The sequence below is a fragment of the uncultured Psychrobacter sp. genome (assembly GCF_947488565.1).
GTDB lineage: Bacteria > Pseudomonadota > Gammaproteobacteria > Pseudomonadales > Moraxellaceae > Psychrobacter > Psychrobacter saeujeotis.
This window is the reverse complement of record NZ_CANKZC010000005.1, coordinates 57,672-115,342: the sequence shown is the minus strand read 5'-3', so window position 1 is coordinate 115,342 and position 57,671 is coordinate 57,672. Positions and strand designations below refer to the sequence as shown.

Annotated in this window: 55 protein-coding genes and 1 tRNA gene (2 of these 56 cut by a window edge); 32 read left to right on the top strand and 24 right to left on the bottom strand. The window is 41.3% G+C overall.

All coding sequences use genetic code 11. The annotated features are described in order from the left end of the window. The 5 genes from Q0890_RS11730 to Q0890_RS11710 form a co-directional block, all read left to right on the top strand. Positions 1–593, top strand: partial view of a class I SAM-dependent DNA methyltransferase gene (locus tag Q0890_RS11730; protein ID WP_299221134.1) — the final stretch only. The gene continues 1,042 nt to the left of window position 1, outside the view; the window shows 593 of its 1,635 coding nt (coding positions 1,043–1,635); its start codon lies beyond the left edge, outside the window; it ends in the stop codon at positions 591–593. Continuing rightward, on the top strand, positions 586–1,824 hold the full coding sequence (locus tag Q0890_RS11725) for a restriction endonuclease subunit S (RefSeq protein ID WP_299221131.1): 1,239 nt from the start codon (positions 586–588) through the stop codon (positions 1,822–1,824). The genes Q0890_RS11730 and Q0890_RS11725 overlap by 8 nt, the downstream gene beginning before the upstream one ends. 31 nt (positions 1,825–1,855) lie before the next feature. Beyond that, positions 1,856–2,287 carry a hypothetical protein gene (locus Q0890_RS11720; RefSeq protein ID WP_299221129.1) on the top strand — a complete coding sequence of 144 codons (432 nt, stop codon included), beginning with the start codon at positions 1,856–1,858 and terminating at the stop codon, positions 2,285–2,287. Between the two features lie 128 nt (positions 2,288–2,415). Then, positions 2,416–3,276: a hypothetical protein gene (locus Q0890_RS11715; protein ID WP_299221126.1), complete on the top strand. Its 861-nt coding sequence runs from the start codon at positions 2,416–2,418 to the stop codon at positions 3,274–3,276. After that, a complete protein-coding gene (locus tag Q0890_RS11710) occupies positions 3,273–4,178 on the top strand; it encodes a hypothetical protein (protein ID WP_299221123.1) in 906 nt (301 codons plus the stop codon). Before Q0890_RS11715 ends, Q0890_RS11710 begins: the two co-directional genes overlap by 4 nt. A gap of 357 nt (positions 4,179–4,535) precedes the next feature. Here Q0890_RS11710 and Q0890_RS11705 read toward each other — a convergent pair whose 3' ends face one another. Together Q0890_RS11705 and Q0890_RS11700 are read right to left on the bottom strand one after the other, a co-directional pair. Then, positions 4,536–5,192: a hypothetical protein gene (locus tag Q0890_RS11705; RefSeq protein WP_299221119.1), complete on the bottom strand. Its 657-nt coding sequence runs from the start codon at positions 5,190–5,192 to the stop codon at positions 4,536–4,538. A gap of 591 nt (positions 5,193–5,783) precedes the next feature. Continuing rightward, positions 5,784–6,893: a class II histone deacetylase gene (locus Q0890_RS11700; protein ID WP_299221116.1), complete on the bottom strand. Its 1,110-nt coding sequence runs from the start codon at positions 6,891–6,893 to the stop codon at positions 5,784–5,786. Positions 6,894–7,058: 165 nt separating this feature from the next. Between Q0890_RS11700 and Q0890_RS11695 the strand changes: the two genes are divergently transcribed. Further along, positions 7,059–7,811: a LuxR C-terminal-related transcriptional regulator gene (locus tag Q0890_RS11695; protein WP_299221114.1), complete on the top strand. Its 753-nt coding sequence runs from the start codon at positions 7,059–7,061 to the stop codon at positions 7,809–7,811. Between the two features lie 113 nt (positions 7,812–7,924). On the opposite strand, the gene Q0890_RS11690 is transcribed toward Q0890_RS11695, so the two are convergent. Together Q0890_RS11690 and Q0890_RS11685 are read right to left on the bottom strand one after the other, a co-directional pair. Then, complete coding sequence (locus Q0890_RS11690; RefSeq protein ID WP_299221111.1) at positions 7,925–8,824, bottom strand: SMP-30/gluconolactonase/LRE family protein; 900 nt, start codon at positions 8,822–8,824, stop codon at positions 7,925–7,927. Positions 8,825–8,897: 73 nt separating this feature from the next. Further along, a complete protein-coding gene (locus Q0890_RS11685; RefSeq protein WP_299221108.1) occupies positions 8,898–10,061 on the bottom strand; it encodes an iron-containing alcohol dehydrogenase in 1,164 nt (387 codons plus the stop codon). 301 nt (positions 10,062–10,362) lie between these two features. Between Q0890_RS11685 and Q0890_RS11680 the strand changes: the two genes are divergently transcribed. Then, positions 10,363–11,415 (top strand): TRAP transporter substrate-binding protein, encoded by a 1,053-nt coding sequence (locus tag Q0890_RS11680; RefSeq protein ID WP_075103517.1) that lies wholly within the window; start codon positions 10,363–10,365, stop codon positions 11,413–11,415. Positions 11,416–11,497: 82 nt separating this feature from the next. Here the strand turns inward: Q0890_RS11680 and Q0890_RS11675 are convergent, their stop codons facing one another. The 6 genes from Q0890_RS11675 to Q0890_RS11650 all read right to left on the bottom strand — a co-directional run bounded on the left by Q0890_RS11675 (position 11,498) and on the right by Q0890_RS11650 (position 16,603). Beyond that, positions 11,498–11,764, bottom strand: coding sequence for an AlpA family transcriptional regulator (locus Q0890_RS11675; RefSeq protein WP_299221106.1), 267 nt, complete (start codon positions 11,762–11,764; stop codon positions 11,498–11,500). Between the two features lie 151 nt (positions 11,765–11,915). Beyond that, entirely contained in the window at positions 11,916–12,827 is a 912-nt protein-coding gene (locus tag Q0890_RS11670) for a hydrolase or metal-binding protein (RefSeq protein ID WP_299221104.1), read from the bottom strand. 132 nt (positions 12,828–12,959) lie between these two features. Then, positions 12,960–14,072, bottom strand: coding sequence for a lambda-exonuclease family protein (locus Q0890_RS11665; protein ID WP_299221101.1), 1,113 nt, complete (start codon positions 14,070–14,072; stop codon positions 12,960–12,962). A gap of 95 nt (positions 14,073–14,167) precedes the next feature. Further along, complete coding sequence (locus Q0890_RS11660; RefSeq protein ID WP_299221098.1) at positions 14,168–15,160, bottom strand: DUF932 domain-containing protein; 993 nt, start codon at positions 15,158–15,160, stop codon at positions 14,168–14,170. A gap of 61 nt (positions 15,161–15,221) precedes the next feature. Continuing rightward, positions 15,222–15,503 (bottom strand): hypothetical protein, encoded by a 282-nt coding sequence (locus Q0890_RS11655; protein ID WP_299221096.1) that lies wholly within the window; start codon positions 15,501–15,503, stop codon positions 15,222–15,224. 161 nt (positions 15,504–15,664) lie between these two features. Next, the gene (locus Q0890_RS11650) at positions 15,665–16,603 is read right to left on the bottom strand and encodes an inovirus-type Gp2 protein (RefSeq protein WP_299221094.1); all 939 of its coding nucleotides are present in this window, start codon (positions 16,601–16,603) and stop codon (positions 15,665–15,667) included. A 461-nt stretch (positions 16,604–17,064) separates the two neighbouring features. Between Q0890_RS11650 and Q0890_RS11645 the strand changes: the two genes are divergently transcribed. Next, entirely contained in the window at positions 17,065–18,060 is a 996-nt protein-coding gene (locus Q0890_RS11645; RefSeq protein WP_299221092.1) for a hypothetical protein, read from the top strand. Here the strand turns inward: Q0890_RS11645 and Q0890_RS11640 are convergent. Next, a complete protein-coding gene (locus tag Q0890_RS11640) occupies positions 18,051–19,409 on the bottom strand; it encodes an integrase arm-type DNA-binding domain-containing protein (RefSeq protein WP_299221090.1) in 1,359 nt (452 codons plus the stop codon). The genes Q0890_RS11645 and Q0890_RS11640 overlap by 10 nt on opposite strands. A 283-nt stretch (positions 19,410–19,692) precedes the next feature. After that, a tRNA-Ser gene (locus Q0890_RS11635) sits at positions 19,693–19,783 on the bottom strand. 128 nt (positions 19,784–19,911) lie between these two features. Here Q0890_RS11635 and Q0890_RS11630 point away from each other — a divergent pair. The 3 genes from Q0890_RS11630 to Q0890_RS11620 all read left to right on the top strand — a co-directional run bounded on the left by Q0890_RS11630 (position 19,912) and on the right by Q0890_RS11620 (position 21,739). Beyond that, the gene (locus Q0890_RS11630; protein WP_299221088.1) at positions 19,912–20,808 is read left to right on the top strand and encodes a DNA/RNA non-specific endonuclease; all 897 of its coding nucleotides are present in this window, start codon (positions 19,912–19,914) and stop codon (positions 20,806–20,808) included. A 75-nt stretch (positions 20,809–20,883) separates the two neighbouring features. After that, the gene (locus Q0890_RS11625; RefSeq protein ID WP_299221086.1) at positions 20,884–21,147 is read left to right on the top strand and encodes a hypothetical protein; all 264 of its coding nucleotides are present in this window, start codon (positions 20,884–20,886) and stop codon (positions 21,145–21,147) included. 208 nt (positions 21,148–21,355) lie between these two features. Continuing rightward, complete coding sequence (locus tag Q0890_RS11620; protein ID WP_299221084.1) at positions 21,356–21,739, top strand: DUF2147 domain-containing protein; 384 nt, start codon at positions 21,356–21,358, stop codon at positions 21,737–21,739. Positions 21,740–21,886: 147 nt separating this feature from the next. Here Q0890_RS11620 and Q0890_RS11615 read toward each other — a convergent pair whose 3' ends face one another. The 4 genes from Q0890_RS11615 to Q0890_RS11600 all read right to left on the bottom strand — a co-directional run bounded on the left by Q0890_RS11615 (position 21,887) and on the right by Q0890_RS11600 (position 26,719). Continuing rightward, entirely contained in the window at positions 21,887–23,149 is a 1,263-nt protein-coding gene (locus tag Q0890_RS11615; protein ID WP_299221082.1) for an ammonium transporter, read from the bottom strand. A 150-nt stretch (positions 23,150–23,299) separates the two neighbouring features. Then, positions 23,300–23,638, bottom strand: a complete 339-nt coding sequence (locus Q0890_RS11610; protein WP_058369633.1) for a P-II family nitrogen regulator — start codon at positions 23,636–23,638, stop codon at positions 23,300–23,302. Between the two features lie 602 nt (positions 23,639–24,240). Next, complete coding sequence (locus tag Q0890_RS11605; protein ID WP_299221081.1) at positions 24,241–25,095, bottom strand: universal stress protein; 855 nt, start codon at positions 25,093–25,095, stop codon at positions 24,241–24,243. 124 nt (positions 25,096–25,219) lie between these two features. Further along, entirely contained in the window at positions 25,220–26,719 is a 1,500-nt protein-coding gene (locus tag Q0890_RS11600) for a SulP family inorganic anion transporter (protein WP_299187922.1), read from the bottom strand. Positions 26,720–27,372: 653 nt separating this feature from the next. On the opposite strand from Q0890_RS11600, the gene murD reads away from it, so the two are divergent. Both murD and ftsW read left to right on the top strand, forming a co-directional pair. Then, positions 27,373–28,809 carry a UDP-N-acetylmuramoyl-L-alanine--D-glutamate ligase gene (gene murD, locus Q0890_RS11595; RefSeq protein ID WP_299221079.1) on the top strand — a complete coding sequence of 479 codons (1,437 nt, stop codon included), beginning with the start codon at positions 27,373–27,375 and terminating at the stop codon, positions 28,807–28,809. Positions 28,810–29,049: 240 nt separating this feature from the next. Then, a complete protein-coding gene (gene ftsW / locus Q0890_RS11590) occupies positions 29,050–30,246 on the top strand; it encodes a putative lipid II flippase FtsW (protein ID WP_299221077.1) in 1,197 nt (398 codons plus the stop codon). A gap of 131 nt (positions 30,247–30,377) precedes the next feature. Here ftsW and gluQRS read toward each other — a convergent pair whose 3' ends face one another. The 6 genes from gluQRS to Q0890_RS11560 form a co-directional block, all read right to left on the bottom strand. Next, a complete protein-coding gene (gluQRS, locus tag Q0890_RS11585; protein ID WP_299221075.1) occupies positions 30,378–31,349 on the bottom strand; it encodes a tRNA glutamyl-Q(34) synthetase GluQRS in 972 nt (323 codons plus the stop codon). A gap of 275 nt (positions 31,350–31,624) precedes the next feature. Beyond that, entirely contained in the window at positions 31,625–32,065 is a 441-nt protein-coding gene (gene dksA, locus Q0890_RS11580) for an RNA polymerase-binding protein DksA (protein WP_058369628.1), read from the bottom strand. A gap of 511 nt (positions 32,066–32,576) precedes the next feature. Next, positions 32,577–33,422, bottom strand: a complete 846-nt coding sequence (locus Q0890_RS11575) for a metallophosphoesterase (RefSeq protein WP_299221073.1) — start codon at positions 33,420–33,422, stop codon at positions 32,577–32,579. Positions 33,423–33,617: 195 nt separating this feature from the next. Then, on the bottom strand, positions 33,618–34,424 hold the full coding sequence (locus tag Q0890_RS11570; RefSeq protein ID WP_299221072.1) for a metal ABC transporter permease: 807 nt from the start codon (positions 34,422–34,424) through the stop codon (positions 33,618–33,620). 89 nt (positions 34,425–34,513) lie between these two features. Then, complete coding sequence (locus Q0890_RS11565; protein ID WP_299221070.1) at positions 34,514–35,287, bottom strand: metal ABC transporter ATP-binding protein; 774 nt, start codon at positions 35,285–35,287, stop codon at positions 34,514–34,516. A 60-nt stretch (positions 35,288–35,347) separates the two neighbouring features. Beyond that, positions 35,348–35,875, bottom strand: coding sequence for a transcriptional repressor (locus Q0890_RS11560; protein WP_299221068.1), 528 nt, complete (start codon positions 35,873–35,875; stop codon positions 35,348–35,350). A 337-nt stretch (positions 35,876–36,212) separates the two neighbouring features. Between Q0890_RS11560 and Q0890_RS11555 the strand changes: the two genes are divergently transcribed. The 13 genes from Q0890_RS11555 (at position 36,213) to Q0890_RS11495 (ending at position 49,202) form a co-directional block, all read left to right on the top strand. Continuing rightward, positions 36,213–37,007 carry a zinc ABC transporter substrate-binding protein gene (locus Q0890_RS11555; RefSeq protein ID WP_299221066.1) on the top strand — a complete coding sequence of 265 codons (795 nt, stop codon included), beginning with the start codon at positions 36,213–36,215 and terminating at the stop codon, positions 37,005–37,007. A gap of 283 nt (positions 37,008–37,290) precedes the next feature. Further along, entirely contained in the window at positions 37,291–37,689 is a 399-nt protein-coding gene (locus tag Q0890_RS11550; RefSeq protein WP_299221064.1) for an ATP synthase subunit I, read from the top strand. 727 nt (positions 37,690–38,416) lie between these two features. Then, positions 38,417–39,283, top strand: a complete 867-nt coding sequence (gene atpB, locus Q0890_RS11545) for a F0F1 ATP synthase subunit A (RefSeq protein ID WP_299221063.1) — start codon at positions 38,417–38,419, stop codon at positions 39,281–39,283. Positions 39,284–39,316: 33 nt separating this feature from the next. Beyond that, a complete protein-coding gene (atpE, locus tag Q0890_RS11540) occupies positions 39,317–39,565 on the top strand; it encodes a F0F1 ATP synthase subunit C (protein WP_010197960.1) in 249 nt (82 codons plus the stop codon). A gap of 117 nt (positions 39,566–39,682) precedes the next feature. Further along, positions 39,683–40,153, top strand: a complete 471-nt coding sequence (locus tag Q0890_RS11535) for a F0F1 ATP synthase subunit B (RefSeq protein WP_299221061.1) — start codon at positions 39,683–39,685, stop codon at positions 40,151–40,153. A gap of 13 nt (positions 40,154–40,166) precedes the next feature. Next, positions 40,167–40,790 carry a F0F1 ATP synthase subunit delta gene (locus Q0890_RS11530; RefSeq protein WP_299221060.1) on the top strand — a complete coding sequence of 208 codons (624 nt, stop codon included), beginning with the start codon at positions 40,167–40,169 and terminating at the stop codon, positions 40,788–40,790. Positions 40,791–40,884: 94 nt separating this feature from the next. After that, the gene (atpA, locus tag Q0890_RS11525; RefSeq protein ID WP_299221058.1) at positions 40,885–42,429 is read left to right on the top strand and encodes a F0F1 ATP synthase subunit alpha; all 1,545 of its coding nucleotides are present in this window, start codon (positions 40,885–40,887) and stop codon (positions 42,427–42,429) included. Positions 42,430–42,635: 206 nt separating this feature from the next. Continuing rightward, entirely contained in the window at positions 42,636–43,517 is an 882-nt protein-coding gene (gene atpG, locus Q0890_RS11520) for a F0F1 ATP synthase subunit gamma (protein WP_299221056.1), read from the top strand. A gap of 50 nt (positions 43,518–43,567) precedes the next feature. Further along, on the top strand, positions 43,568–45,001 hold the full coding sequence (gene atpD / locus Q0890_RS11515) for a F0F1 ATP synthase subunit beta (protein WP_299221054.1): 1,434 nt from the start codon (positions 43,568–43,570) through the stop codon (positions 44,999–45,001). Between the two features lie 104 nt (positions 45,002–45,105). After that, complete coding sequence (locus tag Q0890_RS11510; RefSeq protein ID WP_021812807.1) at positions 45,106–45,522, top strand: F0F1 ATP synthase subunit epsilon; 417 nt, start codon at positions 45,106–45,108, stop codon at positions 45,520–45,522. 545 nt (positions 45,523–46,067) lie between these two features. Further along, positions 46,068–46,784 (top strand): response regulator, encoded by a 717-nt coding sequence (locus tag Q0890_RS11505; RefSeq protein ID WP_075103509.1) that lies wholly within the window; start codon positions 46,068–46,070, stop codon positions 46,782–46,784. 353 nt (positions 46,785–47,137) lie between these two features. Further along, entirely contained in the window at positions 47,138–48,826 is a 1,689-nt protein-coding gene (locus tag Q0890_RS11500) for an ATP-binding protein (protein WP_299221052.1), read from the top strand. Positions 48,827–49,022: 196 nt separating this feature from the next. After that, on the top strand, positions 49,023–49,202 hold the full coding sequence (locus Q0890_RS11495; protein ID WP_299221050.1) for a hypothetical protein: 180 nt from the start codon (positions 49,023–49,025) through the stop codon (positions 49,200–49,202). A 64-nt stretch (positions 49,203–49,266) separates the two neighbouring features. Here the strand turns inward: Q0890_RS11495 and Q0890_RS11490 are convergent, their stop codons facing one another. After that, a complete protein-coding gene (locus Q0890_RS11490; RefSeq protein WP_299221049.1) occupies positions 49,267–50,727 on the bottom strand; it encodes an ATP-binding protein in 1,461 nt (486 codons plus the stop codon). A 250-nt stretch (positions 50,728–50,977) separates the two neighbouring features. On the opposite strand from Q0890_RS11490, the gene rpsP reads away from it, so the two are divergent. The 4 genes from rpsP (at position 50,978) to rplS (ending at position 53,373) form a co-directional block, all read left to right on the top strand. Continuing rightward, positions 50,978–51,250, top strand: a complete 273-nt coding sequence (gene rpsP, locus Q0890_RS11485; RefSeq protein WP_299221048.1) for a 30S ribosomal protein S16 — start codon at positions 50,978–50,980, stop codon at positions 51,248–51,250. Positions 51,251–51,410: 160 nt separating this feature from the next. Continuing rightward, complete coding sequence (gene rimM / locus Q0890_RS11480) at positions 51,411–51,944, top strand: ribosome maturation factor RimM (protein WP_299221046.1); 534 nt, start codon at positions 51,411–51,413, stop codon at positions 51,942–51,944. Between the two features lie 75 nt (positions 51,945–52,019). Beyond that, entirely contained in the window at positions 52,020–52,814 is a 795-nt protein-coding gene (gene trmD, locus Q0890_RS11475) for a tRNA (guanosine(37)-N1)-methyltransferase TrmD (RefSeq protein WP_299221312.1), read from the top strand. 136 nt (positions 52,815–52,950) lie between these two features. Further along, positions 52,951–53,373: a 50S ribosomal protein L19 gene (gene rplS, locus Q0890_RS11470; RefSeq protein WP_299221044.1), complete on the top strand. Its 423-nt coding sequence runs from the start codon at positions 52,951–52,953 to the stop codon at positions 53,371–53,373. Positions 53,374–53,565: 192 nt separating this feature from the next. Here rplS and Q0890_RS11465 read toward each other — a convergent pair whose 3' ends face one another. After that, positions 53,566–54,123 (bottom strand): DUF4442 domain-containing protein, encoded by a 558-nt coding sequence (locus Q0890_RS11465; protein WP_299221043.1) that lies wholly within the window; start codon positions 54,121–54,123, stop codon positions 53,566–53,568. Between the two features lie 446 nt (positions 54,124–54,569). Between Q0890_RS11465 and Q0890_RS11460 the strand changes: the two genes are divergently transcribed. Both Q0890_RS11460 and uvrC read left to right on the top strand, forming a co-directional pair. After that, complete coding sequence (locus Q0890_RS11460) at positions 54,570–56,096, top strand: DUF3360 family protein (RefSeq protein ID WP_299221040.1); 1,527 nt, start codon at positions 54,570–54,572, stop codon at positions 56,094–56,096. A 142-nt stretch (positions 56,097–56,238) separates the two neighbouring features. Beyond that, positions 56,239–57,671: the 5' portion of an excinuclease ABC subunit UvrC gene (uvrC, locus tag Q0890_RS11455; RefSeq protein WP_299221038.1), read on the top strand. 412 nt of this gene lie beyond the right edge of the window; 1,433 of the gene's 1,845 nt are visible here — the first part of the coding sequence; its start codon is at positions 56,239–56,241; its stop codon lies beyond the right edge, outside the window.

Below are 57,671 nucleotides of genomic sequence, written 5' to 3'. Positions count from 1 at the left end.
AGAGCATGGCGATTTACCAGCTCTTTTTACAGCACATTATCGCGTCACTTAAGAAAGGCGGTAAGGCAGCGGTAGTCGTACCCACTGGCTTTATCACCGCGCAGTCGGGTATCGATAAAAAGATACGGCAAAAGCTAATCGATGACAAGATGCTCGCTGGTGTAGTCTCTATGCCGTCTAATATCTTTGCTACTACAGGAACAAACGTATCGATCGTATTTATCGATGATAGCAATGATGGCGATGTGGTACTGGTCGATGCGTCAAATTTAGGTCAAAAAGTTAAAGAAGGTAAAACGCAAAAAACGGTACTCTCTGCTGAGGAAGAGCAGCAAATCATCCATACTTTTAATAATAAAGAGCAAGTTGACGACCTGTCTGTAACCGTCAGCTACGATGATATCAAGGCAAGAAACTATAGCTTGAGTGCAGGTCAGTATTTTGAAGTAAAAATTGAGTACGTCGATATTACCGCTGAGCAGTTTAAAGAAAAGATGCAAGGCTATACAGATAACTTGGATCAGTTGTTTAGTGAGTCTCATAAGTTCGAAGTTGAGATTAAAAAGCAATTGGCTGGATTAGAATATGATTAATAATTTAATTTTAAAAGACTGCTGTTCTTTTCAAGAAGGTTATGTAAATCCAAGTCAAAAAATACCTACATATTTTGGTAATGATATTAAATGGTTAAGAGCTAGTGATTTAAGTGAAGGGTACGTTTATGATACAGAACGTAAATTAAGCAAAAAGGGTTTCGAAAGTGCAGGAAAAAGTGCAAAAATGTTTCCTAAAGATAGTATCGCAATCAGTAAGTCGGGAACAATTGGTTCTCTTGGTATACTGAAAGATGAGATGTGTGGCAACAGAGCAGTTATTAACATTGTTGTAAATCCAGATAAAGCTAATCTTAAATATATTTTCTACACATTGAAATACAAAAAAGCTGAAATAGTATCTCGAGCTGGAGGTAGCATACAAAAAAACCTTTATGTTTCCGCACTTGAAACACTGATCCTTAATCATAATAGCATCAAAGAACAGAGTGAAATATCATCTGTATTATCAGCTTTAGACAAGAAAATAGAACTCAATAACCAAATTAATGCTGAGCTAGAAGCGATGGCAAAGACGCTATATGACTACTGGTTTGTGCAGTTTGATTTCCCCGATGCAGACGGAAAGCCTTACAAATCGTCTGGCGGTAAGATGGTTTATAACGAGGTGTTAAAGCGTGAGATACCTGAGGGATGGAAGGATTCAACAATAGAAGGTATTGAATCAAATATTGTAACTGGTAAAACACCATCTAAAAAGAAACCTGAGTATTTCAATGGCGATGTTCCCTTTATAACTATAGGTGATATTCGTGCTAATACTTTTATTGTCCAAACTGAAGAGACGCTGACATCTAAAGGTGCTGACACTCAGAAAAATAAGTATCTTCCTGAGAATACAATTTGTGTTACATGTATAGCCAGTCCTGGATTAGTTGGTTTCGTAACTGAGCAATCACAAACTAATCAGCAGATAAACTCTGTAGTCTGTAGTAATCCGTTGAATATGTATTATTTGTACTTCGCAATAAAAGCATACTTTGAAGGAGCAAAGGCTAAAACAGGTAATACATTCGCTAATATGAACAAGGGAGATTTTAGCTCAATAAATATGTTGTACCCTAATAAAAAGCTACTCTCCAAGTATTACGAAGTAGTTAATCCACTATTTAGACAAATAAAAGCTAAGACTTTGGAGAATAAAGAACTAGAGAACCTACGAGACTGGCTGCTACCTATGCTAATGAATGGTCAGGTGACAGTAAAGTAATCACGATAAACTTACAATCAGGAAAAGCGTTATGGAGCTGGTAGCAAATATTTGGCCAATCGTTGATCAGATGACGGGTATTGTTCAGCGCTTCTTATTTAGAGCCTATGCGTTAGACGCCACCGATCAAGAGATAAGCACCGTTTTAACCACGCTTGCGCGTTCCGACTACCGCACAGCACAAGTCGTAAAGATACCCGATAACTATCAGCTTAGCTCTGAGCATGGCACGATGTCTGGTGCTGTGGAAGTCGCCACCTTTAACCAACACATGCATATTATTGTAGAGAATACACTAACAGCTGCTGAAAAATCCTTTGCTAATATGAATAACTATGGCATAGGCATAGATGGCCCACTAATCCCTGAAGCTTTAACATTTCCAGCAGAGCCGTACCTTGTGACGACTTACTTGATAGAGCTATCTAGTGGCGAGCTGATACCGCATATAAAGGCGGGTTAGTTGGGGTGCAAGTATTTAGTTGGGCTTAGCGACTAGATATTGATTGTGTAAGGTGACGGTAAGTGTATTTCAGACTACGAATAAGCAAAATGAAACTTTAGCATAATGCTTAATAGGTATAACCTAACATGAATAACATTGTTATTAAAACGATTCAACCGTTCGATATACTAAGAGTGGACACCGCTGAAAAAAACGACATTGTAAGTGATGTATTCACTGGTAATGTATTTCATGAGGATAAAGACATACCCGTTTATTTTAAAGCGTATGCTTATGATCATCCATATGCCGCTACAGGTGATCGAGGTCTGCTTAATGAAATTATTGGCTACTTGATTTGCGAATTATACAAAGTACCGCAACCTGAGCAAGCGTTTTTAGTATTAATGCCCAAAGAGAGTCTTACTCATTTATGGAGTAGTCTTAGCGATCGCCTTAAAAGAAGCTATGAGACTAATGACGTTATTCCTATGTTTGCTACGCAGCGAATGTATGCCAAAGCATTATCGTTTAGGTACAGTCATAGCAGACAAGCGGTAGAGCGTGAGCTTATTAAATGGACACACTTTAAAGAAGCGCTAATTTGTGATGAGATCATGGCAAATACAGATCGGCTACCTCGTAACATTTTAACCGCCAATGCAAAAGATTTTTGGTTAATCGACAACGGCAAACTTGCTATAGAGGGCGGCACTAACTGGAAGTCAACAGATCTCATTGAGAATAATAATTATAGTAATTATTTGGCTGATCTAGTGATTAAAGATATACAGGCTGATAGCAAAAAAGGCAATCTCATTATACAAACAGCATTAAAGAAGTTTAAAGCCATTAAGCAGATTATAGCTGAATGTGAGTTTTGGGTGGATGCTTTATCAAGTAATCAAGATCGTGAAATATGGCAGAAATTCTTAGCATTTTTGCAAAGTAGAGATCATAATATCACTTGTATTTTAAGTGAACGCTATGGGATGCTGTCATTATGAATTGGACAAGCTTACTACAACCTAAAGATGCAGTAGCTTCTTTTATCAAAGGTCACTTTTTCGTCGTCAAATTCACACCTGATATTGTAGCTAAAGAAGTATTTAACTTAGGTGTTGGTTTCATAGAAGACGGTGATGAAAAAATTCGGTTTAAGCTGGCTCATTCAAGCTTGAAAGGCTTTGCTTGTATCTACGGAAAAAATGCTGTTCAAGGTCTAAGACTGCTATTACAGTCTATCTCAACAGCACTAAACACAGTAGGATATTCTTATCCACCTTCTTCACAGCTAACCTATACGCCACTAATGCCTATCAAGGGAGTATCTGTAGACTCGATCTTAAATTCTTTGTATCGTGATTATGTGCATATGGATCACTTTCAAGAAAAGAAAAAACCAACAGTGCATGTTCTTAACACAATAGAGCTACGTAAGGGATTAAAGCAAAGCTTAAAGAGTATTAATAAAGCTGAGTATTATCAGGAAGAAGATATCCTACTAGAAAGTAACATTGACAATAGTGAGATTGCTTTAGATCTACCTATTTGGCGACCACAGCAAGAAAACAGTCTTTTTGAAAACGATTATTTATTTGCAACTGTAGTGTCAGCTGATTACCTAGAAAAAAACGCCCTAAGTTTTAATTTAGATTATTTGGGTTGTAGTAATATACAAAAAGCATGTCTGTTAACAGGCCAAGAAGCTAAAGCTGGGTTATTTATATATCGTCCAGCGCTCAATGAGCGTATTACGCAAGATGTTATAGATGACATCGATAGCCATATAGAAAAATCGTTATACACTCTAAAGCATCTAAGACAGAAAGAAGGCTATAATATTGAAATGGATGTTTTATATAGCGAAGAAGAAGTTTACAACAAGGTAGCTGCTTTTGTGACATAGTTACAGCTTGTATAAGCAAAAGATATTAATATTTTAAAATAAACCACTTTTATGAGATGATCTAATTCGATAAAGTATAGTCAAGTCGCTTTAAAATCGATACAGTGCTGCTGGTATTTTTTAAATACAGTTGCAAAACTTCTGGAGTGTGCAGCAAGCGAAGAAAGTTTATGCTAGTAGCACGTAGCTATTAACGTATCGATTTTATTTAGTACTGACCATAGTTGAAAGCCATGTTTATCCTTCTTCGCTATTCTTTTAATTTTATAACAGATTAGTTTCAACCTATAATAATTCAATGGCACATCAAAAATGTAGCAATATTAATGGTATATTTATTTTATCAAATTTCTACTATTACAGTGGATCATATATCTTGTATAAACTTGTTGGTATAAGTAGTAGTATTGAAAACCCTGCTACTTTCAATAGATTTTCCATAAGGGATCTTATATTACTCACACCTAGATCGTAGGTTGCATTAGTAAAGTCGAAAAGATACTGTATAGGTTCACCTCCTGAGAATGCATCAATAAGACTAAAACTAAACGGCATTTCTCGGATGTTCTGATAAGCATTATCTGGAAATGAGAGCCAAGCTCCAACGCATAAAGCAACCATTGGAATCAAATACAATATGCTATCTTTTAAAGAAGCTCCTCTAAACAACGTAAACCAATCATTATAATTTTTGATATAATGTACAGATTTAAAAACTAAATCTTGTGCCAAGATGAATGTTAATGTCAATAAAAAATACAGGAATCTAGCAACTTCGGCTAATAAGATTGTAGCAAAAAATATAAAAATTAATGCCCATGTGGCTATAGATATTTTTAACCAGCTAGGATCATTTCGAGTTAACCAGCCGACTCCAAATGCTGGTATCAATGTTAGAAAAAAAGTTAATTTTAGAGCTACACCGTAAAAAATTGATGGAATAATAAGTAATATTGCAATAGCAAATCCTAGATATATTAGTTTTCCACGACTCAAATTTAAATTACTTATCATTCTGTACAACCTCAAAATTAAGTATATAAATGAAAAGATAGTTGAGGTTTATTATTGATCAGTTACTTACGGCAATCAATAGCCTTGAGTCTAGGCACGTCAATATGTGTCGTTACAATTAGTTAGTGCACTCTAATTACTAAAATAATGCAATTATTATGTCAAATAGAGCGTCCAAGATAGTCACCTAATCTATAAATATTTTCTCATTGAGACTAAATTACTGTCAGCTGGATATAATAATAGTTAAAAGAACCTGTTGTTTTCATTTTAAAGATTTATTCTATGAAAATAGGCCAGTTTTTAAGTGGCCTATTTTTGCTATGTAATTAGAAGCCGTATCTATCCTTCTACAGTACTTACCCTATCATATTAATCAAGACGCTTACCATTAATTAATGCCGAAATGGAAAGAGATAAAAGCTAGGCTTGATAGGATAGCGAAGTTGTATTTAAATGAGTGAGGGTAGGGTTTTTGACTAGTTATGCAATATTCCAAAGATAAACTACGTTTGAATTATGAGTGATTGATACTCAACTCATAAGAAAACGCCTTCTAATCGTTGTGACTAAAAGGCGTTAAGATTTGAGTTATGCGAACTTCCAATATTTTGACTGCTGCTCTATAACTGCCTGAACAGCTTGCTCTTCATGGGGGAATAGAGTTTCAACTGGAACACCAAAACCTTCCATAAATGGATCTTCTACATCGGTTTTAATACCACTAATAGCCTCAACGATGGCTAATGAACAGAAAGGGACATATGCTGCACTATAGCCACCTTCGTGACATAGGACTAAACGGCCGTCACAATGCTTTTCAGCTAGACCTTTCATAAAGTCTGCAAAGCGTCCAAACCCATCGGATGTAACCATCATTCGTGCTAACGGATCGAAGAAGTTAGGATCTTGTCCAGCAGATACAATGATTAATTCTGGTTTGAATTGATCAACTATTGGACCGACAATCTTTTCAAACGCATGCATGTACCCAGCGTTACCAGTGCCAGCTGGCAATGGAATATTAACGTTATAGCCTTCGCCTTTACCTTCTCCTGTATGCTCAACATATCCGCGACCAGCAGGAAATAAGCGATCTTGATGTAGAGAGATAAATAAAGTGCTGTCATCTTCATAAAACGCTTGTTCTGTACCATTTCCGTGATGCACGTCCCAGTCGAGTACTAGAATACGCTCTAAGTTGTACTTGCGCTTAGCATGTTTTGCAGCAATAGCTACGTTATTGAATAAACAGAAACCCATACCTTCTTGTGCTTCAGCATGATGACCAGGAGGTCTTGTCAATGCGTAAACATTTTTGACTTCACCATCCATAACGGAATCTACAGCGGTCATTGCTCCACCTGCAGACAAAAGAGCAATTTCATAAGAACCCCTGCCCACAATAGCAATCTGTCCTGCATCACCACCATTTGCATCGCTCAACTCTTTTACTTTCTCAATATAACTTGGCAAATGGAATAGCTCAATATCTTCTCTCGTAGCACGGTGTGGCACGATCGATTTTAACTGAGAGGTTAGGCCACAGATATCCATCAAGTTCTTAAAACGTCGTTTCGTTTCAGGATCTTCTCCGTATGTATGGCTTTGCACGTAACCGCCAGAGGCTAAATGTAGTGCACCTGAGCCGTTATCGTGCCAGAAGTAGCTTTCATCATAAATAAAACCTGTTGTCTTCATTTGACTTCCTTGTCTCGTGGTTTGTAACGTGAATGTAAGTCTCATCATTCCAAATAATTAAACTGCTGTATATTATCCAAAAGGATAATTTTTAGTTTAGACTGATAGAAGGTAGCTTTGATAAGGAACAAGTTCGTAGGATTGAAACAAGAAGGAAAAGGACTTATGAATTTAACGACGACAGACTATCAAAATATTTTAAGCTTCATTAATGGCTCATTATCCGATTATAAAAATATTCAATCGTTATTTTCTGAACTCTTTCAATTTGATCGCTCATTACTTTGGTATGCAGATGAGGAGGGCAATATGTATAGCTTAAACTTCTATAATTTTAGCGAGCAAATGATGTATGACTATAAAGAAGTTCATAGAGCAAATGATGTGATGCATCCGAAAAAACACTTACGCAACTTAGGGAGTAACAGAGATTCGGTATATAGAATCGGAGAGGTGACAACCCCAAGGGAGTTGTCAAAATCCTCTTATCATCAGTTTATAGAGCGCCATAAGATCATAGACCAAATGGTTATGTACCTTTCTACGGCTACTACCATTTATGCAGGTGTTGGGTTTGTAAGATTTAAAGGAGAGAAGCTTTTTACTCGAAAGGACAAAAAAATCTTGCAAACACTATCCACGCATTTGCAGCATTTAGTAAAGAACTCAATGCAGATAAAAGAGGAGACAAAGGTTAATGTGTTGGTTAATTCGACTAGAGAGACTCAAGTGGTTCTTTCAGCTAGAGAGTTGGAAGTCTATCGGCTTGTCATAAAAGGATACTCTAATATGGAAATTGCCAACCAATTGTACATTACTGTTAATACTGTAAAAAAGCATTTAAGAAATATGTACGAGAAAAATCAGGTCAATAATCGTACGAGCCTAATTTATAAATTAAATGGTTTGGTCATCTGACTACGTTGATGGTTCAGTAGCGCAATTAATAAGACTGAATATGATTAAAAAACAAACCACATTAAGTGGCTGTTTTAGTATTGATTGTGAAAGAATGTTCTTCTCTATAAAAACTAGGGCGTACCAGCATGACCTACTTTAACTTGTGTAGATAACATCCGACCTTTGGTTTCAACCTTGCGAGACGCTTCATCCCAGTCAGGTGCAGCACACATAAAGAGTGTTTTCCCCTCTTGTCCACCTAGGGCAACAGCAAAAATACCATCAGGGGCAGTATCGACAATTTCTAGAATTTCGCCACCTTCTGCAATACGGACGGCGCGTTGATTTAACGTGTCTGCAATCCAAACCGCACCTTCAGCGTCTAAGGTAAGGCCATCTGGTAAAATACTTGCGCCTTCTATGCGCACACCGAGGTTTGGCTCATCACCCAATTCACCAAAGTTTGCAAAGTCACGCTTTTCTCCGAGGCTACCATCTTCTTTGATATCAAATTGCGTGATTTTATTGCCAAACAACTCGTTGATGATTAATGTTTTTTCGTCGGCCGATATCACCATACCATTAGGGAAGGATAGACCTTCTGCAACAACTTGCGAGCTTCCATCTGGTTTGACCAACACTAGACCGGCATGGCTATGGTCAGCACCGCCCATCAAGTCAAAACCAAAATTACCAACATAAGCATTGCCATTAGGAGCAACCACCATATCGTTGGCATGCCCATCGCAGTGCTCCCAGATATCAGCATGAACGACTAATTCGCCATCGTCTTCTAAGCGTAAGACTTTACGATCTTTCATCGACACAACCAGCATACGCCCGTCAGGTAGCCAACCTAAACCAGAGGGTTGCTGTTCAATATGGACGATCTTTTCTGCCACACCTTGTTCATTAACGCGATAAACTCCTTGTGTATAAAAATCAACAAACCATAAAGCATCGTTATACCAGCGCGGTCCTTCTAAATAATGAAAGCCATCAACAACAACGTCTAATTTATATTCTGACATGATTATTTCCCTTGAGTAGTGGTTATCTTCCTTGATAAATAAATACAACTGTTTTAAATAATGACAGCTTTTATTAGAGTATCTCCTTATATATGTTTGTTACCTCTTCTAATGACATATCCTTTGGGTTAGTCGCAATAAGGCGAGCGTAAGTATTGGTAACGATATCAGCTAGAACCGGAATATCCTGTTTCGTAATATTTAATTCACTTAAGCGATACTTGAGACCGCTTGTTTCCAAAAATTTTCTTAGTTCAGCAATGAATAAGCTTGCTGCATCTAAGTCTGTTAGGCCAGCGGTTTGACTAGGCATAACGGCATGAGCTAGTTCTGCATAGAGTGGTGCGGCTGTTGATAGATTAAATGAAAAGACGCCACACATGACAAGTGCATTAGCATGTCCATGCGGTACATGAAAGTTAATACTAAGTGGGTAGGAGAGTCCATGAACAGCTGCTACTGATGAGTTGACGAAAGCAATACCAGCCAAGGTTGAGCCCAATAACATATTAGAACGAGCTTCGATATCATCGCCTTGATTCATAACCTGTTCAAAATTACTCCAGAGCATCTGTAGTCCTTTAACAGCTAATGCATCTGAAATAGGGTTTTTCTTAGTGCGACTTGTATATGCTTCAACACAGTGAACCATAGCATCCAAAGCGGTTGCCGCGGTAATATGACGTGGGAGTTTAAGTGTCAGAGTGGCATCTAAAATGGCAACATCAGGCAAGATGTTTGGAGTGTAAATGGCTTTTTTACTGCCATCTTGCGCTGTGATAACAGAGACAAAGGTAGATTCTGCTCCAGTACCAGCAGTAGTGGGAATGGCAAATAAAGGCAGTCTATCAAATTCACTAACATCTTGATCCAAAATATCATTTATAGACTCAAAACTGTTAGGATGTAAGGCGACGATTTTTGCAGTATCGATAGAACTGCCGCCACCTAAACCGATAACTAGATCACAATTGCTGTCTCTGGCAGTTTTAATAGCATTATTGACGATCTCAATAGGTGGATCAGCAATGACACTATCGAATACAACAACATTAATACCAGCTTCTTCTAAAGATTGCTGAGCAATCTCGACATAGCCTAGATTAGAGATTCCAGTATCTGTAACGATAATAGCTGACGTCGCACGATACTGTTTAGCTAATGTACCGAGCTTCTGACGCATGCTGTTAACTTCACTGATAATATGACTATTGGTATAAAACTCAATCCCTGTCATTTTGTTCTTCCTTGTGTAGATGTCTTTTATATAAAATAACGCTAAGTTCGAAGTACTAGTAACAGAAATTTATCTTATATTAATTTTTGTCATTTAACGTACTAGATAACGTTAAGTTTAATAGCAGAAAGTGTTAGCGACCTTTAAAAATAAAACTTGAGTATCTACGGATTATACACACATTCAGGCATACGTAAAATGATTTGACTGGTATCACTATAACTGTTATTTTTAAACGATTCATACCATACGTTATGTCAAATGATCTCCTACTTGCAATCACTATCAAAAGGAATTAATAGTGAAACTTTTCTCTTTATTTTCTATTACTGCATTTGCAGCTATCAGCTTAATCGGATGTTCTGGCGAAACCGATAAGAGTAGTGAGGTTGCCTCATCACAAGATACCACTGTTCTACGTTTTTCACATTTTTACCCAGCGACATCTGACATTAATGAACAGATTTTTGAACCATGGGCCAAGCAAATTGAAGCAGACTCCAATGGTCGTCTTAAAGTTGAAGTATATCCTTCAGCAACGATTAGTAAAGCAGATACAGCTTATGAGTCTGCCGTAAAAGGAACGATTGATATTGGCTCTCAAGTGCAAGGTTATACGAGTGGTCGATTCCCACTATCCCAGATTGCAGAACTTCCAGGATTATCTAACTCGTCAACACAAACAGGCTGTATGTTACAAACCCTTTATGAAAATGGGACTATCTCTAGTGAGTACGAAGATTCACATTTGCTTTTTATGTTCGCTACGGGGCCTGGGACTTTACATAGTACAGATAAAATAATAAAAACTCCTGAAGATATGAAAGGTATGCGCATACGTAGACCTTCGGCAGTGGCAGGGGATATCATTGAAAGTATGGGCGCTTCACCTGTGGGGTTACCTGCTACTGATATATATACCTCCTTACAGCGAGGTGTTGTTGATGGTTTAAGCTTTCCATGGGAAGCCATGGAAACTTTTAAGCTTAATGAACTGACGAAGTATCATACTAACATGCCATTTTATAGCTCTGCTTTAATGGTAACTATGAATAAAGATAAATACGAAGGTTTGCCAGAAGACTTGAAAAAAGTCGTTGATGACAATTCAGGTATGGCGCTTAGTAAAAAAGTAGGGGCAATGTGGGATGAAACTTACTCGACACAAATACAAGCAGCGATTGAGAGAGGGGATGAAGTAGTTAATATTCCAGACCCACTCAATGATCCGGATTGGAAAGGTCCACTTGAAAAAGGTACAAAAAAATATCTTGATGACGTTAGTGCTTTAGGGCTAGATGCTTATGGTGTTTATGAGGAAGCTAAAGCAGCCAGCGTAGCATGTAAGGTATAACTTATTCAGAATAACTGGTTCAGTTATAATGACTGATATCAAAATATAACCCCAGTTCATTTATCAAACTGGGGTTTATTGCTTATAGTGACTGTGTTCTGGCTATTATTTTATTCTCAATCCACTGAGAGACTTCGCTCTCAACCCATGCCACTCTACCTTTTGATAGCTTGACCTGAACAGGGAAGGTCGAATCATAACGATCTGATCTTTTATCGAGCATGTCGTAAATTGTTGTGCTACTAAGGCCTGTATAGTATACGACTTGTTTAAGCGGTAGCATGCGAGGTATCAGAGGCTTGTTTGGTATTGAAGTATTCTGTTGAGTGCTTGCGTTTAACTGTTTCATAATTATCTCCTTATAAGTGAATGAGAGCGTGTCCTCTCATATACTTACCGAGTCCTATATTTTTTTACGGCATCCTATAGAGTCCTGCATGAATTGAACGCATAAAAAAAGAGCTGAACGAATCAGCTCCTTTTTATGCCATGGCTTTAACTTAGCTCACCGCTGTTACGCTTTGCTGTAGTGCTTGCTTTATGCTTGTCACATCATGCATAGGCAACGGCTTTGGTGAGTTATCTTTTTGATCCTCGACGTTTTGATCATCACCGTCGCTACTATCAAACGCATCTACCTCGTAGGCCTCCTCACTATCGATCTCAAAGCAAGAGTTCACGTAGCCTTGCTTTGCTGTGGCCTCTAATGCTGCTTGATCAAAGCCGTGTTCGCTTAGTTCATGATTAATCGCTTGCGCATCTGATACTGCCTCCTTAAGCGTTACCCCATCACGTAGTGTCAGATCCACAAAGTAGATGGGCGTACGATAGCTTTGGGTGGTGCTTTTCCCTCGTAAGGTTAGTTGCAGCGGCAAGCAAGACAGCTTGTTACTAGACACGGCGGCAAAGTAGCGCAGTCTTGCCGCAAGCGTGCGAATACTATTAAAGCCAGTCGTACGAAAGATAAACGTACCCAGCTCATCGTCTTCACTTAGATTAACGTAGAGACGACCGTAAGGTTTACAGGCACCACCTTGCGCTAATGGGCAACGATCAGGCGATGGACAAGGCATTTGCTCCACACCGTTATCGGTTCGACGTTGGCACAGCTCACCGTCACCGACACACAGCGGTCTGCCTGTTTGACGATCGAACAGCGTGTACTCGGCTCGTAGGTTGAGCTCAGGATCATTAAACAGCATGCGGACGGGTATTTGCCGAAGCTTACCTTCACTGTGCGCACGGAGTTTTTCATCAAGCGGATGATTGATCCAGCCGTCCTTGTTTTGCACTTGGCTGGTAATGGTGAATTGATCGTCTTTAGCAGGTAGACGCTTTCCATCTTTGACAATGACACGTCCAATGCTGATACGACCGAGTACAGGCGGGGTTATGGTTAGACCTTTAATCATAGTGGTATTCCTTGTGTTTAATAAAATGGGTAGAGCAAATAAAAAACCCACCTGTAAGGGTGGGCGTTTATGCGCTTGCTGTAGTTAGTAGGTTTATTGCATGAGTAAATAGTGTGCTTTTGACATAAGCACCTAATCGCTTAAGATGACAAAGCGGCGACTGCCTTGCTTGGTTTTACTAAACTGAGTGAGTAACTCAGGATGCGCTTTGATCACCGCTTTACTATCAAGACTAATACTATCTTTAGAGCGCTTCCACGAGATTGCGCCTTGATTGAATACAGCAACTTCATTGTCTTTGATCAGCGTTTGCAGCTGATGTTTGACTTGATCGTGATGCTGCTCTAGATCTTCCATTGACGCGCGATAGCCAAGCAGCTTATCGAACAGCTTGTTAGCGCCTTTATCCTCCCGTAGATCAACCTTGCTTGACGGCTTAGGCGTTGGATAAAGTAGCTTTAACGCTTTGGCTGCTGACTCGCTATGATCAGGGTTTGGTGGTGTATCAGTCTCTACGTACTGCCAGAACAGACGCTCTTGCTCGATGATCGATTCAATTAAGCGCTCATCACGCTCAACCTTATAGATCTTGGCCTCGTGTCCGCATAGCAATACACAGATATGAGCGGCTTGTTTACCAGTAACCGCTAGCTGATGTTGTACTTGGCAAGTCACGTATAACGGTACGCCATCTCGCCATAATTTCGCGCCATGCTCACCAGCGGTTTTGCATTCAAGTACTTGCACTTCCTCGCTACCTGTCACTGCATAGTCAAGATTGGCAAGCATAAAGGCTTTATCGGGCTCAGGGTGTTGCAAGATAGCGTTTACGCGCCGTACCTTATTGCCTGTCTTTTCTTGGTAGTATTTAGCTACAATAGGCTCTAAGGTGTTACCCCAATACAGTGGCGCATAGCCGTCGATGCTCTCATCTAAGTCTGAGGTTGTACGTCCCGTCTTAATCAGCCATAGCTCTAGCATCGACAAGTAAGGATGAATACCGCAAGCAGCAGCCGCATCACTACTGCCAACCCCTTGACGGCGAACCTCAAGCCACTCGTCATGGCTTAAGTTTTTAGTACTGACCAGGCGCTTAGGGGTCATCGGTATATGAGACTCAGTAACAGATTGATCGATCCGCTTATTCTTATCTTTAGCTTTGTCAGTTACAGGCGCTTTTATCTTAGCGCTTAAACGCTTAGTGCGTCTTACTGGCGTGCTGGTGTTTAATGCGATCATGTTCATAGTGAACTCCTTCGATAAATTGATTGAAATCAAATAATAGGCATAAAAAAACCACGCGCTTAGGTGTGGTTTAATTGTTGAGTGTGCTACTAAATTTAGGCAATGAGGCTAAAGGCTTCCTCTAGGCTTTTGTCTTTAAGCTTAGCGCCTGCGCCGAACCAAGCAGAGTCTAGTCTGTGATCGGTAGACATCGCTCTACGCTCATGATCCACATACTCTGTCATAGCAGACAAGAGGCCATAAGCGGTATCACGCGCTGAGTCTAAATCCGCCCCGCGACCTTGGCCGTTAAACATACTCATCACCTGATTCATGGCGCGAGCATTCGGTACGGCGTCTTTTTCCTTTTTAGCGCTGTTAAACAAGATGATGTCGTTATCTTGATCGTTGAAGACTCGATTAAGATAGTTTGCCGCTTCTGCCTGAGTGACACGGCGCTCAGACAACTGCTTCATCTCATACATGTGCTCGTTCCACTGCTTAACCGATACGCCTAACTGCTGCTTGACGCGATCGGCATCAAACGAGGTACTATGAGGTACTTTCACCACACCGCCACTACCGTCAGCAAGGCTGACCGCTAAGGTGTTATTACACACCACACGGATATTGGTGAACTGCGCTGTCGTTGCTAACGTCCCATCACAAGCGGTAGCCAGTAAAAGGTAGCCATTACTAACATCACCGCCCTTTAGGGTCATGGACTGACCTGTACGAGCAAGAGCCCACATCTTACGACCACCCTTTAAAACGCCAGCGGTCTCAAGCTCAAAGTGTGAGTGCTCGGTTAAGTCACGATAGAACTCTAGAATTTCACGCGGTTGTACTTCTTGGTAGCGCTGACTGACTACCGATAACGGCTCAAGCGTATCTGAGCGATATAACACCTTATTGCTATCAAAGGGCATGATCAGGCTTTGCCCTTTTTCATTGCTTGCCATGTAGCTGACCTCGGAGGACTCGATACGCCAATCCATACCAGCCTCACGAGCCCAGACTTCAATAGGTTGATTCTTTGGCAACTGGCTACCTAAGCCGTGCCAAGGGGTATCGCCAACATAAGCCATGTTTTCGATTAAATGTGCCATGATAATATTTCCTTTTTATTGATAGTTTATAACTGAATAAGTTAGAGAGTTGAGTTGAGAGTTAATGAAGTGAGGTGAATACATGGGAGCACTCATCACAGCGATATTGCTGATTGACTAGCATCGGTGGCGCTTGATGAGACTGAGTCATCTCAATCAGTACTGCGACTGTCGTACCTACAACCACGCCTATAGCAGGATGAACCTTAAGCGTCTTACACAGACTAACGCCAAGGCTGACTAGAACCGTAGGAGACAACAGCTGGTCGATCAAATTGATACTGATGCCATCAGTCATCTCATAGACCGCAGTTGACTGACAACATGGACAGATGGTTTTCATAAACACTCCTTTTATTTTGGGCATAAAAAAGGCCTGCACGAGGCAGACCTTTATTGATTAAATGTTGATTGGATTAGGCGCTTTACTAACTACCAATGCGCCATCTCATTAAAATAGTATGTATTTGAAATTATTTTGTTATCATCTATATTACGCACTACCTAGCTATTAGGTAGAGCCCCTCGACCAAAGCTACGCATGTTAAGTGGCCAAGATTTAAGGCGTTGCTCATACTTGTTGGGGCGAGTTAGATATAGCGCTGCATTAATGGCGTTATTCACCTCTAAAGGCTTGTCTCTATAAATCATCCCGATACCGAGCTTACCTCTACGTTGTTGTTCTTGTTTATACTCAGTGGTATTACAGTTAAAATGATGGCTTATACCCTCTGTAATCTCAAACCATCTCTTACTGACAGCTTCTCCTAAGAACCAGTCTTTCTGACGCTTGTCACCGTTATAAATCAAAACCAAGTGACAGTGTAAGCCACCAGTCTCAACACCTTGCTCTATAGCCCAAGCATAACCCCTTAGATCTTCAAAGCAGCCTTTGTCGCTATTCATACTACTATTAGCTTTTCTCTTTTTCTCTATTTCCTTATCTCTTTGAATAACCCTCATAAGCTGCTTCATAAAACCCTGAAAAGTTTCAGCGTTAACAAGGTGTGCAAACTCTACTTTCAATTTAAGATCTACTCTTACGATGAGTACACGTGCGTATTTCTCTAAGTAATAATTCATATACTCCATAAGTGATTGGCTATTGCGCTCTTCTTGAAAAGCAAAATCTGCCTTATCAGTGGCATACTCGTACTGATAAAAACTTAGCGCATTCAAGAAACTCTCTGCCATCGCCTCATTCCAAATAATCTCATTGGGATAGCAATGACCACAAACAAGATAGCAGCTGCCTATAAACCATTTGATCGAATTGGCATAAACCAATTCGTCATCAAAGTGAGATGTCATTAGTTGGTAGTAAGTATTCAGATGCTCAACTATTTGCTGAATACTAATTGAGAGTTTAGGATCGAATATATCGTTTACAAGTTTATCAACTTTGGCAACAACGTAGTCGTGCCCTAAAAGTATGTTCTTCATTTTGCATTGCCTTAAGGTTATGGGTTCATAAACTAAGGCAACCAGATATTTTCTTACTGACGTTGTTTGGTGACGCCAAACAACTCGAGAATAACGGTAGTGTTATTAATAATATTATTTACCGGATTTGTGGTTTGTGAAGGAAGCCGCTACTGCGTGATAGAGGATTCATGAGATACCTGCTTGGACGGTGTTTTGTCAGTTGGGGAGTTACGTATTTGAAAATAAAATTCTATTTTCTTGGGATGAAGTGGAGTAAGGAAATTAATTTTTGATATTTTTGTTTTAAAAGATAGCATTGGTAGGCTGTATGCTATATTTTACGGTATTCATATGCTTAGCATATATGTACAAATAACTCAGGAATAATTTGCGAATAACTTAAAAATAACTGCTATATTAAACGTAAATATTATATAAATATCACGAGTGATATTTGCTGATTCAAAGGTAGTTTTATTATGGCAATAACTTTTTCTAATCCTAAAGATAGAGAAGCTTTCGAAAAAAGAAGGTTCTTAGAGAAGATAATAGGTAAAATTTCTGATAGAGAAGCTGTGCTACTTCGTAATCTATTAAATCCCCGTCTAGAAGGTAGACTTAGCCATATCCAGATAGTAAATATCAAAGAAGGGCTGATATATTCTTTATATACGGAAGAGAATGTATTGGAAATGGTAGAAGAAAATCTGTTATACGTAAGATTAGTACTGCTACCGGATGAAAATTTAGAATGGCTTGACACCAATGCTAGAACACAGTTTACCTGTCTCTCTATACTTAAAGAAATTCCTGGCTATGAAGGTCAAATAGATTTGTATGGAAATACTATACTTAATCACATTCAATCATATTTTGATTCAATGGCCTATTCTTCGCAGCATATTCAACCTCAATCAATACAACCTCAAACTCGAACTCAGCAATTTAACGGTAAACAGGTTCTAACTTTAGATGAAAAAGTGAAAGTACTAGAAAAAGTTAAATCGATATATGATCAAATAATGAATTCAGATAACTACTCAAAATGGTTAAAAGTTGGAGACGAACATCAAATACAATGGACAAAGAATTACTTGCAAGAGTCAAACCTATATTTAGGTATTGGTATTGATCAAGAGAACTTTTCGTTAGTTAGGAATATAGTCTTAACTTCGTTAGACCTATTCGAATATAGTTCAAGTTTAATGAGTATCGAAAAATATGTACCCTCCCCTGAAAGAACACTATTTGTTGATAAAATGAAAAGAGCTTGGAGTCAGCAAAAATACCGAGATGCTGGAAAAACGAAAAAGCCTTACCATCTGCCATTGACAAAGAATACAAAGAATAGGCTAGAGAAGATGGCGCAAGTAAAAGGGCTGTCAGAGACAGCCATGCTCGATATATTGATCAATAGATCTTACGAAATGGAATATGTAGATGTAGATGGTAAGGATTTATACTACTACTTATAAATATAACCTTGTAAATCATCTACTGTGAGTCCTTGATTTAACAATGCTTTAATCAAGGTTTGCTTATCAGCATTTTGTAATGAGTCAGGTTGCTTACTTGCCAATGACTGCTCAATCTGCTGCCGCGCTGTCTGAAAGTCTACAACCTCGCCTTTATCTCTAAGTAAATCTAAAAAATCTGCCCAGACCTGCATAATTTTACGACGCTCTTCTAAGTGCTGCGCGTGGTTGTAAACTGCGCGAATACTGCTTTTTTTATCATGTGCCATTTGTTTTTCAATGGCATCGCCCATGTAGCCAAGCTCGTTTAGGTTGGTTGAGGCGATGTGACGAAAACCGTGACCTGTTTGCTTGCCTGCGTAGCCTAAAATATCTAGCGCGTTATTAATAAACTCTTCACTATAGGGTTGATGCATGCCTGTATGATAAAACACGTACTCATACTGCCCTGTGATACCTTTCATTTCTTCTAGCACTGCGAGCATTTGATCAGATAAGGGAACGACGTGCTTACGCGCAATTTTGAGATTGTCGATATCAACACGCCACAAACGATTAGCAAAGTCGATATGCGCCCATTTCATCATACGAAGCTCAATGGTGCGGCAAAATGAATAAGCTAAAAACTTCATACCTAAGCGGGTTTGATCATGACCATGATAGCTCTCAATAGCTTGGAGTAGGGCAGGCAGCTCATGGATATCTACGTGCTTCATGTGCTGGCTTTTTGCTTTGGGGTAGAGCTCCTTTAAATCATCGATTGGGTTTTGGTTGATGATGCGTTCGCGTTTGGCACGTCTTAAGACATTAGCCACCAGATCGATAGTGCGTCTGGTTACCTCGCGTGGCGGCTCACCGTCTTTGTTCACACGCTTTTCGATCTCATTTGCCATTGATCGACAATCCTCAAAGCTCACATCTTTTAGTGCAATGCCTTCAAAGTGGGGCAACACGTCTTTATGCATACGGTTATAGTCTTGCTGATAGGTACGCAGCTTGACGTTACGCTTGCGCTCAGCGAGCCAATCTAAGGCGTAGTCATTAAATTTTTGCGCGTGGATATTAGCAAGCTTGTCTTGACGCTTTTTATTTTTTGGATCTATACTATCAGCGAGCAGCGCTTTGATCTCAGTATTGGCTTGTCTGGCTTCCGCGAGTGACATAATGGGGTAAGTACCAAGTGTGAGCCGTGTCTGCTTGCCATCGAAACGATAGGCGCTTATCCATGTCTTTGTGCCTGTACTGCGTACCAAGAGCTGTAGCCCTTGATGGTCACTGTATTTGTCAGGACGCGCCGGCGTACATTTTTCACTGGGTTTGAGCTTGCGGATCTTACTGTCGCTTAACATGTTGGTCTATTCCCTGTGCTTCCAAGCCTTGTAATTCAAGCGTTACAACTAAAACGTTGGTCTAAAGCTGAATTATAAAGCCTAAATGTTGGTCTTTTTGAGGTCTAATGAAATCATAGACCAACAGATAGACCAACACAAGTCACGGGATGGGTGGGTTATGTTCGGATGGACTGGGAAAACGTTAGACATAAAAAAAACGCTAAACGCGTTATTTATAAAGGGTTACAGAGGTGTATGGGGGTGTTTAGGACAAGATGGGAAAACAGGGTTTTTATAAGATTGGCGGTGAAGGAGGGATTCGAACCCTCGATACGCTATGAACGTATACACACTTTCCAGGCGTGCGGTTTCAGCCACTCACCCACTTCACCGTTTTTAGACGGCTTAGTATAGCGGATAACATTTAAAATGTCACCACTTACGCCTTATCTTTCTTTATTGCTACACCCCTGCTAGGATAGCGTATACGTAATAGTGAGCATAGACGGTTGAAAGCTGCATGATAAGTTTTGGTAAATATAAAGACATTTTAAAAGACAGCACAATGATGGCAATATTGGTCATCGTAGTAGGATTATCATCGGCGCAAGCAGCTGAATTCACTCAATGTAACCAGTCTTTTTACGGCGGTATCTACCCTGAGTTTACTAATAATAAGCTTAGCGCTAAGACTCAGCCACTTTGTATGGACGGTTTTGCCGTCATGTATTCAGGGGTGTCACGTACACCACTTTGGTCAGCAGAACATTTGACTCGCAAGCGCTTGCAGCAAGCCAAAGACATCGACCGCGAAGACAGTTTTCATGAAGAAAGCCGAGTGCCGAAGTCAGCGCGTGCTTCACTGTCAGATTATTCAGGTTCTGGTTACGATCGCGGCCATTTGGCACCCAATGCCGATATGGCCACACGCAGCCAGCAATACGACAGCTTTAGTTTGGCCAATATTGCACCGCAGTCACCACGCAATAACCGATATATTTGGCGTAATATTGAATCTGCTACGCGTTATCTAACGCAGCAGTACGGTGAGGTTTATACGGTCACAGGAGTTGCATTTACCAATAAAAAAACCAAACAGCTCGCTGGACGAGTATTGGTACCCAGTCATTTTTTTAAAGCTGTCTATATTCCAGCAACCGATCAGGCAGGTGTATATTATGCTCCCAACGATGAATCCGAGCGTATAGAGATCATCAGCGTTGATGAGTTAACAGCCAAGACGGGCATCGATGTTTTACCAGCGCTTGATATTCAAACCAAAACGCAAGCTTTAGAGTTGCCACTAAAGGCTGGCGAAAGTACAGATATACCGAGCGATGCATCAAATGATGAGCCTACTTGGCTGCTGTTTGTATGGGCAATTCTTGAATGGTTGGTCGCACAGCTGCAAGCATAAATCAAAGTCAGCTTAAATAATGTCCATTATTTATCTATAGGTAATGTCCAATGTTACCCAACCATGGAGAGTAAAATGATTGATCCATTCGCAAACAATCATCAAAGCATGCAAATTGGTGAGCTGATCGTAGAAAACCAAGAAGACAAAGTTATCATTTATGGTGATCTTGATTTATTGTTTGATGAGGCAGGCTATGAGCAAGCGAAACAGTTGCACGAGTTGACGACTAAAGTATTGCAAGCTTTCGAAAATTCCGATCAAAATAATAAAAAAACGCTTTCGTCAAAACAAGAAAATGACCAGCCAGACAATGATATAGACAATCCTTTCATGTAACTATTTGATATAGTTTTGATTTTATAGAAACAATTATCTATAAAAAACTACTAGGCAAAGTTCGGATTTTGTCTATAATGAGTGCAGAAGGGGTTATTGGAGTTGATTGTGTTGCCTGATGGACTAATAAAGCGCAATAAACAACCAATGACCTAGGATAAGCACATAAAACGTTGTTTTTGAATCATCATACGAATGGAGTCGATCTATGAAACTATTTACAAAATCTGTGTTAGCAGCTGCTGGTATTAGCATGGCCACCATGGCAATGGCAGCCGATCCACTGGCCAATACTACTTGGCAGACCTTTGACGATGGCAAACCGAAAGGTGTGGTTAAAATCACTGAGTCAAACGGTGTCTTAACTGGTAAGCTTATTAGTACCGTATCAGAAAAAGGCAAAAAGCACGTCGGTATGACTATTATCTCCGACTTAAAAGCGGATGGCGGCGGTAAGTATAGTGGTGGTACTATCACTGATCCTGCGAAAAACAAAACCTACCGTATGACTGCCAGTTTGGAAGGCAACACGCTTAATTTAAAAGGCTACCTGGGACCATTTTCACGTAGTCAAACTTGGAAGAAGAAATAAGTAATATCTGTATCTATACACCTGTTTGATATCTGCCATATGATTGTATGGTACAAAAAATAATACAACCCGCATCGCCAATAGGCCATGCGGGTTTATTTTTAGTAAATTTTTATTTTACTCAAACAAGCTTGCTGTTGAGTACCATTAGTTAGTAAATTCAGGGTAAGCCTCCATACCGCATTCTGCGATATCAGCGCCTTCGTATTCATCTTCTTCAGAGATGCGCAGACCGATAGTGGCTCTAATAATTGCCCATACAATGGAGCTGGCAACGAACACCCAGATGAATATAGTCGCAGCGCCCGCTATCTGCCCCAGCAAGCTAGCAACAGGATTTGTAATAGGGACGATTAGTAGACCGAACAGACCAACAACACCATGGACAGAGATAGCACCGACAGGATCATCGATTTTTATTTTATCTAAAGCAAGAATAGATAATACGACAATTGCTCCTGCAATAAGGCCGAAGAGTGTCGCTTGCAATGCAGAGGGGGTAGAGGGTTCTGCAGTAATGGCTACTAGACCTGCCAATGCACCATTTAAGAGCATGGTCAGATCTGCTTTACCAAAGATGAGACGTGCCAGTAATAAAGCGCCAATTGCGCCGCCTGCCGCCGCCGCATTGGTATTCAAAAACACCATGGCGACTGCGTTAGCACTAGCGATATCGCCCAGTTTCAATACTGAACCACCGTTAAAACCAAACCAGCCCATCCATAGTATCAATGTACCCAGTGCTGCTAATGGCAGATTGGCACCAGGAATCGCTCGTATCTCACCGTTGGGTCCATATTTGCCTTTACGTGCGCCCAAAAACAATACACCGGATAATGCCGCTGCAGCCCCTGCCATATGAACGATACCAGAGCCTGCAAAGTCGGAAAAACCCATAGCAGTTAAGCTAAATAGTCCAAAGACATCGTTGCCACCCCATGTCCAGCTACCTTCTAATGGGTAAATAAAACCTGTCATTACTACTGCAAATATTAAAAAAGCCCAGAGTTTCATGCGCTCAGCGACAGCGCCTGAGACAATCGACATACAAGTGGCCACAAAAACAACTTGGAAGAAAAAGTCAGATGCTGCAGAGTAGACAGAATCACCTTCAAAGCCGTTTTCGGCTGAGGTTGTTAAAGCGTCTTTTACTAAAGTCTCATCACTTGCAATACCACTTAAAAACCAGTCGCCACCATACATAATGGCATAGCCACATATCATGTACATAGTGCAAGCGGTTGCAAAAAGAGTGATATTCTTGGTTAAAATTTCGACAGTATTTTTGGATCGAACCAGTCCAGCTTCCAACATAGTAAAGCCTGCGGCCATCCACATGACCAGTGCGCCACATACCAAAAAATAAAACGTGTCGAGTGCGTATTGCAGCTCAAAAATCTGACTTTGCATCTTAATTCCCCCTTGAATTGACAATGCGGTAGATTGGTTTGCTTTTAGACGTACATTACAAAGTAGCTATCCTCATGACATGATGTTTATTAAAACGACACTTGCACCAATCGTGTGCAAAACTGCTTATTTATGGTTTAACTATAAAAGTTAAATCGCATCTGGCCCGGTTTCGCTGGTACGAATTCGAATAACTTGTTCGAGTGCTGTCACAAATATTTTGCCATCACCGATTTTGCCAGTGCTGGCGATACGTGTGATAGCCTCAATAGCTGGCTCAACCATCTCATCGATAACCGCGACCTCGACTTTTACTTTCGGTAAAAAGTCCACTACGTACTCTGCACCGCGGTACAGTTCAGTATGTCCTTTTTGACGACCAAACCCTTTAACTTCGGTGACAGTAACGCCTTTGACGCCAATATCAGACAGTGCTTCACGCACGTCATCAAGCTTAAATGGTTTTAAAATCGCAGTGATTAACTTCATAAAAAATTTCCTTATATGAATGATGTCGCAGGCCGTTGCATACTTTTAATGCATCATAGCTTTGCCATGCTTGTGATAAGTCATTCAAAAAATGTGCCAGACGTACTCAAGGGGGAGGAACGTTTGGACTTATTTACCTTAAAAATGACCGCCAGTATAACGGACAAAAGCTTTAAATTCTCATCGTATATGGTGCAATAAAAACGAGATAGTCCTGATAATTACTTAGTAATTTTAGGATAAATACAGCAGAGTTGCCTGTGACGTTAGGTGCAACAAGAACTTTATTATAACCAACTTTGATACCCTACGGGGAGGGTATCCTGTGATGATTTGCGAAAATATTACAAAGAGTGGAGTCTAGATGTCAAAACAGAATTAAGATAAAGACAGCTAACTTAGCGGTGCAGATAATGAGAGACTGTAGAAGTCAGTAGATAATAGCGTATAGAGATAAAACCAGGGCAGGATTTGTGGTCTAATTGTCCGATAGCCAGACAGTAGATTGGCTTGTCAGTAAGATGCTGCCTACGTTAAGCGCTACGCAACTAGCATCTATACTAATGATAAATTAGGTGTGGTAACAGCAGATATAAAGAAGCTTAAGCTTTAGGAAAAAGTAAATAAGGCGTCTTAGTAGTGCCCAATAACTTCTCAGTTTCGCTCCCTTTGAGTAGCTCACGTAGCCGCGATTGTCCAAAAGCACCAGTCATCAGCAGGCCAATATTATGCTCGCTTTGATAATAGTTCAAAGCAGCACAAACATCACGGCAGTTCAATAAAGTTTTTTTACAATTGATACCGGCTTGCTTGAGACGAGCATAAGCTTCACGCAGTGCATCGCAGTTTTCGGAGGTGTCTTTACCAACCATCACAATATGAATGGTTAATGCCCGAACCAGCGGTGTTTTACATAGCCAATCAAGCATTTTATGGGAAGTGGCGCGATTATCAAACGCAAATAAAGCAGTAGTAGGGGGCGAAAATGGTGCATGAGTCACCAAAGTGGGGCAGTGGCTCAACCGTATCAACTGACTCAAGGTAGATTTACAGGTAACATGATGGCCAATGACTATCAATTGTGATTTTTCATCAACGTAATCGATACTATTGCCTAGGGTTTCGTGTCGATGCAGCGTATAGACTTTATGTTTATGCAAATTTTGCTCACAATAAGCCGCTGCTTGATGTAGCAAAAGCTTGCCTTGCGCTTTAAGCTCTGAGTTGCTCAGATGCTCATGGCTTGTAAATTGATCAAGTAAAAGATTTTCATCGTCGATATTTAAGCAGCCTGAATAATTGATAGCCGCCTTTTGCTGTACGCTTGGAACTGCATGTAACAGACCGACGGGCGTTTGCATACGCTTTGATGCCCACATACTAGCATCCAACACGGCTTGCACATGGTCAGGACAATCTAGACAAGCAATAACACTATCTGGTTTTAAGTTACTCATAAGGGCAACCACATCATCTCAAAGAAAAGTACAGTTAAGCCAAACAGAGGGAGTACAGCAGCTATGATTGATAGCCACTGTCAAGCAAACTCTGAGGGCAAAACTAAACGTTTGAGCCTATTTGCTAATCCAATAGGCCGATATCGCGGCGATCATGAATAGAGAAACGATCGATCAACGTGCGACTGGCGTTATTTAAACCAACTACTTTGACATCAATACCCTCGCGTTGCAAGCGCATGACCAACTTATCTAAAGTATCGACCGCACTGATATCCCAAAAATGCGCGTGACTGACATCGATCTCAATATTATCTACAGCCTCTTTAGTATCGAAGCTTTGCAAAAATTGCGTTGTCGAGGCAAAGAAAACCTGTCCTTGGACGTAATAATAACGGGTATTGCTACTGTCGTCATACTCACTAAATATGGTTAAGAACTGACCAATTTTGTTAGCAAAAGCTAAGGCTGATAGTAGGACGCCAACCCCAACCCCATACGCCAAGTTGTGAGTAAAGACAGTGGTCAAGACGGTCGCTAGCATGACAATGTTAAACGACATAGGATGGGTTTTGAATTCTCGAATAGACTGCCAATTAAATGTACCGATGGATACCATAATCATAACAGCAACGAGAGCCGCCATTGGAATTTGACTGACCCAATCACTTAAAAAGACCACCATAATCAATAAGACTACACCCGCCATTAACGTTGATAAACGCGTACGGCCACCAGATTTTACATTAATCATGGATTGGCCAATCATCGCGCACCCTGCCATACCACCAAAAAAACCTGAAACGACGTTGGCAATACCTTGACCACGGCATTCACGGTTTTTATTACTTGGCGTATCAGTCAGCTCATCTACAATCGTAGCGGTCATCATTGATTCAAGCAAACCAACAATGGCTAACGCAATAGAGTAAGGAGCAATAATCAGTAACGTATTTAGATTAAGTGGAATATCGGGCAACAAAAACACTGGTAGCGAATCGGGCAGATCGCCCATACTGCCCACATTACGAATGTCTAAATTCATATACAATGCGACAGCTGTCAGTCCAACGATACACACAAGCGGCGATGGCACAATACGGCCAATCTTGGGAATAAGCGGAAACAGATAGATAATGGCTAGGCCGGCTGCTGTCATCATATAGACGGTCAAGCCAACGCGTTCAGTCGCAGGATTGAGCTCTGGTAGCTGAGCGGCAAATATCAAAATCGCCAGCGCATTGACAAAGCCGATCACCACTGAGCGAGAGACAAAGCGCATCAGATTACCAAGCTTTAAGATACCCATGATAATTTGGATACCGCCGCACAGCAGTGTTGCGGCAAGCAAGTACTGTAACCCATGCTCAGCGACTAGGTCGACCATAACGAGCGCCATCGCACCTGTGGCAGCTGAGATCATGCCTGGACGACCACCGACGAAGCTGATGACCACTGCAATACAAAATGAGGCGTACAAACCAACCTTTGGATCGACGCCTGCGATAATAGAAAAAGCAATGGCTTCAGGAATCAGAGCCAATGCAACGACGATACCTGACAGCACATCGCCGCGCACATTAGAAAACCACTCATCACGTAAGCTATCAAAAAAAGATGTCATAAGTAAACTGCATAGATTTGGAGGCAAAAAAAGTAATCATTCGCTAGTAGCCATATTATCTGTCAATAACAACTGTCTACGGATAATGTCGGCTGCTAAGAAAGCTACCGCGTCGCTCAACAGACTAAAACTGTCAAACGGTCTTGCACTTTCGCTATCTTAAAGATTATAAATATCCCACAACATCTGGCTACTGAGTTATTTGCAGTATTGCCAATAGCAAAATAAGATAAAAACCTAAGATAGTACACAAATGGCTATGATGATGTATCACAGCAGATAGATTGTCAGGTAAGATAGACAGAGTAGCTATGAACAAATAAATAGCTATAAACAAGCATCTGCCGTAACCTAATGACAGCATGATTCGCTACTAAGGGTTAATAACCATATGATAAATACCATAATATAGGTCATCACACGCTCAATCGGCGTACAAAACTAAATTATCAGTTAAGACCCTAGTAACTTAATATAAAAACATGCGCATAATAGCACAAAGTGATGAAAAAGCAGTACCGAAACATGCACGATACCGTTATCATGCTTACCATTATTATGATTAAAAAATATCATATCGCCTATCTAACCAATATTGTATCGTCAACACCCATATTTGATAGCCAAACCCTAGCCTCAAAAAAGGAAGATATATGATGCCCCTTGCTGCAACAGAAACGTTAATCCACAAAGGCAGTGGCCTACAAGTGGTGGTCGGATTGGGTCAATCAGGGCTATCGGCAGCACGTTATCTGACTGAACAAGGCTATCAAGTAGCAATCACAGATGGCCAATCAGCACCCGCATTAGCAGAGAAGCTTCCCGCTGCAATCAAAATTCGTCAGTTTGGCGCTATTGATGCAGAGCTATTGCAACAAGCCGCACGTATTATTATTAGTCCTGGTATCTCTCTTGAAACTCAAGCAGTGGCAGCAGCGCGGCAAGCCAATATTCCGGTAGTCAGCGATATTCAGTTGTTTTGTGAGGCTTGTGAGGTTCCTATCATTGCGATTACTGGTTCTAATGCCAAAAGCACCGTGACGACACTGGTTGGAGAGATGGCTGCAGATGCTGGTATCAATGTCGGTGTGGGGGGTAATATTGGTGTGCCAGCGTTAGACCTTTTGGCCAATAATGACATGGCTTTGGCTGTTCTTGAGTTGTCTAGCTTTCAATTAGAAACAGTAACCAATCTGGGTGCTCAAGTAGCCACAGTGCTCAATATGTCTCCTGATCATTTAGATCGTCATGGTGACATGTTGGGTTATCATCAGGCCAAGCACCGTATTTTTCAAGGTGCCAAGTCGGTAGTAATCAACCGTGAAGATGCGCTTACTCGGCCGCTGGTTGCTGATGATTTGCCACGTTTAAGCATTGGTATTCATGCGCCAGATAGAGATCAGTATGGTTTGATAACTGACGTCAATGGACAGATTTATCTGGCCCGTGGCACAGAGCGGTTGTTATCAGCAGACAAGCTGATTATTAAAGGTCGCCACAATTTACTCAATGCTCAAGCAGCTCTCGCGCTAGGCGAGCTTACCGGTCTGCCTATCGATAGTATGCTTACCACCCTACAACGCTTTGCAGGGCTTGATCATCGTTGTCAGTATATCGAAACGGTTAGAGGGATTGACTACTTTAACGACTCTAAGGGTACCAATATTGGCTCGACCATCGCTGCTATCAAAGGTTTGGGTGCAGTGTATGCGGCTAAAGACGGTAAGCTACTTTTGATCTTAGGGGGTCAAGGCAAAGGTCAACAGTTTGGTGAATTGGCACCCTTTATTAATCAATATGTCAGTCAGGTTTTATTGATTGGGGAAGACAGCCAGCAAATTGAGCAGCATTTACGTGCAGCCAAGCTAAGTAGTGATGTGTTACTTAAGCAATGTCAGACACTAAAAAATGCTTTTATTGCTATTCAGCACGTGACTAGTAGCAGTTTGTCGCAAGTACAAGCAGTGTTATTATCACCTGCATGTGCAAGCTTTGATCAGTTTAGTGGGTACGCCGCTCGTGGCGATTACTTTAGTGAGTTAGTAACGCAATTGGTTACGGACACTAAAGCTGATAATACGCTTGGTTAATTCGTCTATTGAGACGATAAATGATTGTTTTGCTTATAAATTACTGCTACTGTCAAGCACAGTTAGCCAGCCCAAGTTTACTGAGCATTTTCTTTTGGTGGTCACCAGCTAACGTCTACTAAAAGTAATGGTGCGTTTACTGGTTGTGATGGCTATTGAGCCTGTTTTTTATTTGGTTTGGTTTAAACGGTGGCGTCGAATAGATGTCGTGTTTTTTGTTTATTAATATACTTGAATATTATGGCCCTCTCTTTTTTTTCTCGTTCTTCTCAAAAGTCTCAGCCAGCTTCTGGCGCAGATGGTGTTCTCTCTTTACCTTCAGCACGCGCGATCTTGTTATCTAGCGTTGGTTGTATGATGGTACTTAGTTTACTGATGGTGGCTTCAGCCTCTATTCCTTTTGCATTAAGTCGCGGCATGAGTGAGCTGTATTTTTTTGAACATCAGCTGTTATACATGGGCATCGGGTTAATCGCTGCAGCGATACCGTATTACTTTGTACCACTAAAAACGCTCTACCAGACTGAAACACAGTTTATATTGCTGGGTGTGACTGGTGCGCTCTTGATAGCGACACTATTTGGTACGCCTATTAATGGCTCAAAACGCTGGCTAAATTTGGGTGTGATTAACTTTCAGGTCGCAGAGTTAGCAAAACTTGTGGTCATCGTCTTCGTTGCGGACTTTGTGGTGCGGCGCTCATTTGAAGTCCGTAATGGTTGGGATGGATTTTTACGCATCTCTTTGGTGATCGGCCTGCTGACTTTTTTACTGTTATTGCAGCCTGATTTTGGCTCATTGGTGGTCATCGTCGGTACAGTATTTGCTATATTTTATATTGCTGGGGCTCCCTACAAGCAGTTTGTCGCGCTAGGGGCTGTCGTAGGTGTGCTTGGCGTACTGGCAGTCACTATGGTTCAGTATCGCCTGACAAGGGTGTTATCGTTTTTAGATCCCTTTGATGATATTCAAGATACAGACTATCAGTTAGCACGCAGCTTAATCGCCTTTGGTCGCGGACAGTTTACCGGTGTGGGTTATGGTGAAAGCGTCCAAAAACTATCACATTTACCTGAGGCGCATACAGATTTTTTGTTGGCCATCACTGGTGAAGAGCTTGGCTTTGTTGGCGTGACTATGATTCTGATATTAGAAGCACTTATCATCGGTAGTGCGATGCGTATCAGTTATAATGCCCTAAAACGCCGGCAGATGCGTATGAGCTATACCGCTTTTGGTATTGGCATTATTTTTATTGCACAAACGATTATTAATGCTGCTATGAACATGGGAGCGATGCCGACCAAAGGGTTGACGATGCCGTTCTTTAGTTATGGTGGGTCATCGATGTTGATTAGTTTGGTGATGGTCGCGTTGCTCCTCAAAATCTACAAAGAGAGCCCTGAGATAGAGAAAAGCCAATGTCGTTATTTTTAAGAAGAGCATCAATATAGCAAAATAGAATAGTAGGCATTACCGAATAACCGTCAACAATCTATAGTAATTATTGACATAAAGATAATAAAAGCGTCGCCGTTGGATGGCGCTTTTTATTTTTAAGCGATTGGTTAATGAGTGGGAGTATTTAGCGTATCTTTACCTTGTAAGGGCGTATTATCCCATTGAGTAATAGCTTGCTTAAGCATGCGTGCTGGAGTATCCATGTCGACAGCAGGCTGCTGTAAGAGCTGCAAAGCCATCGCAATCAGTTGACTGGGCTTACGAGTATCTATAGGTTGGGCAAGGTTTTGTTTGGAGAGCTTTTGTCCATCAGGGTTGCATATTAGTGGCAAATGATACCACTGATCTATAGCTGGCAAGCGTGCAGCTTGCATGATGCTAATTTGTGCTGTCGTCATAGGTAGGATATCTAAACCGCGCATGATATGAGTGACTCCTTGTAGCCCATCATCAAGGCTTGCTGCCAGAATATAATTGATCATGCCATCTTGGCGACGAACGACCATATCGCCCAAGGTTTGCTGCGGATTATCCCATTGTAATCCTTGAATACCATCTTGAAAACCTATGAGATAATCTGGTAGCTGCAGGCGTAGTTTATATCGGTCTTTAGCAAGATTTGCCTCTATACAGCAGCGTGGGTAGCGCTGTCTATTAAGAAGTTTTTGAGTGGCGTTTTGCAAGTTGTGGCTTTCTATTATGGCTTTTCGCTCCCAATAACGCTCAAGGCTTTTGCGTGAGCATAGGCAACCATAAGTTAGCGGGGCCAGTATGGAAGATAGATATTCATTATAAATATCAATGCGCTCAGACTGATAAACGACATCCCCATCCCAATGCAAACTTAACGTCTCTAAATCTATCAATATTTGCTCACTAAATTGCCGATCACAGCGCTCAGTATCAGTATCTTCAATACGCAGGAGCCAGTTGCCACCCAGTGATTTGATATGACAGTAACTTGCCAGCGCGGTAGTCAAAGAACCAAGATGCAGCTCGCCGGTAGGTGAGGGGGCAAAACGCCCGATAGGACACGCTGACAGCGACGTCGGTTTAGACGTTGGTTTAAATAGTGTCATTGCCTGGGTATTAGTAGTATGAATGGGTGTCAAAATAAGCCGCTATAATAATAAAAGAATAAGAATAGCGTAAAAGAGATACAGGGGAAAAGATATTTATTAAGTTAAGAGGTTTTGTTACCTAGTTTTGAGCTTTAAGATGGGGTGCAAAATACAATAAGCGACCAACTGTGTGGTCGCTTATTGCATTGAATACTATTAGGTCGACCGATTTTAGATTAATTAAGTGAGTAAACTAATCAACGACATCAGTCTGACAAAGTAAGGACAGCGTATTACGTATGGCCTTGGTTTTGACGCTCTTTCATCTCAGACAACGTTTTGCAGTCAATACATTGCGTTGCTGTTGGTCGAGCTTCTAAACGACGCAGACCAATCTCTACTCCGCAAGTTTCACAAAACCCATAGTCATCGTTTTCGATCTCTGACATAGATTTGTCAATTTTGCGAATCAATTTGCGTTCGCGGTCACGCGTGCGTAATGCTAGTGCAAACTCTTCTTCTTGAGTGGCCCGATCATTGATATCTGGCATGGCACTAGACTCATCTTGAATATAGGTCTTTGTACGGTCAGCTTCACCAATCAGTTGATTTTTCCAGTCCAATAAAATAGCTTTAAAATGCTCTAACTGCGCATCAGACATATACTCTTCGTCTTTGGCAGGCTCGTAAGGGGTGAATTTGACATCACTCGGATTATTAGTCAGGGTGCTCATATGGGTATCCTACTTTTTCAAATTAATTCAATGAAACGACGCTTTAAGGGATAAAACTTGAATAAGAATCAATAAAGATTATTACTTATCTTTTATAGAACGTTTTATTACAGGGTAACGCAAGTAACACAGCTGCTCTAAAGGTACGCTCATATCGATATAACAATAATAATGAACATTATCATCTAGGTATAAATAATACTGTTCATGAGTACATAGCAGGTTGCGGCTACTTGGCTAATCATCGTCTCAGCTATCCTAGCCATTATCATTTGCCTAACAGTTAACGCTAGGCGCTCCTATTCCATCTTATTTTAATATTCGTCTAATCAAAGTCTATGTAGCTTATATCAATATTTGCAGTATCGTCTATTCTATGACTATTGCCTAGTACTATTTAATAAAATGTCTCACACACTATACTAAAAACCTAAGCGCTACAAATAACAACAATCAGTAGATGACAAAGTTTTATAAACAACGATACGCACTGAACGGTTAAAACTGGCCGCTAAGTATCCAATCTTTTGACCCAGCTTGCAACCTGCCCAGTGTTGGCTAATTGCAACCAACGGTAACCAGGTAATGCACTTGTATCATAAGAGAAGTCATCTTCGTAAGGCTTAAACTGATAGCAGGTTGATGGAGTGGTATATACGGTCACCCCGTTTTGATAGCGAACTTGGTCCTGATGCGTATGACCACTAATAATCACGCGTAAATGTGGAAATGCCGCCATACGTTGCCAACAAGTAGATACATTGTCTGCAATGTGAGCATCTATCCACTCTGAGTGCATAAGCATCACATGATGATGCAATGCGATAAGGGCAGGTTTATCACAAGCACTCAATTGCGCGCATAACCAGTCAATATCTGTATCGGTCACCACACCTGCAACCTTGCCAGGAATGGCAGAATTTAGTAGCAAAAGTTGCCAGTAGTCTGTATGAATCACATGGCGACTGAGTAGACGCTCGTCTGCAGGCTGAGGGATAAGTTGGCGCTGAGAGTAGGGCTGTTTGCCATCGAGCTCATCTGTTACATCATGATTGCCAGCGATACAAGCAAAAGGAATACCAGTATCGTGCAATAACCTAAAAATATAATCGTAAATAGCAGGCTTGACCACATTAACCAAATCACCTGTGACTAAAATCAAATCACAGCGAATATCTTCGCTCAACGCTTGAGCTAATACTGCTTCAAAACTGTAGGTACAGCAGCATTCAGACGTTGGATGTCGGTCGGTTGTCTCTTGTACTGCTTGTACAGTAGATAAATGCATATCCGTAATCTGTAGCACATTTACCTGACCATCTGAGCTGCTGATTTTACGAGCAGGATAACTTGGCATAAGGTCGATCCCTTTACGTCAAGACAATTAAAGCCTAAGAAAACCACTATAAAGAATAATAATGCAAACTTATAGCACAAAAGTTATGTAATCTCTAGCTTTAAATGCCAGACAAGGTTCATAAGTTATTAAAGAATAATGTCAAAGAATTCCATTGCTTAAAACCACTTTATAAATTAACACCATTTAGTGAAACTAAGTACGTATTTTAGTCGCTATCTTGGTGGTTAATAGAGCCATAAAAAACAAGACCGCCAATACTAAAACTATAGCAAGTCCCGTCTGTATATCAAGCCAAATACTGCTCCAAACACCTAGCGTCACGCCGACTTGCGCTATGATTAGTGCAAAGACGACCATCTGTTTGGGAGCTGTTGACCATAAACGTGCCGTTAAAGCGGGCAGCACTAGCAGACCACTGATCAATAAACTGCCTACTGCTTGTAGTGCAATGGCACAAAAACCCGCCAATACACCCATAAAAAACAGGCGCTGTTTTGTCGGATCGACCCCTTGAATGCGAGCAAGAGCTTCATGAGTGGCAAGTTTTATTTGAGCAGGCCATATATAGGCCAAAAATACCAATCCTACTAACACACTACCAGCGATTAATGGCAAATCAGCCCAATCAAGCTCAAGTAAATTGCCAAACAAAAACCCTAAAACATTTGCTTGCTGATCAGTAAGCTGAGTTAAGGTTAATAGCCCTAAGCACAATAAAGACACTGCTACTACTGCCAGCACCGCATCGGTCGGTAAGCGTTCATCTTCCATTAATATCAGACCTAACACTACTAGCACGCTGACTATCGCAATACCGATACCCGTTGGCAATTGCCACCAAACTGCAATCGCGACCCCTAGTAGTGTTCCATGAGCCAAAGCATCAGCGAAAAAAGCCATTCGTCGCCACAATACCAAACAGCCGAGTGGTGCTGATAATAGGCCTAAAATACTGCCGGCAATCCAAGCAGGGGCAATGATAGCTAACCAAGCAGTCATAAAAGATATATCCGTTTAGATGTTAATAGAGTTTTTAGTAGTTTGTTAGGGGCTATTAATCGATATAGAGTATGTTCTGATTTTGGTTATTAAAGCTCGCTTGGCGCATGATGCTCGCAAGCGTGCGGCTGATGTACATAAGGCTGCTCATAATGATGACCAAATAATTTTTGAAATTCAGCAGTAATGGCAAGCTCACTGGGTTGACCTTCGCAGCAAATATGCTTATTTAAGCAAATAACGCGTCGGCTGCCTTTCATAACCCAGTGTAAGTCATGTGACACCACTAGCATAGCGCAACGCAAAAAATCTGGCAGCTCATCGATAAACTGGTAAAGCCAAACCTCAGTATCGGGATCTAACCCTTGCATTGGCTCATCTAGAATGAGTAAATTTGGCTTATCTAGTAAGGCTCGTGCCAGTAGTACGCGCTGAGTTTCACCGCCAGAAAGATGCAGCATCTGCCGCGATAACAGATGATTTAAGGATAAATTATCAAAAATAAACTGGCGTTGTTCTGATGTCAAACGACGTTTATCTGCCTGCGCCAATAGGTCTTTTACACGCAATGGCAAAATAGGTGGCACTGTAAAACGCTGCGGCACATAACCAAGTTGTAGTGGTTGATGAGCGACAATCTTACCGGCTGTAGGTGTGATGAGACCTAAGATAAGCTTGACCAAGGTTGACTTACCAGCACCGTTTGGACCGATTAGACTGACAGTTTCATTAATAGCAATATCGATATTGATGTTCTTAACCAAGCACTGTGGGCCAATATGGTAATTAATACCATTTAAGCTCAGTAACGGTAACCCATTAGAGGTGAGTTGCTTATTAGACGATTGCGCTAAAAGGCTCATAAAATAACAGCCGAAAATTAAATAAAAGTAAGAAGAAAGTCTAAACAGAACAGAGATGTTCTATTGGCAACTTTGACAGCGACCGCTAATCTCAATGACACTACGAGAAACCATAAAACCAGCATCTTGCTCTGCAAAACTCATCATCTCTTGTACTGGCAGGCTACTACACTCTTGTACACGCTGGCACGCTTCACAGATTAAAAACGCAGCAGTATGCTCGTCACGTGGATGGCAACAAGGGACGTATGCATTGATCGAAGTTAATTGATGAATCAATCCCTCACCCAACAAAAACTCTAAGCTACGATAAACAGTTGGCGGTGCTACATTTTTTCGGACCTGTTCTTTTTCATTGTTAGCACTCGCCGTCGTACGCATTTGTTGCAGCTCTGTGATTAAGTCATACGCACCTATTGGCTTATTGGCTTGCAATATCAAAGCATATATCTGCTGACGCAGCGGAGTAAAGCGTACACTGCGCAATCGGCATTGAGCTTTAGCAGTCTCTAAACGTTCAGTCACATCACGTGACGAAAAGTGTTGAACATCATGCAAGTGTTCGCAAACAGATGAAGTGGAAGACATTGTGTAGACTCCAAAAAACGATAATACAGCCAAAACGGTCAAAAACTAATAACAATAAATTATGTTAGCCATTTTTAATGTTATAGTATAACATAATAAAAATTAAAAAATCAGTATTGCTGATGATTGAATTGTTTTTTCAGACCCAAACTTTTTTAGACCATACTTATAGGGCAGTTATCCGATGAATGCTAATCCCCAAAACCTTAGCAAACCAAATAATGAAAGTCAGTACTTTCAAAGTAGAGTACGTCCTTTCTTTTTTTATAGGTTAGGACAGTTTTTGTGTCAACCCAAATACGTATTGACAGTCATATTGATGCTTTTAAGTTCGTTCATGATGACGGTGCAAGCAGCGACCGTTAGCGTCAGTAACTACCCTTTATTTTTATTAAGTGAAGCGGTCACTGAGGGCGCACCGTCAGCCAATCGATTATTGCAAGCAGGGGAGGTCGGCCACCATGGCAGTATTAGCCCTAGTGATATCAAAGCAATTCAAGACAGTAAGTTTGTTGTATGGTTTGGTGAGCCGTTGGAGAACAATCTTGCATCAAGCTTAAACACTGCACCGAATGCCATTTCCTTATTTAGTTTTGATGCTTTTAACCGTCATCCATTACGTGATGTTAAAGGCCAACCTATCGCAAACACTTTAGATCCACATATTTGGCTCGATCCTGAAAACGCCAAAGCCATCACACGAGCACTGGCAGTGATTCACAGTCATGCAAATCCTCAGCACAAGAATTTGTATCAAGCCAATGCAAAGAAGTTTGCCCAGCGACTGGATAGAGCTGTAGCATCAGCACAGTTGAATGACCAAAAAGTCGCTCCTTATTGGGCTTATCATGATGCTTACCAATATATCGAAAAGGCGTTGCAATTACAGCTTGCTGGTAGCTTAAGCATGGATCATCATTTGGCACCTAAAGCCAGTCAGATACGTTGGCTTAACGAGCAGCGTCCAGTCAAGCAAATGTGTTTGGTGAGTCCTAGCGTTCCGGCTAAAGGCTTGCTTGCTAAGCTTCAGCCAGTAAAGACGACTGTGCAACCTGAAGATATGAGTGGTAGTAAAGACTTTGTGGATGGCTGGAGTGATATGGCTCAAGAAATACGTAACTGTATGTCTTAGTATCTAAAAAACGTTACAATATCTAAAGTGGTAAGTGGGCCAAGTTGGCATTTAAGGATTGTTTAATATGTCTATAACCTATTAATTAACAATAACAAATTAAAGGTTTGATATTTGCCATATATTACTTGCTAATTATCTGGTTGCTCCTTATAATAAGTGGCGTTTTATTTTGGTTAAAAGGTTATATCTATATAGTGAACCGTTCATAGAGAAGTATGCCATTTACACGCTACTATCATCTAAATGCTACGGTTATTATTCTAATACTATAGGTAAGCTGATGACCAAACCTGCCAAACGTACGCAAAGAGATCAAATCGGCGTCTATATTAAACGCCAAGCTTGGATACTATTTATCCTTATTATCATCGCTTGGATTGTAGATGCCAGTTGGCTGAGCAGTGATCTTGTCGTAGCGAAAAGCGCTGCCATTGGGGCGCTATTAAGTTTTGTTACTCAAGCTGTATTTGCTGGATTTATCTTTTGGTACACAGGATATCGCGCGCGCGGGCACATTGTCAGCCAGCTATATCGAGGTCAAATGGCCAAATGGTTATTGACTGTGTTTGGTTTCGCACTAATTTTTATTACCATACGACCCCTGTCAGCGCCTGCGCTCTTCATCGGTTTTATGGTAATGCAGATTAGTCACAGTTGGATGTTGTGGCATATACGTTAATGATAAATGACAGTCGCTTATGATAATTTTCTAAGCTTTTGTGTTTATCCAATATAACGTCATATTTATTCTATAAATATAATGCTGTTAGTAGCATAAAAATGTCATCCTGCCGTCCAGCTTCTCTACGACTAAGTCGAAAATTGATAAATGATGTGTTTTGAAATTTTGCAAAAAATACTAACTACTATAAATATGATTGCTTAATAATAATGTTTTACAATTTAATTAAGGGCGCAAGACCATATTGTTAAACGTTACAAGCTAGTATGATGATTACATAGCAGATAAAAAACACATAATTGCCTTTACACGAATACTACGCTGCATTAAGATAGGCAGCTAATTATTTTGCTTAAACGTGCTGTATTGAGCACATATCTTGCAAATCAAGGTATCGGCAAACACTAATATGATAACTTTAAGTACGTTTATGTGCAGATGCTAAGGGCTAGTAATGAATACTCATAAGCCCTTTTTTGATAACTAAATTTTATTGAAGTCTGTCAAAAACCAGTAACTGCACCAGAAGTATGGGTTGGATGTTGTTGATTACATGAGAGTGCGAACACGATTTATTTGTAGATAATATGAACGAATAAGATGATATTAAGCTTCTTAAAAGTTCAGTTAGGGTTAGGCAAATATTGTTGTTAGTATGCTTATCAGATGACAACCGTATTCTTTGGTAGTTGATTCAATCGTTGATTAATAAGAAGCTTATATTATGGCAGCCGAGCAAACATCATCAGAATATATCTCTCACCACTTAACGAACTGGACGTATGGCTATTTGCCAGGCGAAGGTTGGAAAGTTGCCTATACTGCTGAAGAAGCGGGACAAATGGGCTTTAATGCTATCCACCTTGATTCTATGCTATGGTCAATTGGTCTGGGTATTTTATTTTGTGCCATCTTTTGGATGGTTGCCAAAAAAGTAACTTCAGGTGTGCCAAGCAAAACTCAAGCGGCAGTTGAACTAATCGTTGAGTTTGTTGATAACAACGTTCGCGATTCTTATAGTGGTACCTCAAAGTTGATTGCACCTTTGGCATTGACCATTTTTGTATGGATCTTCTTGATGAACCTAATGGATTTATTGCCTATCGACTTTATCCCAAGTCTAGCAGGCCAGATTGGTGCCGCGATGGGTCATGATCCACACCATGTGTTCTTTAAGATTGTGCCAACAACTGATCCCAACATCACACTTGGCATGTCATTCTCTGTCTTTTTGTTAATTCTTTTTTATAGCATCAAAGAAAAGGGCGTGGGCGGTTTCGTTGGTGAGTTAACCCTACATCCGTTTAGTGCCAAGAATCCTATCTTACAAATTATTTTAATCCCCATCAATTTCATCTTAGAAGCCGTTACCTTAATTGCAAAGCCTGTCTCATTAGGTTTGCGTTTATTCGGTAACATGTATGCTGGGGAATTGATTTTCATACTGATTGCTCTAATGCCGTTTTGGATTCAATGGGCGTTATCGGTACCGTGGGCTATCTTCCACATTTTGATTATTACACTTCAAGCGTTCGTATTTATGATGTTGACGATAGTTTACTTATCGCTTGCATCATCAACTGAACATTAATTAGACATTCAATAGGTAAATGAGGATACATCAATGGATCCAGTATTAGGTGGTTACACAGTTATCGCAGTAGCGTTACTTATCGGTCTTGGTGCACTTGGCACAGGTATTGGTTTTGCTATTTTAGGTGGTAAGTTCTTAGAAGGGGTTGCGCGTCAACCAGAGCTTGGCTCACAATTGCAAACTCGTATGTTCATCGTAGCAGGTCTTTTGGATGCTATTCCGATGATCGGTGTTGGTATTGCTATGCTATTGTTGTTCGCTAACCCTCTAGCAGGTTAATCCGAAAGCTCAGTTGTAAATGTTTGGTATTTAGAGATTTTCTATCAAATATAGTCAAGATCTGACTGCCAAACATGATCAATGAAACTGATTTTTCATTAACAAAGAGGTGATCACGTGAATATCAATTTTACCCTCGTCGGTCAAGCCATTGCTTTTGCAATATTTGTGATTTTTTGCATGAAATTCGTGTGGCCACCACTTATTGGGGCCATTAACGAGCGTCAGCGTAAAATTGCTGAAGGCCTAAACGCCGCAGAAAAAGCAAAAGCAGATTTGGCAACCGCGGAGCAAGATGTCCAGCAGGAACTTGATCTTGCAAAGAATAAAGCTGCTGCTTTAATCGAGCAAGCTAATAAGAGTGCCAACCAGCTTGTCGAAGATGCAAAAACGCAAGCGCAAGCAGAAGGCGAGCGTATTCGTCAACAAGCGCAAGCGTCTATCGAGCAAGAAATTAACCAAGCGCGTGAATCATTACGTGCTCAAGTAGCTGAACTGGCTGTACTTGGTGCAGAAAAGATTTTGCAAGACAAAGTCGATGAGCAAAAACATGCCAGTATGCTAGATCAACTGGCGGCGAAGCTGTAATTGTGAGGATATCATGGCTGACTTATCAACCTTAGCACGACCGTACGCTAAAGCCGCGTTTGACTATGCCAACGAAAATGGGGTAGTAAATGAGTGGGAAAACTTCTTGTTTATTGCCAGTCACGTTGTCAATGACAAGTCGTTCAGTACTTGGCTGGAAAATCCAGCTGTTTCTGCTGAGCATAAGTCAGCTGCGCTGACTGATCTTTATGACTCACAAGTAGCTGGTGATAGCGACTCTGCTTTTAAACAGCTACTAGGCGAGAGTAAAGGCTCTCACTCTGGTAATAGTATTAGCTATTCTAAAGTGTCACCAGCCCTTGATAATTTCATTAAGCAGTTGGCACAACAAGAACGTCTGGCACTGCTTCCTGAAGTTTATGAGCATTATCGCCGTCATAAGGCCATAAGCTTAAAACAGCTGGACGCATATGTGACTTCTGCCTATCCATTGACTGATGCTCAGCGTGACATGATTCAGACGCGTCTTGCTGCATCGCTAAATGCTAGCGTAGTAATTCACGAGTCAGTTGATCCAAGTTTATTGGCAGGTGCTACGATCAAAGTCGGTGACAAAATTATCGATGATTCAATGCGCGGCAAGTTACAACAGTTAAAAACACAGCTAACTGCCTAATGCCATTCAGTGGCGCAGATCTTATAAGATCTGCGTGAACATAAGAGCATTTAAGTCAGTGGGCGGGTTATCATAAATTAAAGGAAACAAGGCAATGCAACAATTGAATCCAGCGGAAATCAGTAACCTGATTAAGCAGCGTATTCAAGACCTTGATGCGGGTGCAACTGCAAAGAATGAAGGCACGATTGTCAAAGTATCTGACGGTATCGTGCAGATTCATGGTCTTGAAGATGCCATGTACGGCGAAATGATTGAGTTTGAAGGCGAAATCTATGGAATGGCGCTTAACTTAGAGCGTGATTCTGTCGGCGCGGTAGTACTTGGTGATTACCTACAGCTGCAAGAAGGTCAAAAAGCCTATTGTACTGGTCGTATTCTAGAAGTACCAGTAGGTCCTGAGATGCTAGGCCGTGTTGTAGATGCTTTGGGTAATCCTATTGATGGCAAAGGTCCTATCGATGCCAAAATGACGGACAAAGTTGAAAAGATTGCTCCAGGTGTTATTGATCGTCAATCAGTTGATCAACCAGTTATGACGGGTTATAAAGCTGTTGATACCATGATCCCGATTGGTCGTGGTCAGCGTGAGCTTATCATTGGTGACCGTCAGACGGGTAAAACCGCAATGGCTATCGATGCGATCATCGCCCAGAAATCATCTGGCATTAAGTGTGTCTATGTCGCTGTTGGTCAAAAACGCTCTACCATTGCAAACGTCGTACGTAAGCTTGAGCAGACTGGTGCCTTAGAATACACCACCGTTGTTGTCGCTTCAGCGTCAGAGCCAGCGGCTCTACAGTACATTGCACCTTACTCAGGTTGTACAATGGGTGAATACTTCCGTGATCGCGGTGAAGATGCTCTAATCGTATTTGATGACTTGTCAAAACAAGCGGTAGCGTATCGTCAGATTTCACTATTGTTACGTCGTCCGCCAGGTCGTGAAGCGTATCCTGGTGACGTATTCTATTTACACTCACGTTTACTTGAGCGTGCATCGCGCGTCAACGCGGACTATGTAGAAAACTTTACCAATGGTGAAGTAAAAGGTAAAACGGGTTCTTTAACTGCACTACCTATTATCGAAACCCAAGCAGGTGACGTATCAGCATTCGTACCGACTAACGTGATCTCGATCACTGACGGTCAGATATTCTTAGAGTCAAGCCTATTTAACTCAGGTATTCGTCCTGCTGTTAACGCTGGTATCTCAGTTTCTCGTGTTGGTGGTTCTGCACAGACAAAAATCATCAAAAAGCTCTCTGGTGGTATTCGTACCGCGCTAGCACAGTATCGTGAATTGGCTGCGTTTGCTCAGTTCGCCTCTGACCTTGATGATGCCACTCGTGAACAGCTTGATCATGGTGAGCGTGTCACTGAACTTATGAAGCAAAAACAGTATCAACCAATGTCTGTTTCTGAGCAAGCAGCGGTTATCTATGCTTCAAACGAAGGGTTCTTAGCCGATGTGCCAGTAGAAAAGATTGGTGCTTTCGAAGAAGCTTACTTACGCTACATGCATGATGAGCAAAGTGAATTGATGCGCGAGATTGATGATACTGCGAATTACAATGATGATATCGCAGGTCGTTTAAAGGCAGCAGTACAGACTTTTAAACAAAATCACAGTTATTAATTTAATGGGTTAGGCCGGATTGGTTATAATTTAGTCGTTAAAGGTGGCGCGTCGTTTAAACAGACACTTGCGCCACTATTTTAACCATCGACGGTATTAGTCGCGTTATGCAAAACAGATAATGATTATTCTGATAGAGTGATACTATATCTTGATCATATGTTGCATGCGCAAATGCTTTTTAACCCTCTTATATTGGAATCATTATGGCAAGCTTAAAAGAGATACGTGCCAAAGTCACCAGTATTAAAAGCACCCAAAAAATTACTCGCGCTATGCAAATGGTAGCGGCAAGTAAGATGCGCCGTGCTCAAGAGCGCATGGAAGTGGGTCGCCCGTATGCTGATAGTATGCGCCGGGTTATTTCACATTTGGTGCATGCTTCATCAGACTACAAACACCCATATATGGTATCGCGTCCGGTCAACAAGGTTGGCTATATCGTTATTACCTCTGATCGTGGTTTGGCGGGTGGTTTGAATATTAACCTATTCAAAGCTTTATCCAAAAGTATTCAAGATTATCAAGACCAGTCTGTGCAAACTGAGTTTGCAGTTATTGGCGCTAAGGGTGTGAGTTTTTTCAAAAACTTTGGTGGTAAAGTGACGTCGGCGGTGACTGACTATGGCGATAAACCAACGTTTGAGCAAATAAACGCACCCGTTCAAGCCATGCTTGAAGATTATAGTAACGGCAATATTGACCGTATTTATGTGGTATATAACCAGTTCGTTAATGCCATGACTCAAAAGCCAACCGTTAATCAATTGGTTCCTCTGCCAGAGCACTCGTTTGATGATGAAGAAAGTGGCATACAGACAGAGCTTAGCTGGGACTATATCTACGAGCCTGATATCAAGACATTGATTGATGAGTTGCTTGGTCGCTATATTGAGTCGATTGTTTATCAAGCGGTAATGGAAAACATCGCTTCTGAGCAATCTTCACGTATGGTTGCGATGAAAGCGGCAACAGATAATGCTGGTGACCTTATTAACGATTTACAGTTGGTTTATAACAAGCTGCGTCAAGCAGCGATTACCCGAGAAATTTCGGAGATCGTTGGCGGTGCTGCTGCTGTTTCATAATTGAAACCCTTTATAAAACCTACTATATACAGAAGTTCAAGGAGAACGCAATGAGTAGCGGTCGTATTGTACAGATTATTGGCGCGGTTCTTGACGTTGAGTTTGACCGTAACGAAGTTCCTCAGATTTTTGATGCCTTGCAAGTAGATGGTACCGAAACCACCCTAGAAGTACAGCAACAGCTAGGTGATGGTATCGTACGGACTATTGCAATGGGTTCAACTGAAGGTCTAAAGCGCAACCTACCAGTGACCAACACTGGCGCGGCTATTTCTGTACCAGTTGGTACAGGTACGCTAGGCCGTATTATGGATGTCCTTGGTCGTCCTATCGATGAAGAAGGTCCAGTTGTCGCTGACGAAAAATGGTCGATTCACCGTGATGCACCAAGCTATGCGGATCAGTCAAACAGTACTGAGCTGCTAGAGACTGGTATCAAAGTCATCGATTTGCTTTGCCCGTTTGCTAAAGGTGGTAAAGTTGGTCTATTTGGTGGTGCTGGGGTTGGTAAAACCGTCAACATGATGGAGCTGATCAACAACATCGCTCTTAAGCATGAAGGCCTATCAGTATTTGCTGGTGTTGGTGAGCGTACGCGTGAAGGTAATGATTTTTATCACGAAATGCAAGAAGCGGGCGTTGTCAACACTGAAGACTTTAGTAAATCTAAAGTTGCGATGGTATATGGTCAGATGAATGAGCCACCAGGTAACCGTCTACGTGTTGCATTGTCTGGTTTGACGATGGCTGAGTACTTCCGTGATACCAAAGATCCTGCCACTGGCAAAGGTCGTGACGTCCTTCTGTTTGTTGATAACATTTATCGTTATACACTAGCAGGTACTGAAGTATCAGCACTACTTGGTCGTATGCCATCAGCGGTTGGTTATCAGCCAACACTTGCTGAAGAGATGGGTATGCTACAAGAACGTATTACTTCAACTCAATCAGGCTCTATCACATCAGTACAAGCGGTATACGTACCTGCGGATGACTTGACGGATCCATCACCAGCAACGACGTTTGCTCACTTGGATGCAACAGTTGTACTAAGTCGTGATATCGCTTCACAAGGTATCTATCCGGCGGTTGATCCATTAGATTCAACGTCACGTCAGCTAGATCCACAAGTCATCGGTGAAGAGCACTATAATGTTGCTCGTGGTGTTCAGGAAGTCCTACAGCGCTATAAAGAGCTAAAAGACATTATCGCTATTCTAGGTATGGATGAGCTGTCAGAAGAAGATAAATTGGTTGTTTATCGCGCTCGTAAGATCCAGCGTTTCTTGTCACAGCCATTCCACGTAGCAGAAGTATTCACTGGTGCGCCTGGTAAATATGTACCACTGCGCGATACTATTGCTAGCTTTAAAGCAATTATCGCTGGCGAATACGATGATCTACCAGAGCAAGCGTTTTACATGGCTGGCGGTATTGATGAAGTAGTCGCTAAAGCGGAAAAAATGAAATCTACTGCAGCGTAAGTTGTATTAGCATTTGCTAAACTGCGGGTAGGCCGATACCAGTCCACTCGCAAGTAGATAACGCATCGCAGTTTTGATTGTGTTTTGATCGTAAGGAGTTAAATATGGCAACGTTACAATGTCGCGTCGTAAGTGCTCGTGAAGAGTTGTATTCGGGCGAAATCAGCATGTTAATAGCTACGGGTACCGAAGGCGAGATTGGTGTATTGCCAGGTCACACACCGCTTATTACTTTGCTAAAACCAGGTGCGATGCGAGTGCAAACACCAAATGGTGAAGAAGAAGTGATTTACGTATCAGGCGGCGTGTTAGAAGTACAGCCAAAGATGGTTACTGTATTAGCAGACACTGCCATGCGTGCACATAACCTTGACGAAAGTAAAATCGTTGAAGCACGTAAAAAAGCGGAACAAATGCTGGTCAACCAGTCTGATACCGTACAAACTAATGCGGCCTTGGCTTCATTAGCAGAATCAGTAGCCCAGCTGCAAACGATTCGTAAATACAAAAACCGCGCTTAATTTGCTGTCTACAATATTGAATAGTAGTTTTTATTCAGTATTTGACAATAAAATAGTAAAAAAACAGTCCATAATGGGCTGTTTTTTTTATGGTGTACAGAATGTTTATAAATAGGATTAAGGATTTAATAAAATATTTCTACCCAATCAGTATATTTGGTTGGCATAAGTAGGTATTTCATATTTTCCGTTAGGTTAATAATAGCAGTATCGACCATAAAAATAAGCTCTTTTGGTGATATTGTAAAGAATGGTGTTAGCCTACAATAGAGACGCTTTTTTTATCATGTTTAACTGCTAGTCGATTAATGCTACTCTTCATTAAGCAAATAACTAAATAGTTAAAATTACTGGACGTTAACTAAACTTATAGGATATGTTCTTTATAGGTTTTGTTAACGACAATAAGCTATAGTATAGGAAGCTGACTATTTGATAGTATACTGTGTTACCACAATTGCATCATTCATAAGAACATCAATTGTTCCATTTTATTGTGCTACTAATTACCTGCTATTAATTTTTATACATTATAGGACACACCAATGACAACGACTGAAGAAGACAACACACTCCGAATTTTGATTGTTGAAGATGATGAACGTTTAGCTATGTTAACTCAAGATTATCTGGTTAAAAATGGCTTAGAAGTAGCGATCGAGACTGATGGCAATCGCGCCATTCGCCGTATCGTTAATGAACAACCAGATTTAGTAGTACTTGATGTTATGCTTCCTGGTAGTGATGGTTTGACTGTTTGTCGTGAAGTGCGTCCCCATTATCAAAATCCAATTTTGATGCTGACGGCGCGTACAGAAGATATGGATCAAGTATTGGGTCTTGAGATGGGCGCTGACGATTATGTCGCCAAGCCTGCTCAACCACGTGTATTGTTGGCACGTATTCGTGCGTTACTACGTCGTTCTGAAAATGCGCCATCAGAAGATGTGCCACAACGCCTAGAATTTGGTGAGCTGGTCATCGACAATGGCGGTCGATCTGTGACATTGAGCGACGAGTTAGTCGACTTTACCAGCGCTGAATATGACCTACTATGGCTACTTGCTTCTAACGCTGGTCGTATCTTATCGCGCGAAGACATTTTTGAGCGCCTACGCGGCATTGAATATGACGGTCAGGATCGTTCTATTGATGTGCGTATCTCACGTATTCGTCCTAAGATTGGTGATGATCCAGAGAACCCTAAACGTATTAAAACAGTACGTAGTAAAGGTTATTTATTCGTTAAAGAGGGTAATTGATCTTGTCTTAATGACAGTCATAGTGAGTAATTATCATTTTCTTCACGAGAAACCAGCTCCTTGCTGGTTTTTTTGTGGCTAAAGTTTAAGTTTTTGAACTTAAGACAGGTGTTATGTGGTTTAATTGAGCGGTAATTATTGAGCAGTAATTATGGACGCCAGCTCAATACACATTATATAGATATGGTTTTAAGTCAGTCATTGTATTATGGTTAGGTTGTTTACATGTAATGATAAAATACGGTCTTCAATCTTTCATCTTTATCTAACAGTGCTTGATATCGTTTGCGATGGAAAGGTTTTAGTCAAAACGATACTAGCGATTATTACTCAACAGTTTGGTCACGGCACGTATGTCATTAGTTTCTTCTTTAAAACACAGTATTTTTGTTCGAATTTATGCCGGTCTATTAATAGTCTGTCTATGCGTGGCCTTATTTGCCCAATTATTAATGGATACCATTAATAAGGAACGTGTACAAACTTATCGTGAAGATATGGCTACAGGCGCCTTTTATTTAGTTAGTGAAGGTGTGGGCCGGCAAATAAGCGACACCCAGCGCGACTATTGGTTGTCAGATGCCAGTAGTTTGTTTGGTTCAACCTTTCGTATTGTACCTGTTACCGACATCGACTTTAGCTCAAGTGAGCTGCGTCGTTTTGATAATGGAAATACTGTCGTGCGCTATAACAGTCAGCCTACTTATGCTGATGTGTATCATCGTTTGTCAGATGCCAAAAGCGTATTAACTGTTAGAATATCACAAGTCACAGAGCAGCAAGTACGAGCAATGGCCGTATTTTTGTTAGATGATTTGTCTTACTATACGACGTTGTCTGCTAAGCGTACGCGTCTACAAGAGTTAGAAGAGAAATTCTCTTTTCCGCTAGAGCTTAAGGGCGTAAATGCTTTAGGCTTAGACACTGATCAGATGGCGCGTTTACGTCGCGATGAAGTCGTTATATTGTTTCAAGATAGTAGCACCAGCCGCGGCAACTCTGCTATCAGAATAATTGTGCCTTCTGAAATCAATGATATGGCTGTTGTAATGGGTCCTGTTTCCTTATTTAACTGGTTTCCATTAAATTTAATTATCAGTATGGTACTGATAAGTATGTTCTTAATTAGCTTAGGTGTTTATGCGCTAATTTTTCCACTTGAACGTAAATTACAGCTGATTCAAGTAGGGGTTAATGAAGTTAGTCAAGGCAACTTAGATATTCAAGTACAAGTCATTGGACAAGATGAGATCGCGCGTTTATCCGCCACATTTAATGCAATGACAGAGCATATTAAACGTCTGATTGAATCACAGCGCGAGCTGACGCGCGCGGTCTCGCATGAGCTGCGTACGCCTGTTGCCCGTATTCGCTTTGCGGTCGATATGCTGGCTGATACCGATGACGAGGACTCGCGCTTTATGCAGCGTGATTATATCGACGAAGATATCGAAGCACTAAATGGATTAATTGATGAGATTTTGACCTATGCAAAGCTTGAAGAAGGCTCTCCTAAGCTAGACTTAGAACCAGTAAACCTTAGAGAGCTGGTTGAGCAGGTGGTACGCGAGACCAATGCATTGGGAAAATCTATCAAGGTCGTCGGACAACTTCCGAATGTAAAAGTCACTGCAATAGCAGATCGTCGCTATCTTCACCGCGTTATTCAAAACCTTGCTGGCAATGCGCTGCGCTATGCAGAAACAACCATAGTTATCAGTGCTGGTGTCAAAAAAGGCAATGCTTTTGTGAGTGTTGAAGATGATGGACACGGTATACCGGAGGAAGATCGTGAAAAGGTGTTTATTCCATTTTCTCGTCTAGATGATAGTCGTACCAGAGCTTCAGGAGGGTATGGGCTTGGGCTATCTATTGTTTCGCGTATCGCGTTTTGGTTTAATGGCAGTATGAAGGTAGATGAAAGTAACAGTCTTGGCGGGGCCAGATTTGTCATGACTTGGCCCATTAAACCGTTAACACAAGTGCTTGCTGCTGACGAATTAACCCAAGAAAAAAGTGATCGTGACATTAGTGGGGAGTAAACCAAAGATATCATTAACCATTAATTGATTCGTATGATAAGGCTTTAGCAACTAAAATTATTTAGAATTGTTGATAGAATCGACTATGTGACCTACTATAAGAGTAGTAGGTCACATTTTGGTAAATTGTAGTTTTATCCACGATAATATTAAGTTTACCGTTTTTTTGAGTTTGAGGCTGTATAGGAGAGATAAGATGCCTTATTTATTTGGCGGTTTAGTATTACTAAATGCTTTAATGCTTGGCTACTACTTGTTTATACAGCAACCTACTCCGACTGCGAGTTTACAGGTTGCACAAGCGGAGCTTACGCAGCCAATAACGTTTACGAATAGTGCCAAACATGTACCACCGTTAATTGGGACTAAAGAATAGCTCGCCTTTCAAACCATCTCTTTATGATGGTTTTTCGATGAATTGTCTCATATTTGTTCTTTTCTTAGCCCCCGCCATCTATTGCATTATCTGGTGTAGTCAAGTTGTCCTCAATGACCGTTTCATCAGTAACCTTAGATATTAGAGGTAGGCGTACACAAACCTGTAGTCCACCCTCAGGATGATTGATAGCTTCTACAGTACCGTGATGCAGACCTGCGATACGATTGACGATAGCCAAGCCAAGTCCACTTCCTTGCGTGGTACGTGCCGTCTCGCCACGCTCAAATGGTTGCATGATTCGCTCCAACTGATCCTCCGCGACTCCTTCACCGCAGTCACGTACACATATCATCAATTGCTCTTGAGCTTCTTGATTTACCTCGCTTTCGGTCACAATGTCAGTATCTTCTGTAACAACCGTTTCAATAAAGGTCGGTACGATACTGGCAGACAAATAAATCGGCGGCTTACCGTAACGATTTGCATTGTTCACAAGGTTTATAACTAAGCGCTTTATGGACAAGGGACGTATTGGTACAGCCTTTTGAAGCTCTGATTGATAAATAAACGGCATAGGCGCAAACTGTACAATAATCTCATTAAATATCGTGTCTAAATTGGTAAGACGTACAGGCTCATCAGATCCATCTTTCATAAAAGAGATAAACTGCTCTAAAATTGCATCCATGTCTTCAATATCATAAATCAATCCCTCACGGAAAAAGTCATCAGGCAACATCTCAGCGGTTAAACGCATGCGTGTTAGCGGTGTGCGTAGATCATGTGAGATACCAGCCAGCATGATCGTGCGTTCTTTTTGCGCTTGACTAAGCGTTGTAAAGAGACGATTAAACGCCGTATTGACCTGGCGTATCTCGGTAGGTCCTGTACGCGTTGGCAAAGTAGTCGCATGACCGAGACGAATGTAATTGGTTGCAGCACGTTGTAAGTAACGAAGCGGGCGGTTTAGCTGACGTGCTAATAAGATAATCGTTAACAAAGTCAAAATTGGCAAACCTAACAAGAATAACGCCAATAATGTTGGGCTATATTGTGAATAATAGACAACGGGCTCACGAATCCAAAAGCTTTGGTCGCGGCTGTCTTGTACCCATAGCTGAGGCGTGGGCTTAAATTTAAAATATACTTCAACTGGTCGTCCTAATTGTGCTCCAATTTCACGTTGTAAAACGTCAGTGAATACTCCTACAAAAATTTTGTTTTCAACTTGAGGAAAGTCACTAGGATTATCAACGACTACCACGTGTGAGTTGCGATACAGCCATTGTTGCATCTTTGGATTGTCCTGCCAGTCTATTCTCGCACTATTCATCAAACGCAGCTCGCTGGTTAAATAACGCGCATGGTTTTTAAGCTCTGGCAAATACAAACTGCGCCAAAAAAACCAAATAGACAGACCGACGCTGATTATAACAATAAAGGCTACCATTAAGGTTGTAAGCCAAGTACTAGAGTACGAACGTGGCAGCCAAGCAGTGCGACGAGGAGTTGGGATAATCATAGGGATTTAACGCTCTTACAGTATTGCAATAAAGTATAGTGCAATACTGCAGTAGGCGCTATGAGCTGGCTAAAAGTTATCGTTGAATATTAGACTTTGATCAATAAATAGGTGATGATATTTGTGGCCCTTGATTGCTTTTAAACCATTGTTATAATAGTCATTAAATAAACACAGTTTATGTTTTCAACAAATCAAGACTGTGATATAATTATGCCCTTTTGGTATACCTGCGAAAGAGAGAATTCACATGGTTGTTATTCGTTTAGCACGGGGCGGTGCCAAGAAACGCCCATTTTATCAAGTAGTTGTTGCTGATCAACGCCGCGCGCGTGACGGTCGCTACATTGAAAACATTGGCTTTTTTAACCCACTTGCCAAAGAGTCTGAAGAAGCAGTACGCTTAAACATGGAAGCGTATAATGCGTGGATCGCAAAAGGTGCACAGCCTTCAGATCGCGTTGCTTCATTAGCAAAAGCTTACAATAAATCAGCGACAACAAGCACTGAAGCAACTGCTTAAATGTTTGGCGTTGAGTACTTATAGTCAGTTTTTAGACTATTTAGTATGTTTAAAATAGATAGCGTAGCTGATTTGATCAGTATACGCGGTTAACTGTTTTTATTATTTAATTGCTTTTTTATTAGCACTCTCTGTTTTATTTATTGTTAGGTTAGACGTTATGTCATCTGTACCAGACGCTAGTACGCTTATGAAAATTGGTCAGCTTAAGAAACCTTATGGCATCAAAGGCTGGCTATGGGTGTTTAGCGATACAGATGATCGTTCGGATATCTTTGGTATGCAGCCGTGGTGGATAAAAACTGCCACTGGTGTTAAGCCATTGACAGTAAGTAAATGGCGTCAGCAGGGTACAGGGCTTGTGGCTCAATTTGAGCAAGTTCCTGATCGTAATATTGCTGAAACTATGAATGGTGTTGCTATCTGGGTTGCAAAAGACTCATTGCCTGAACCTGAAGAGGATGAGTTTTACTGGTCTGAACTGGTTGGACTTAGAGTTTTGAATGAGCAAGATGAGTATCTTGGTGATATTACTGAGATGTTTGAAACTGGCGCGCATGACATTATGCGGGTAGCAGCACATTCAGACAGCCTAGATAACGAAGAGCGCTTGATACCGTGGCATGCTCAAACTGTAATTGAAGTCGATATGGCCAATAAAGCAGTTCATGTGGCGTGGCCGAGCGATTATTGATTCGATCTTTACGATTGAAGCAATGATATGTTCATGCAGGTGTCATTTAGCGAGCATTACTTAAACAGAGGTCTGATGTATTTTGCTGTGATTAGTATTTTTCCTGAGATGTTTGCCACGATTCGTGAGTTTGGTATCACGGGACGAGCAGTGACTCAGGAGCAAGTCACAATTGAGTGCATCAATCCACGCGACTATACTACGGATAATTATCGCCGTATTGATGAACGTCCCTACGGTGGGGGTCCTGGTATGGTGATGATGGCTGAGCCATTATCAAAAGCAATTGAAGATGCGCGCCTGCGTGCCAGCCAGTATGGTTGCCGTATTGACAAAGCACATTGTCCAGTGATTTACATGTCACCGCAAGGACAAGTACTAAGTGAGAACAACGTGGTCAGCATGACTGAGTATGATGGCATGATTCTATTATGCGGTCGTTATGAAGGGATTGATGAGCGTTTATTATCGCAGTATGTTGATATGGAAGTGTCACTTGGTGATTATGTACTGACTGGCGGCGAGCTACCAGCAATGGTACTCATGGATAGTGTGATACGTCGTCTACCCAATATAATGGGTGATGACAAGTCAGCTGAGCAAGATTCGTTCGTCGATGGTTTGCTTGATTGTCCACATTATACTAAACCGCTTGAGTTTGCTGGTATGAAAGTGCCTAAAGTATTGCTCTCTGGACATCATGCCAATATTGCTAAATGGCGTTTTAGTCAACAGGTCGAGCGTACCAAAGTACGACGTCCAGATTTGTGGCAAGCTTTTACTCCAAATACGCAGCAAGTTGCTTGGCTAAAAGCATTGGCAAAACAAAATAGTTTAAACACAGTTAACAATGAAGATTTTGATCAATAATAAAACAGGTCATACGACAATGGCCGTTTGTTAGACCCCATTTATGTTGTATCTCGTAAATGCGTGATACGATTAATTATTACAAACAGGTGATATGCGTAAAGCCTCTATTATCTAATGTGAGGAGATAACTCTCATGAGCAACAAGCATCCATTGGTTCAGGTCATCGAAAACGAACAACTACTTGAACGCCCAAACTTTGCACCAGGTGATACTATCGTGGTTCAAGTAAAAGTACGTGAAGGTGAGCGTGAGCGTTTACAGGCCTTTGAAGGTGTGGTTATCGCTAAGCGTAACCGCGGTCTGAACTCAGCGTTTACTGTCCGTAAAATGTCAAGTGGCGTTGGTGTTGAGCGTGCATTTCAATTGCATTCACCAATCATTGATAGCATTGAAGTGAAACGCCGCGGTGCTGTTCGCCGTGCGAAACTGTACTACTTACGTGAGCGTTCTGGTAAATCAGCTCGTATTCGCGAAAAGCTTGGTGGTCGTCCAGCTGCTCAGAAAAAGACTGATGCTGGTGTACCTGATGCAGTTGAAACTGCACCTGGTATCTAAGTTTAAGCATTACGTTTAAGCTTGCCGAAGCGCTTTAGCTGTTAATATGCCGCTTAGGAGTAAAGCAACAGTAGATACAAGCCCTTATTCATAGGTTTATTTATAAATAAGCGGGCCATACCAAAAAGACAAAACCCCAATCTGAGCACATGCCAGATTGGGGTTTTTGTATGGATGGCCTTAAATTCAAACCTAGAAGTCAACATTATCTATACGATTGATTTGTTCCTTGGACTTGCTGTACTTACGCAAACGGATATAAATGGTCTTAGTGACCGTAGCGATAACTTTTTGCTGACTATCCACGATATCTGTTTGATATTCACGAAATACAGGTTCGCCGTCTTTTGCCAGCTCCTGAATAGTGGCAATTTCTGTACTAGGAATTTTCATGCGCGTTGTCACTTTGCTATTGCCAGGGGCAACGAACTCAATATGCGAGCTTTTATCCCATACTACGTACGTACTGCCAAGTTGATGCATAAGCATGAGCATATAAAAAGGATCAACCATCGAGTATAAGCTACCACCAAATTGTGTGCCGACGATGTTTTTATTCAGACTATTAAGACCCATACTGACCACACACAAGCCTTGATCTAAATCGACATGCTCAACCTTGATACCAGCGCCGACATAAGGAGCATAGGTATTAATACGCAACTTAAGTAAGTGCGGCGTTAAAAGTGGCATGACGTTCTTTTTAGTTTTACGTTTTAAATTTTCTAGGTTCTTGGGTAGGAAGCTCATATTGTTATTCCTTTATCTTTCTTAATCTTTTACGGTACGTAAAGATGCTCATATATTGATAACCATCATTTTTATTAATGATGGACTGAGCTAATTATAAACTGAACAAAAAACACCTATCATAGTCAAAAATAAAAACTGCTACCAGTTTTAAAGCGTAACGAATATTAATTATTCAACAATATCAATACTATAATAAACGTTTACCCTGTTATCAATGTAGAAGATGTCTGTTTATTAGGACTAAATGGTCTCTAAGAGCGGTGCCAGTCATACATCAAAATGCGAAGAAAAGGTCAAGAGTTGTGACGGCAAAACTCGCAATCCTAGTCTTGATAGCATACAATGGCTGCCAATTTGTGTTGAGCAGCTTATTTTTTGTACGATTTTGTGCAAAAAGTCGTCATAGATAAAAAACGAATCCTCAGTTGGCATAAGGAGATGTGATGAGTAGTAACGAGACCCCCGTTTCAAGCACCAATCCGCAGCAGTCAAATTCAGCTCACTACGATGATGAATTGCAAGGTAGCTATACTGATTTGCATCAGCCAAGCTCAAGCTTTGACAGTCGTGACGCCTATCTAAATCATGAGCTACAGATTATGCAGCCCAAGCGCTGGCGTATGAATTTGCCGTTTCGTGATTATCGTTTTGAATATGAAGATACCATTCCAGCGATGGCCGCGACAATCGGTAAAGTAGTAATGGTGGGCGCTATTGCCGCTACGTTTGCAGGGCCGCTTGGTCTCAGTGATGCCTTTGTGTTAGAAAACGTCCGCTATGAGCTATTAATCGTTGCGTTCTTCGTTATTTTATTCTCAGGATTTTTGCTACCGACTGCCAACCTTGCGGGTACGCATGGCCCACTTATTCCTCTTATCCCTATTGTGGTGGCAGCTGGTGGTCACCCGATGGCCTTTGGTCTGCTCATCGGTGCCTTTGGTCTGTTGCTGGCGATTAGTAAGGGTGGTAGTCTGCTGGCGAACCTGACCAGTAAAGGCGTGTGCGGTGGTCTGCTGCTGTATTTAGGCTTTATTGGTACCATATCACAAGTCAAAAATCTGTTTGCTTGGGCAGAGGGGATTGGCATGGCACATATTGCCTTTGTGGTGGTTTTGCTGACGATCATACTGTATGCCGTATTAGAAAATTTTCAAAAGCGTTGGCTTGCTGTGCCGCTTAGCTGCTTATTAGGTGGTGGCGTAGCTTTTGCGATGGGTGCGCCCTTTGCTTTTGAAACTGCACCTGGCTTGCCAAATATGAATCCAATGTATTGGTGGGGTGAAAACACTGGTTGGATGCTAGGTCTGCCAACGGTTGAAAGCTTCGTTGTGGTATTGCCGTTTGCGGTATTAGCCGTCGCTATGTGGTCGCCTGACTTTTTAGGTCATCAAGTCTTTCAAAAAATCAGCTATCCACAGCGTACTGAGCGTGTCTTGATGGATATAGATGATACGATGACCAGCGCTTCTATTCGTCAGGTGGCAGGCTCTGTATTGGGCGGCGCAAACTTTGCCTCATCATGGGGTACCTATATCGTGCCAGCAGCGATCGCTAAGCGTCCGATTCCAGCGGGTGCGGTACTAACTGGACTGTTTTGTCTGATCGCTGGTATCTGGGGCTACCCAATGGATCTGGCTATTTGGGAGCCGGTGATGTGTGTGGCGTTGATCGTCGGTGTCTTTATCCCACTGCTTGAGGCTGGCATGGAGATGACGCGCGAAGGTAAAACCACGCAGTCAGCTGCCATTGTGGTATTTGCATCAGCACTGGTAAACCCAGCCTTTGGTTGGTCGATAACCTTAGTACTTGATAACCTTGGATTAATAGGTTCTAAAGAGCGAAGTGCGAGTTTATCAAAAATGAGTCGCTGGATTATACCTGTGATTACCTTTGTGATATTAACAGGTGTTATGGCGGTCGTTGGTATGTTGCCAGGTATTCCAGCACTATTACCGAACTTCCGTCATTAGAAATTTTGCCTACCACAAAAAAAGAAAAGCCAGCTTCATGCTGGTTTTTTTGTGCATAAACCCATAGGAAGCGATAGCTTGTAAAACTCGGGCTATCGCCCCATAATTAGCTGTATATCAGTATCTTAAGAGCAACAAATTTATGGTTAACGTCTCAGAAACAAGTCTCGCAGATGATAAAAAAGCCCGTCTTAAGCATCTTATCAAACGCCTGCCAAATCTGCCAGGGGTCTATAAAATGCTGGGAAAAAACGGCGATATTTTATATGTGGGTAAAGCAAAGTCGCTAAAAAGTCGCGTCAATAGCTACTTCGCTAAGACCATTGACCATCCAAAAACGCGAGCATTGGTGGCACGGATTCACGATATCGAGACCATCATTACCCGTAGTGAGACCGAGGCACTGCTGCTTGAGCAAAACCTGATTAAAGAATATCGTCCCCCTTATAACGTATTATTGCGTGATGATAAATCTTATCTTTATGTGTTTATTTCAGCCGATAAACCTTATCCGAGATTGGCTTATGGACGCGGCAAAGGCAATCACCAAAAAGGTCGTTTCTTCGGTCCTTTTCCCTCTGCTCATGCGGCAAAAGAAACCTTGGTTTTGATGCAAAAAATGTTTCAGATGCGTCAATGTACCAATACCTTTTTTAGGCAGCGTAAGCGTCCGTGCCTTGAATATCAGATTAAGCGTTGCCGTGCGCCCTGTGTCGGTTTGGTATCGCCAGAAGAATATGCAGAGGATGTAAATAACACCATTCGGTTCCTAAAGGGTGACTCAAGCGACATTCACAGTGCGTTAATCGAAAAGATGGAAGGTGCAGCTGAAGAATTAGACTTTGAAAAGGCGGTTTTTTATCGTGACCAGCTGTCTATGCTACGTGAAGTGCAAGCGCGGCAAGCAGTATATACCGTGCAGGGTGAGGCTGATGTAATTGCGATTGCCAGTCAGGCAGGCATGACTTGTGTTAACGTGTTGACGGTACGCGGCGGGCGCGTACTTGGTGGTAAAAACTACTTCCCTGATGTCGATAGTAGCGAGTCGCTCGCTGATAATTTATCCGCCTTCATCACCTCATTCTATTTTCAGGTGACCGATGACTTACCGAGCGAGATGATATTAAGTCATAAATTGCCTGATCAGACAGCAATTAGCGAAGCACTAGCAACGCATTTTGATAGCAAAGTCGTTATCAAAACCAATGTACGTGAACATCGCTCAGAGTGGCTGGACTTGGCAAAACTAAATACCAACAATGCGCTTAAAACCAAGCTGGGTGATTATCTAGAGCTGCATTCGCGCTTTGGCGCTCTCAAAGACGTATTGTCTGATGTCACCGATCGAACCATTGATCGAATCGAATGCTTTGATATTTCCCATACCATGGGTGAGGCGACCATCGGCAGCTGCGTAGTCTTTGATCAAGGGGGCTCGCGTCGTCGTGATTACCGTCAATATGCCATCCATGATATTCAAGGCGGTGATGACTATGCTGCAATGAAGCAAGTGCTGACGCGCCGCTATAAAAAACAGCCATTACCTGATTTATTGCTTATTGATGGTGGTAAAGG

What these genes read in the sequence shown, in the direction of transcription:
- atpE (WP_010197960.1), top strand. Translation starts at nt 39,317, where the DNA reads ATGGATCCAGTATTAGGTGGTTACACAGTTATCGCAGTAGCGTTACTT.
- atpB (WP_299221063.1), top strand. Translation starts at nt 38,417, where the DNA reads ATGGCAGCCGAGCAAACATCATCAGAATATATCTCTCACCACTTAACG.
- Q0890_RS11555 (WP_299221066.1), top strand. Translation starts at nt 36,213, where the DNA reads ATGATGACGGTGCAAGCAGCGACCGTTAGCGTCAGTAACTACCCTTTA.
- Q0890_RS11655 (WP_299221096.1), bottom strand. Translation starts at nt 15,503, where the DNA reads ATGAAAACCATCTGTCCATGTTGTCAGTCAACTGCGGTCTATGAGATG.
- Q0890_RS11620 (WP_299221084.1), top strand. Translation starts at nt 21,356, where the DNA reads ATGAAACTATTTACAAAATCTGTGTTAGCAGCTGCTGGTATTAGCATG.
- Q0890_RS11570 (WP_299221072.1), bottom strand. Translation starts at nt 34,424, where the DNA reads ATGACTGCTTGGTTAGCTATCATTGCCCCTGCTTGGATTGCCGGCAGT.
- Q0890_RS11710 (WP_299221123.1), top strand. Translation starts at nt 3,273, where the DNA reads ATGAATTGGACAAGCTTACTACAACCTAAAGATGCAGTAGCTTCTTTT.
- Q0890_RS11500 (WP_299221052.1), top strand. Translation starts at nt 47,138, where the DNA reads ATGTCATTAGTTTCTTCTTTAAAACACAGTATTTTTGTTCGAATTTAT.
- trmD (WP_299221312.1), top strand. Translation starts at nt 52,020, where the DNA reads ATGTATTTTGCTGTGATTAGTATTTTTCCTGAGATGTTTGCCACGATT.
- rpsP (WP_299221048.1), top strand. Translation starts at nt 50,978, where the DNA reads ATGGTTGTTATTCGTTTAGCACGGGGCGGTGCCAAGAAACGCCCATTT.
- Q0890_RS11665 (WP_299221101.1), bottom strand. Translation starts at nt 14,072, where the DNA reads ATGAACATGATCGCATTAAACACCAGCACGCCAGTAAGACGCACTAAG.
- Q0890_RS11490 (WP_299221049.1), bottom strand. Translation starts at nt 50,727, where the DNA reads ATGATTATCCCAACTCCTCGTCGCACTGCTTGGCTGCCACGTTCGTAC.
- Q0890_RS11660 (WP_299221098.1), bottom strand. Translation starts at nt 15,160, where the DNA reads ATGGCACATTTAATCGAAAACATGGCTTATGTTGGCGATACCCCTTGG.
- Q0890_RS11495 (WP_299221050.1), top strand. Translation starts at nt 49,023, where the DNA reads ATGCCTTATTTATTTGGCGGTTTAGTATTACTAAATGCTTTAATGCTT.
- Q0890_RS11615 (WP_299221082.1), bottom strand. Translation starts at nt 23,149, where the DNA reads ATGCAAAGTCAGATTTTTGAGCTGCAATACGCACTCGACACGTTTTAT.
- Q0890_RS11565 (WP_299221070.1), bottom strand. Translation starts at nt 35,287, where the DNA reads ATGAGCCTTTTAGCGCAATCGTCTAATAAGCAACTCACCTCTAATGGG.
- Q0890_RS11675 (WP_299221106.1), bottom strand. Translation starts at nt 11,764, where the DNA reads ATGAAACAGTTAAACGCAAGCACTCAACAGAATACTTCAATACCAAAC.
- atpD (WP_299221054.1), top strand. Translation starts at nt 43,568, where the DNA reads ATGAGTAGCGGTCGTATTGTACAGATTATTGGCGCGGTTCTTGACGTT.
- rplS (WP_299221044.1), top strand. Translation starts at nt 52,951, where the DNA reads ATGAGCAACAAGCATCCATTGGTTCAGGTCATCGAAAACGAACAACTA.
- Q0890_RS11670 (WP_299221104.1), bottom strand. Translation starts at nt 12,827, where the DNA reads ATGATTAAAGGTCTAACCATAACCCCGCCTGTACTCGGTCGTATCAGC.
- Q0890_RS11465 (WP_299221043.1), bottom strand. Translation starts at nt 54,123, where the DNA reads ATGAGCTTCCTACCCAAGAACCTAGAAAATTTAAAACGTAAAACTAAA.
- Q0890_RS11705 (WP_299221119.1), bottom strand. Translation starts at nt 5,192, where the DNA reads ATGATAAGTAATTTAAATTTGAGTCGTGGAAAACTAATATATCTAGGA.
- Q0890_RS11630 (WP_299221088.1), top strand. Translation starts at nt 19,912, where the DNA reads ATGATAAGTTTTGGTAAATATAAAGACATTTTAAAAGACAGCACAATG.
- Q0890_RS11510 (WP_021812807.1), top strand. Translation starts at nt 45,106, where the DNA reads ATGGCAACGTTACAATGTCGCGTCGTAAGTGCTCGTGAAGAGTTGTAT.
- Q0890_RS11460 (WP_299221040.1), top strand. Translation starts at nt 54,570, where the DNA reads ATGAGTAGTAACGAGACCCCCGTTTCAAGCACCAATCCGCAGCAGTCA.
- rimM (WP_299221046.1), top strand. Translation starts at nt 51,411, where the DNA reads ATGTCATCTGTACCAGACGCTAGTACGCTTATGAAAATTGGTCAGCTT.
- atpG (WP_299221056.1), top strand. Translation starts at nt 42,636, where the DNA reads ATGGCAAGCTTAAAAGAGATACGTGCCAAAGTCACCAGTATTAAAAGC.
- Q0890_RS11610 (WP_058369633.1), bottom strand. Translation starts at nt 23,638, where the DNA reads ATGAAGTTAATCACTGCGATTTTAAAACCATTTAAGCTTGATGACGTG.
- ftsW (WP_299221077.1), top strand. Translation starts at nt 29,050, where the DNA reads ATGGCCCTCTCTTTTTTTTCTCGTTCTTCTCAAAAGTCTCAGCCAGCT.
- Q0890_RS11505 (WP_075103509.1), top strand. Translation starts at nt 46,068, where the DNA reads ATGACAACGACTGAAGAAGACAACACACTCCGAATTTTGATTGTTGAA.
- atpA (WP_299221058.1), top strand. Translation starts at nt 40,885, where the DNA reads ATGCAACAATTGAATCCAGCGGAAATCAGTAACCTGATTAAGCAGCGT.
- murD (WP_299221079.1), top strand. Translation starts at nt 27,373, where the DNA reads ATGATGCCCCTTGCTGCAACAGAAACGTTAATCCACAAAGGCAGTGGC.
- Q0890_RS11550 (WP_299221064.1), top strand. Translation starts at nt 37,291, where the DNA reads ATGACCAAACCTGCCAAACGTACGCAAAGAGATCAAATCGGCGTCTAT.
- Q0890_RS11530 (WP_299221060.1), top strand. Translation starts at nt 40,167, where the DNA reads ATGGCTGACTTATCAACCTTAGCACGACCGTACGCTAAAGCCGCGTTT.
- Q0890_RS11600 (WP_299187922.1), bottom strand. Translation starts at nt 26,719, where the DNA reads ATGACATCTTTTTTTGATAGCTTACGTGATGAGTGGTTTTCTAATGTG.
- Q0890_RS11715 (WP_299221126.1), top strand. Translation starts at nt 2,416, where the DNA reads ATGAATAACATTGTTATTAAAACGATTCAACCGTTCGATATACTAAGA.
- Q0890_RS11640 (WP_299221090.1), bottom strand. Translation starts at nt 19,409, where the DNA reads ATGTTAAGCGACAGTAAGATCCGCAAGCTCAAACCCAGTGAAAAATGT.
- Q0890_RS11560 (WP_299221068.1), bottom strand. Translation starts at nt 35,875, where the DNA reads ATGTCTTCCACTTCATCTGTTTGCGAACACTTGCATGATGTTCAACAC.
- Q0890_RS11625 (WP_299221086.1), top strand. Translation starts at nt 20,884, where the DNA reads ATGATTGATCCATTCGCAAACAATCATCAAAGCATGCAAATTGGTGAG.
- dksA (WP_058369628.1), bottom strand. Translation starts at nt 32,065, where the DNA reads ATGAGCACCCTGACTAATAATCCGAGTGATGTCAAATTCACCCCTTAC.
- Q0890_RS11725 (WP_299221131.1), top strand. Translation starts at nt 586, where the DNA reads ATGATTAATAATTTAATTTTAAAAGACTGCTGTTCTTTTCAAGAAGGT.
- Q0890_RS11690 (WP_299221111.1), bottom strand. Translation starts at nt 8,824, where the DNA reads ATGTCAGAATATAAATTAGACGTTGTTGTTGATGGCTTTCATTATTTA.
- Q0890_RS11695 (WP_299221114.1), top strand. Translation starts at nt 7,059, where the DNA reads ATGAATTTAACGACGACAGACTATCAAAATATTTTAAGCTTCATTAAT.
- gluQRS (WP_299221075.1), bottom strand. Translation starts at nt 31,349, where the DNA reads ATGACACTATTTAAACCAACGTCTAAACCGACGTCGCTGTCAGCGTGT.
- Q0890_RS11650 (WP_299221094.1), bottom strand. Translation starts at nt 16,603, where the DNA reads ATGAAGAACATACTTTTAGGGCACGACTACGTTGTTGCCAAAGTTGAT.
- Q0890_RS11575 (WP_299221073.1), bottom strand. Translation starts at nt 33,422, where the DNA reads ATGCCAAGTTATCCTGCTCGTAAAATCAGCAGCTCAGATGGTCAGGTA.
- Q0890_RS11645 (WP_299221092.1), top strand. Translation starts at nt 17,065, where the DNA reads ATGGCAATAACTTTTTCTAATCCTAAAGATAGAGAAGCTTTCGAAAAA.
- Q0890_RS11685 (WP_299221108.1), bottom strand. Translation starts at nt 10,061, where the DNA reads ATGACAGGGATTGAGTTTTATACCAATAGTCATATTATCAGTGAAGTT.
- Q0890_RS11700 (WP_299221116.1), bottom strand. Translation starts at nt 6,893, where the DNA reads ATGAAGACAACAGGTTTTATTTATGATGAAAGCTACTTCTGGCACGAT.
- Q0890_RS11605 (WP_299221081.1), bottom strand. Translation starts at nt 25,095, where the DNA reads ATGAGTAACTTAAAACCAGATAGTGTTATTGCTTGTCTAGATTGTCCT.
- Q0890_RS11720 (WP_299221129.1), top strand. Translation starts at nt 1,856, where the DNA reads ATGGAGCTGGTAGCAAATATTTGGCCAATCGTTGATCAGATGACGGGT.